Here is a 57671-nt window from a genome sequence, read left to right on the forward strand (position 1 = left end):
GGCGACGCGGGTGTCGCGGGCGGCGACTCGGCGCAGGGCGCGGACGGGCGGGTCGTCGCGCAACGTTTCATGGAGCAGCCGCTCGACGGGGCGGGCGCCGGTCGGGCGGGCGCCGGTGGGACGGGCGTCGGTGGGGCGGGCTCCGGCAAGGGCGCCATCCGCCTGGCGGATCAGGGCCGCGGTCGCATCGCGGGCCTGCTCGAGGAGGCAGATCCGGGCGGCGACTTCGTGGGAGCCGTGCGGCTGCCCGGCCGGCGACAACAGGTCGACGAGCCGGGCCACCGCCGCGTCGGCCTCCGGGCCCTCACCGCCGAAATAGGCGCCCGCCACGGCCGCGACCGCCTCCGCCACCATCTCGGGTTCCGGATAGCCCAGGGCCTGCGCAAGGGTGCGCACGACGTGCGGCGCCGCGTCCTTGGCGGCGGCGTCGGGCCAGTGGGCCGCCGCCTTCTCCAGTCGCGCCACGTCCAGGCGGGCGAGCTCGGTCTCCACCAGCGCCCGGCGCGCCGCATGCGTCCCGCCCGAGCTGAACCGGGGCACCGAGGCCCGCAGCCAGGCCATCGACGCGCCCACGGGCCCCTCGGCGGCGGCCGGCAGTTCCGGCACCAGGATCGGGTCCGCCAGCGCGGCCCGTACGTCCTCGTAGCGACGCACTTCATGCACGGTTCGGTTCATGCGCCCCACGCTAGGCATGGAACTCTTCGGGCCCGGCCGAACCGTCCCCGCCGCGCCCCGCCTCATCCCTTGCCGGACGCTACGCTCGGCCGATGTACTCGACGGAGCTCTCCCAGCACGTGAACGCGCCGCGTGCCGCCGTCTACCGGGCGCTCGTCGACGCGGACGCGATCGCGCACTGGCGGGTGCCCGCCGGCATGACCAGCCACGTGCACGAGTTCGACGCCCGCGAAGGCGGAAGGTTCCGGGTCTCGCTCACCTACGACGCGCCGACCGCGAGCGGCAAGTCGGGCTCGCACACCGACACGTACCACGGACACTTCGCCAGGCTCGTGCCGGACGAGCAGGTGGTCGAGGTGCTCGCCTTCGAGTCCGCCGATCCCGCGCTGCGCGACACGATGACGATGACCACCACCCTCACCGACGCGGACGGCGGCACCGAAGTGCGCATGCTGCACGAGGGGATCCCCGACGTCGTGCCCGCCGACCAGAACGAGACGGGCACGCGGATGGCGCTGGCGAACCTCGCCCGGCTCGTGGAGACGGACCCGCGGTTCGGCGACGGCTGAGTTAAACGCTACGGGCGGCGCGTGTCACGCAACGACGCGTCGAGCGCGCTCATCAAGTGCGCCACACGCCCCTTCCCCCGAGGCGCCGCCGGGTACCGGTTCAGCACGTCGACGAGGACGGGCGTGGCGCGCCGCCGGGCCTGCTCGATGTCCCGCTCCCCCGCCTCCGGATCGCCACCCGCGGCCAGCTCCGCCACACGGGCCGCGCACGCCGCGGCGCGCAGGATGTGGCCGACCTGGGTGGCCTTCGCGATCGGGTGCAGGTACGCGGCGGAGGCGGCGTCGCCCGATGCGCGCGCGGCGAGGCGTACCGCTTCGGTGTCCGCCGTCGCGGCGGCCCGGTGCGCGTCGAGCGCGGTGACCCGCTGCAGCCGGGACCGCTTCGCGCCGTTGACGAACTCCCACGCGGCGGCGACGGCCGCGCGGGGCCGCGGGTCGTCGGGCGCGGCGGCCTCGAACACGGGGAGCACCTGCTCGGCGCTGCGCACGGCGTACCGCGCGACCGCGCGCAGCTCGTCCATGGTCAGGTCGAAGTCTCCGGTCACGGTGGTCGTCGCCATGACACCGACCCTCTCAAGCGACGCCGAAGCCGTCGACTCCGGCCGACGGTTCACGCGTCCCCCTGCCGGGACGTCACCAGTCGCAGCATCCGCAGGAACTCCTCCCGCTCCTCCCCTGTGAGCACGTCCAGCAACTGGTCGCTCACGTCCGTGACGCCGGGCGCCAGGCGGGTCACCAGGTGACGGCCGCTCTCCGTGATGCGGACGAGTTTGCGGCGGCGGTCGCGTTCGTCCTTCTCCAGGTCCAGCAGGCCCCGCTTGCGCAGTCGCTCCAGGAGCGGTGCGGCCGTCGACTTGTCGAGGTGGGCCAGGGTGCCGAGCGTGCCCTGGTCCATGTCGCCGTGCAGGTCGAGCAGGCTCAGGACGGTGAACTGCGGGCCGGTCAGGTCCTGGTGGACCTCCTCGTACCAGAGCCGTGTGTGCAGCTGGTTCAGCTGGCGGGCGAGCGGCCCGAGCCCGTCGAGTGCCGCTTCCAGGGCTTCGGCGTGCGCGCTCTTCCGGGACGTCGGACGGGACATCTGTGGGACCCCTCGGTTGATTAGGACGTGTACGTACTTTACCGTGAGGCAGGTAGGACGTGTACGTAATAACTGTGTGTGATGTCTTCGGGGAGAGTCGACTCTGTCGGCCCTCGCCCGCAGGAAAGGGTCTGTCATGACGCAACGCGGCAGCGCGCTCAACTTCCGTGATTTCGTGCAGGAGTTGATCGAGGCGGGCGACGCGGTCGACATCCGTCAACCGGTCAGCCCCACCCTTGAGGTCGGCGCCATCACGCGGCGCGTGTACGAGACGCGCGGCCCCGCCCCCCTGTTCAGCAACCTCACCGAGGGCGAGCCGGGACATCGCGTCCTCGGCGCGCCCGCCGGGCTCACCGGACGTGCGGACGGCGCGTACGGGCGGCTCGCCGCGCACTTCGGACTCCCCCGCGAGACCACGCCGCGCGAACTCCTTGAACGGCTCATCTCGGCGATGCACGCCGATCCCCTCCCCCCGCGCGTCGTGGACGGCGGGCCCTGCAAGGAGAACGTTCTGACGGGCGAGGACGTCGACCTCACCCGTTTCCCCGTCCCGCTGCTGCACGCCGAGGACGGCGGGCGGTACTTCGGGACGTACGGCTTCCATGTGGTGCGCACGCCCGACGGCCGGTGGACGAGCTGGTCCGTCAGCCGCACGATGCTGCACGGGCCGCGCACGCTCGTCGGGCCCGCCATGCCGCAGCAGCACCTCGGCATGATCCACCAGATGTGGCGGGAGCGGGGCGAGCCCACGCCCTGGGCCATGGTCCTCGGGGCTCCGCCCGCCGCGCTGGCCGCCGCGGGCATGCCGCTGCCCGCCGAGGTGAACGAGGACGGGTACGTGGGCGCCCTCGCCGGCAGCCCCGTCGACGTCGTCCGCACCGAGCTGCACGACCTGCGTGTTCCCGCCAACTCGGAGATCGTGCTGGAGGGTTGGATCAGCCCGGACGAGACCGCCCCGGAGGGGCCGATGGGCGAGTACCACGGGTATTCGTTCGCGGAGAGCAAGCCGCAGCCGCTCTTCCACGTGGAGACCGTCACCCACCGCGACGATCCCATTCTGCCGGTGTGCGTGGCGGGCCTGCCGCCGGAGGAGAACCACACCATCTGGGGCACGATGATCTCGGCGACCAGCCTGGACCTGCTGCGCTCCAGCGGGCTTCCCGTCTCCATGGCCTGGTGCTCGTACGAGGCCGCGACCTGCTGGATCGCCGTCTCCGTCGACATCGGGCGGCTGGCCGGCATGGAGCTGAGCGAGCGCCAACTGGCCGACGCCGTCGCCGAGGTGCTGTTCGGCTCGCACACCGGATGGCTCGTCCCGAAGGTGATCCTGGTGGCCGACGACATCGACGTCACCGATATCGACCAGTTGGTGTGGGCGATGGCGACGCGCTACCACCCCGGCACCGGCGAATACGTGTACCCGCAGGCGCCCGGCATCCCCATGGTCCCCTACCTCACCCCGGAGGAGGCGCGCACGGGCCGCGGCGGCAAGGCCGTCATCAGCTGTCTGCTCCCCGCCCAACTGGCCGGTGGGGCACCGGGGATCACCGCTTCGTTCCGGAACTCGTTCCCCGAGAACGTGCGGCGGCGCGTGGTCGAGAGGTGGGCGGAGTACGGTTTCCGCCGCTGAGGGCCTCGGCGGCGCGCGCGTACGCGTGCACCAGCGGGCGGCGGTCGTCGGCGCGCCAGGCCAGGACGAAGCGGCTGGGCGAGACGCCGCGGACGGGGCGGGTGACGACGCCGCCGAGGGTCACCAGCGGTGCGTTGCCGAGCGCGATCAGGACGACGCCGAGCTCCGCGGCGAGCGCCTCGTACGTCTCCTCTGCGCTGGCCACCTCCGCGCCGATGACCGTGGGTTGCCCGCCGCGCGCTTCGGTGGCGAGCCAGTAGTCCCGCAGCGGCCCGGCGCTCTCGGGCAGCGCGAGGAATGGCTCGTTCAGCAGATCGACGAAGTCGACCGCCTCGCGATCGGCAAGTGGGTGCGTCTCGGCCATCGCGACCAGCCGGGGCTCCTCGGCGACCGGCACCCACCGGTAGCGCTCCTGTTCCGGCAGCGGCAGCCACACGAACGCCACGTCGCTCGCGCCGTCGGCGAGCCCCGCGGTCGAGTCGTCCCAGGACACCTGGCGGACCCGGAGCCGGGTGTCGGGATGCTCGGCGGTGAAGCGGGAGCGGATCGCCGGCAGCACGCCCCCGCGCCCCGGACTCGTGCTCATGCCCACCACGAGGGCCGCTGCCCGATCCGCCACCAGCTTGGCGAGCGTTTCCCGTGCCGCCTCCCACTCGGCGACCATCCGCCGGGCGTGCGGCAACAGCGCCTCCCCCACCTCCGTCAGCCGCACATCGCGCCGGTCACGCTCGAACAGCGCGGCCCCCACCTGCTTCTCCAGCATCCGGATCTGCTTGCTCAGCGCGGGCTGCGAGACGTACAGCCGCTCGGCCGCACGCGTGAAGTGCAGCTCCTCGGCCACCGCGGTGAAGTACCTCAGATCCCGCCCGTGAACGTCCATAACCATCGGCTATCACGACAGATCTTGTTCGGGCAACTGGCCCGTGCAGCAAGGTAGTTCGCACAGGGGCCGCCGACCGCGGCGACTCCCCCGGTCGAGGAGCACACCATGAACAGGGTTTGGCTGGTCACGGGAGCGAGCAGCGGGTTCGGCCGGGCGATCACCGAGGCCGCGGTGGCCGCGGGGGATGTCGTGGTGGCTGCCGCCCGCCGCACCGCGCCGCTCGACGATCTGGTCGCCGCGCATCCGGACCAGGTCGAGACGCTGGCGCTTGACGTCACCGCCATCGGCGACGTCCAGGCCGCGGTCGACGGCGTGGCCGCCCGGCACGGCCGGATCGACGTCCTGGTCAACAACGCGGGGCGTGGCATGGTCGGGGCGGTCGAGGAGGCCACGGACGCCGAGCTGCGGGACCTGATGGACCTGCACTTCTTCGGCCCGGCCGCGCTCACCCGGGCCGTGCTGCCGCACATGCGCCGCCGCGGCTCGGGCACCATCGTCCAACTGACCAGCATGGGCGGGCGATTCGCGTTCGCCGGCGTCGGCGCGTACTGCGCCACCAAGTTCGCCCTGGAAGGGCTCTCCGAGGCGCTGGCCGCCGAGGTCGCGCCGCTCGGCATCCGGGTGCTGATCGTCGAGCCCGGCGCGTTCCGAACCGGGTTCGCCGGCTCCGCCGATCTCACGCCCGTATCGACGCTGGACGCGTACCAGGACACCGTGGGCCCCGTCCTGTCCGCGCTGCCGGGCGGCAGCGGCCAGGAGCCCGGCGACCCGGCCAAGGCCGCGTCCGCCATCCTGACCGCCGTGGACGCCGACGAGCCGCCGCTGCGCCTGCCGCTCGGCAATGACGCGGTCGATGCGATCACCGCTCAACTCGACGGCTCGCGAGCGGAGTTGGGTGCCTGGGAGAAGCTCGCCCGCTCCACCGACTTCGACGCGTGACGAAACACCCAGAAGGCCTCAGCGCACGACGTCGAAGACGTTCTTCTGCAGCCCGTTCGCATACGCCTCGTGCTCGACGAGCTTCAGATGCTGGGTGTCCTTGTCGGTGCCGCTGAACAGTCGCTTGCCCGCGCCGAGCAGCAGCGGGAAGACCAGCAGGTGGTAGCGGTCGATGAGGCCCGCGTCCGACAGGTTCTGATTGAGGGTGGCGCTGCCGTGCATGATGATCGGGCCACCCTCGGTCTCCTTCAGCGCGGCGACCTCGTCGAGCGAGCGCAGGATCGACGTCTCGCCCCAACCGGACACCAGGTCACCCGACTTGAGGGTGGTGGACACGACGTACTTCGGCATCGGCTTGTACTCGGCGAACTCCTCCATGCCCGGCCACACCGGACTGAACGCCTCGTAGCTGACCCGGCCGAACAGCATCGCGGTGGCCTCGGTCTGCTCCCGGCCCTTGATCTCGAACGCCTCGGGCACGAAGTCGACGCCCTTGAAGGTCCACCCTGAGTTGCGGTACCCGGGCTCGCCGCCGGGCGCCTCCACGACTCCGTCGAGGGACACGAAGGCCGTGCTGATCAGCGTGCGCATGTCGGATCTCCCTGGTTGCTTCACTGGTTGTTTCACTGGTTGTCGGTCGGCTCTGCACCAACTAACACTCATCGACCGGCGGGCGGGGCAGAACTCATCGGTATACGACGCGTCGCGGACACGAATCGGTCACCCGGGCCGTCTCCGCGTCGACTCCCGCTCCCTCAAATGCGCCTGCGTGATGCGCGGAGCGGCCGGTTCCGTACCGGCGATCAGGGCCTGCAAGATGTCCAGGAGCGCGCCCGAGCTGCCGACCGGGTCCAGTTCGAGCGCGGAGATGGTGGGGCGGGCGCCCCGGGAGTGCTCGGAGTCGGAGCCGGCGACCACCATCACCTGATCGGGGACCGCGATTCCCTGGGCGATGAGTCCTTCCTGAACGCCCGCCGCGTGTCGGCCCGTCAGGCAGAACACGGCGTCCGGCAGGCCGTCGGCCGTGATCCGGCGGGCGAGGTCGACGCCGCCCCCGACGCCCGCGCGCTCGGCCAGTTCGTAGAGGCGGGCGGGCATGTTCCGGGCGGCGCACCAGGCTGCGTACGCCTCTTCGTGCTCGTCGTTCCAGGCGTTCGCGTCGGTGCCACGCACGAGGGCGATGCTGCGGGCGCCCCGGGCCGCCAGGTGGTCGAGGACCAGGCGCGCCGAGGCCGCGTCGTCCTCCGAGGCCCAGTACGGGAAGTCCGGGCGTCCGGGGGCGCGGCCGTAGGTGACGTAGGGGATGCCGCGCTTGTCGAGCAGGGCGACGACCGGGTCGTCGCGGTGCGGGTTGGTGATGATGTAGCCGTCCATGGAGAACGTCAGGGGCGGCACCGGCGCCCGGGTCAGGTCGGGCACCAGCATCAGGCTCAGGCCGCGGGCGAGGGCCTGGGAGGCGGCGGCCCCGACGAACTTCTCGAAGACGTCGACGCCTTCCGGCTTGTAGTCGCCGAGCGCGTCGAGGGAACGCAGCACGAGGCCGACCGCGCCCATCGTGGAGCTGCGCATGCCGCGGGCGAGGGCGTCCGCCGCGTAGCCCATCTCGTCGGCGACCTCGCGGATGTGCTCGCGGGTGGCGGCGCTCAGCGTGCCCTTGCCGTTGAGCGCGTGCGAGACGGCGGTGATCGACACGCCGGCCCTGCGGGCCACGTCCTTGATGGTGATGCCCTGGGTGCGCGCCACGCCGCCGCTCCTCTGCTTCTTCGGGTCAGTTGTTTCGGCCAGGCAATTGCTTCGGTCAGGCACTTGTTTCGGTCAGGCATTGTATAAAACGTTTTACCTTCCTAGCGTGATCGGCGCCGCACCGACACACGGCCCCGGCGGGGCCCGGAAGGAACACCCGTGGATCTGCACACCCTGACCACCGACACCGTCGACCCCCGCGAGCGCGGAGCGCTGCTCGGCGGCCGGTTCGGCGGCGAGATACGGCGCGTGAGCACGCTGTACGTGGAGCACTTCGCCGCGCTCGGCCTGCCCGCGCAGCGCGTACGGGAACTCGCCGAGCGCAGCCACGAGGCGCTGCGGGCATGGGCTCCGGGGCTCGCCGAGGAGTCGGACGCCTGCGCCGACGCGGCGGGCGTCGAGCGCTGGCAGGTCGCGGCGGTCGGCGCCCGCACGGAGATCCTCGCGCTGTGCCCGCCGGCCGGGGAGGGCGAGTGCTCGACGGCCGTGTACGCGCCCGTGGGCGCCGCCCCGCAGACCGTGCAGACGTGGGACTGGCACGAACTCCTGGTCCCCGCCGCCCTGTTGCACGAGCTGACGCCGACCGAGGGACGTACGGTGAAGCTGTTCACCGAGTTCGGCGCGCCGGCCAAGATCGGGGTGAACAGCGCGGGCCTCGGCGTGCACTTCAACATCCTGTTCCACCGCGCCGACGGCGAAGGCAGCGGCGTCCCCGTGCACGCGGTCGCGCGCCGCATCCTCGACGAGGCAGACACCCTCGACCAGGCCGTGGAGATCGCCGGTTCGGCCCGGGTCACCGCCTCCACCTCGCTGACGGTCGTCACCGCCGAGGCCGCCGCCAGCCTCGAACTCTCCCCGCGCGGCCTCGCCGTGGTCCGGCCCGGAGACGACGGCTGGCTGCTGCACACCAACCACTTCCTCGACCCGGAACTCGCGGCCGGCGATGTCTGCCCAGGTGACTCGTCGACGGCCGAGCGCCTCGCCCATCTGCGTTCGGTCCGCTCCGCGCTGCCGGGGCTCGGACCCGCCGAGCGGGCCGCGGCGCTGTGCGGGAGCGCGGGGGCGGGCGCCATCGTGTGCATGCGACCGGACGCCGCGAAGCCCCTGCACGAGCAGTGGGGCACCCTCTTCACCGTCGGCCTCGATGTCGCGGGCGGCGCGCTCGACTACGCGGTCGGCACCCCGGACACGGCCGCCGCTCGGGGCTTCCGCCGCTTCTGACGCTTCCCGCTCCTGCTCGCCTTCGACGGCACCCCCCATCGGCGTCGGCCCCTACTCCGCTGCGGCGGCGATCGTCCTGGCGCTCTGCGCGTAGGGGCTGCGGGAGACGTTCCGGGTGCCGACGGCCGAGCTCGGCGAGCGGCCGGAAAAGCGCGTCAACTGAAGTCTCTCCGGATCTTGCCAAACATTCCGCGCACCTGATCTCATGCTCAGCGATTGCCAACATTCCAGTTGTTGACAATAGACAGTCTGAGATCAGCGGAAGGCGCACCGCCATGGATCCTCTCTCGCACCAACCGGCCGACGGCAACGGCCACGGGCGTCCGCCGGTCCCGCCGAAGACCCTTCGCCGTGTCGTGGCCGCCGCCGCCATGGGCAACGCCATCGAGTGGTTCGACTACGGGATCTACGGCTATCTCGCCGTCCACGTCGGCCGCGCGTTCTTCCCCTCCGGCGACTCGCTGTCGCAGATGCTCTCCACGTTCGGCGTGCTGGCGGTGTCGTTCGCCGTGCGGCCCTTCGGCGGCATGGTGTTCGGGCCGCTCGGCGACCGCATCGGACGCCAGCGGGTGCTCGTCCTGACGCTGTCCCTGATGTCGCTCGCCACCTTCGCGATCGGCGTGCTGCCCACGTACGCGACGGCCGGGGCGGCCGCGCCGCTGCTGCTCGTGCTGTGCCGGATGGTGCAGGGCTTCTCCACCGGCGGGGAGTACGGCGGCGCCGCCACGTTCATGGCGGAGTACGCGCCCGACCGGCGGCGCGGATTCTTCGGCGCCTTCCTGGAGTTCGGCACGCTGATCGGCCTGACGTCGGGCGCCGCGCTCGCCACGTTCGTGTCCACCGCGGTCGACCCGGCGACGGTCGACGCGTGGGCCTGGCGGGTGCCGTTCCTGGTGGCGTTGCCGCTGGGCGCGATCGGCCTGTATCTGCGGATGCGGCTGGAGGACACCCCGGTGTTCCAGGAGATGTCCGAACGCGAGGCGACGTCGAAGGTGCCGCGGCGAGAGACGCTGAAGCACTGGCGCATGATCGGCATCCTGATGGCCTTCACTCTGCTCCTGAACGTGACCGACTACGCGCTTCTGACGTACATGCCCACGTACTTGAAGTCGGTCCTCGGCATCGGCGACCTGGCCAGCGATCTGGTACCGATGACCGTGATGGTGGCGATGATGGTGGTCATCCTGCCGATCGGCGCGCTCACCGACCGCATCGGCCGCAAACCGGTCGTGCTCACGTCGTGCGTGGGCTCGCTCGTCCTGTCCGTGCCCGCGGTGTGGCTGATCGGCCAGGGCTCAACTGCCGCCACCGTGGCGGGCGTCGCGGTCCTCGGGCTCCTCCTGGTCATGCTTCAGGCCTCGGTGGCCTCGACGCTGCCCGCCCTCTTCCCGGCCCATGTGCGCTACAGCGCCTTCGCGATCGGCTACAACTGTGCCACGTCCCTGTTCGGCGGGACGGCTCCACTGGCCATCACGGCACTGATCGCGTCGACCGGGGACCATCTGGTGCCGGGCTACTACATGGCGGCGGCCGCGCTGTTGGCCCTGGTGCCGCTGATCCGGATGCCGGAGACGGCGGGGCGGTCACTTCGGGCCGAGGTGCCGGCGGGGACCGAGGTGTCGGTTCGGGTGTGAGGCTGCTGCCGGTACGGGGTGAGGACTGCGGGGCCGTCGGGGGGCGGCCCCGCCGTCACGTTTCCGGCGGCCCCGGCGGCTCCATGCGGGCGACGATGGCGAGCGCCAGCTCCGTCGCCGCCTCGGTGTCGTGCCGCTCGATGGCCCGGTAGAGGGCCTCGTGCTCCCTGGTTCCCTGACCCACCGCGCCGCCCAGGGACTTGCGGAAGGGCACGTTGAGGCTCGCGTAGAAGTCGATCAGCAGCTCGTTGTGCGAGGCCTGCGCGACCGCCATGTGGAAGCGGAGGTCCGCCTCGACGAACCCGTCGGGGTCACCGGCCTCCGCGTGCCGGTTCCGGTCGTCGAGCGCCTCGCGCATCGCCGTCAGATCGGCTTCGGTGCGGCGCACGGCCGCGAGCGGCACCGCGGCGGCGTCGAGTCCGCGGCGCACCTCGACCACCTCGCTCGACTTGCTGTTCGTGATTTTGCGGCTGAGCGTCACGGCGGCCTCGTCGACAGCGACGACGTAGGTGCCGTCGCCCTGCCGCACCGCCAGCAGCCCCGCGTGCACCAGGGCCCGCGTCGCCTCCCTCAGTGAAGCGCGGCTGATTCCAAGGGTCTTGGTCAGCTCCGCCTCCGACGGGAGCCGGTCGCCCGGGACCCACTCCCCCTCGCTGATCTGCGTCCTGATCGCGTCGATCACGGCATCGACCGTCGACACCCGATTGACCTTCAGCATGTTCATCACACCTCGAGAGTAGACACCGCAAGACACCGCTCGACACCGGCCGCGCCGATTTAGCGTCCCGGCCCGGCTCCTCCTGCACGCCCCCTTCCACAAACATCAGACGACTGATAATCATAACTCATGACGACCACGACGTCACAGGCAACTACCCCTCCCATCCCCGCAGTTGACGCCCTTTCAGCGCCAGTGGTCACCGGCGAGCGCCGCATGAGGATCGGGGCCATGTGCGGCAGCCCGCAGGGCTTCGCCGACGGCTCTCCCGAGGACGCACTGCGGTTCGCCCACGCCCGAGGGCTCGAAGGCGTGCTGTTCGCCACGCCGCGGGCGATCAGCCCCGACCTCGACGAGGCCACGCTCCGGGCCACCGCCGAACAGGCCGCGGAACTGGGCCTCTACGTAGAGACGGGCATCGGCTCCTTGGGTCCCGCCCGTGATTTCGATGCCCAGTTGGCGGAACTGACGGCAATGATCAGGGCTGCTCAGGCGGTCGGCTGCCGGCAGTTCTTCGCGTACACGCGGACCGTTCGCATGCCCGGAGCGGCGACGCACGGGGAGGCAACGCACGGCAAGGCGACGCACAACGAACAACTCGACGGCATCCGGCAGACGATGGAAGCCCTGTTACCGCTCCTGCGCGGCGAAGGACTGCGCCTGAACCTCAAGACCCACGAGGACCTCTCCTCCTACGAAGTGCTGCGCCTGGTCGAGCGCTGCGGACCGGACGTCGTCGGCGTGAGCCTGGACGTGGCCAATCTGGTGGTGCGCGGCGAGGACCCGGCCGAGGCCGTCAAACGGCTCGCGCCCCACGTCCACCAGACACATCTCGAGGACGTGGCGCTCTACTTCGTCGAGGGAGGGCTGAGGCGAAAGCTGCGGCCGTGCGGGGCCGGAGTTCTGGACTGGCGCGCCATCCTCACCACGCTCCTGGAGGAGTCACCGGCCGAGCGGCTGACACTGGAACAGCATCGGGGCCGGTTCGACACGGACATCTTCGACCCGAGCTGGTTCGAGGCCGAACCTCACGTGCGCGCAGCCGAGTTGGCCACCCTGGTACGTGGCGCGTGGACGTGCGAGACACGTGCCCGTCGCGGGGACGGGCCCAGCCTGGAGGACCTCGCCGCCGACCCCGGCGCCGCCGCACGCCGCGCCGAACTCGACGAGAGCGCGGCATTCCTGCGCCGCACCCTGTCCGCGATCACCGGAGGTCCCCGTGACAGCGACGACAGTTGACACCGCGACTGACACCTCGACGGCGGCGCCGCCCGCCCCGCCCCGCTGCCGATTGCTGCACGGTGACCGGGTCCTGATCTCGGCCCTGTCGGGCCTCGCCCTCCTGGCGGTGGTCCTCCTGGTCGGGCCGTGGCTGTGGCCGCACGGCTCCAACACCGTCCACCTCACAGAGCAGTTGCTACCACCCTCCTCCGCCCACCCGCTCGGCACCGACAACCTCGGCCGGGACATGATGGCGCGGGTCCTCACCGGCGCCAGGACCTCGCTGGGCGCGGGTCTGATCGTGGTGGCCGCGGGGGCGGTCCTGGGGTGCACCACCGGACTGCTGGCGGGTGCGCTGGGCGGGTACGTCGACACCGCCTTGACCTGGCTCACGAACTCGATCCTGTGCTTCCCCGCCATCATGCTCGCCATGGCGGTCGTCATGGCGTACAAGCCGGGCGTCACGGCGATCGTCATCGGCCTGGCGATCCACTCCTTCCCCTGGTACATGCGCACGCTGCGGGGCGAGGTGCTGCGGATCTCCTCGCTGGACTTCGTCCGCTCCACGCACGCGATCGGCGCGACGCGGGGACGGGTCCTGTTCCGGCACATCCTGCCCCATCTGATCTCGACGATCGTGCTCCAGATGGCCGCCGTGTTCGGCGCCTCAGTGCTCTCGCTGGCCGCTCTGGGCTTCCTCGGCATGGGCGCGCAGGCGCCCACCGCCGAGCTCGGGGCCATGATCACGGATGGCCAGCAGTTCTTCCTCACCGGCCAGTGGTGGCTGGCCGCCTTCCCCGGACTCGTGCTGCTGATCGCGGTCACCCTGACGACCATCGTCGCCGACCGGGCCCGCGAACTGCTGGATCCTCGCGGCGAGTTCATCGCCGCGGAATGACCGGAGGCACACCATGCTCAACGTCATCGCGAAACGGGCCGGCGTCGCTGTCGCGACCGTGCTCGGAGCCTCGATCTTCTCCTTCTTCCTCCTGCGCAAGCTCCCCGGCGACCCGGCCCGCCTCATCGGCGGCGAACTCGCCGACCCCGCGACCATCGAGAAGCTGCGTGAGTCCATGGGGCTCGGCGACGCGCTGCCGCTGCAGTTCTGGAACTACCTCTCCGACGTCTCGCGCGGCGACTTCGGCTTCTCCTTCAGCACCGGACAGCCCGTCACGACACTCGTCCGCACCCGCCTGCCGGCCACCATGGAACTCGGCGTCGCGGGCGTCGTCACCGCCCTCACCCTCGCCATCGTCTTCGGCGCGCTCGCGGTGTACCGCAGGAAGCGCGGCGCCGACCTCGCGCTGCGCACCTCGTCCTCCCTGGCCATGGGGTCGCCGCCGTTCTGGCTCGCCCTGATCGCCATCCTGCTGCTCTCCGTGAAGCTCGGCATTTTCCCGGGGCCCGAGGGGCGGCTGTCCCCGCACATCGCGCCACCTCCCGGGTTCACCGGCTTCTACACCATCGACGCGCTCATGGCCGGGCAGTTCCGGACGTTCCTGGATGCCGCATGGCATCTGGTGCTGCCCGCCTTCATGATCGCGGTCGGTCCCTTCGCTTTCCTGAGCAGGCTGTTCCGCTCCCAACTGCGCAACACCCTGCGCGAGCCGTTCATCACCGTGGCCCGCAGCCGCGGTGTGAGCCGACGCTCGGTGTTCCTGCGCCACGCGGTGCCCAACTCCCTGCTGTCACTCGTCGCGGCCACCTCCATGCTCTTCGCCGAGCTCATGACCGGCAGCGTGCTGGTGGAGAGGGTCTTCGGGTGGCCCGGGGTCGGCTCCCTGACCGTCGACGCCATCCTCCAGAAGGACTTCTCCGTGGTGCAGGGCGTCATCCTGCTCAGCGCCGTGCTCTACGTGAGCGTGAGCTTCGTCGCCGATGTCATCTACGTGGCCGTCGACCCACGGCTGCGCGCGGGAGTGAGCTGACATGACCGAGACCGACCTCAACACACCTGCGGTGCCCGGCCCCGCGCGGCGGCACACCGACACGGACACACTGCTGGAAGTGCGCGGCCTGAAGACCGAGTTCGCTACCGCCGGCGGGCGGGTCGCGGCCGTCCGCGACGTCAGCTTCTCCGTGCGCAGGCGCCAACGCCTCGCCATCGTCGGCGAGTCCGGCTCCGGCAAGTCCGCGATGGCCATGTCCATCGTGGGACTCGTGCAGTCGCCGGGCCGGGTCACCGGCGGTGAGATCCTGCTGGAGGGCCGGAATCTGCGGGGTCTCCCGGACAAGGAGATGTCCCGGATCCGGGGCCGCCGCATCTCCCTGGTGTTCCAGGATCCGATGAGCGCGTTCGACCCCATCCGCACGATCGGCTCCCAGCTCGTCGAGAGCATCCGGGCGCACCAGCCGGTGAGCCGACGGGTCGCCCGCCGGCAGGCCGCGGATCTCCTGGGCGAGGTCGGGGTGGCCGACCCGGAGCACCGTCTTTCGGATCATCCGCACCAGTACTCGGGCGGCATGCGCCAGCGCGTGCTCATCGCCATGGCCCTGGCGAACTCGCCGGAGCTCGTCATCGCGGACGAACCCACCACCGCCCTCGACGTCACGACCCAGGCGCAGGTCCTGGGGCTGCTCGACCGCCTCGTCACGGATCGCGGGGCGGCACTGATGCTGATCACGCACAACCTCGGGATCGTCGCGGGCTTCTGCGACAGCGTGCAGGTGATGTACGCGGGGCAGTTGATCGAGGAGAGCCCCAGCAGGGAGCTGTTCCGGTCCGCCGCGCATCCCTACTCGCGGCAGCTGCTCGACTGTGTGCTGCGCACGGACCGCAGGCAGCAGGGACCGCTCGCCACGATTCCGGGGGCGCTGCCCGATCCCACCTCGCCTCCGCACGGCTGCGCCTTCGAACCGCGCTGCCCGCGGGGCAAGGGCAACTCCCTGTGCAAGAGCACCGAGCCCGAGCTCGTCCAGGTCGGCGCTCGCGGCGACGGGCACGGCGGCAGGCAGCTCGCCAAATGCCATTTCCCAGGTGTCCACGAGCGGGAGGAGACCACGTGACCGCGCAGCCTGCCGTTCCGGCGGAGCCCGAGCGGCCCCTGCTGGAAGTCAGCGGCCTGTCCAAGACGTACAAGGGCAAGCGTTCCGGTCTGCGGCCGCGTGGGAGGCCGGAGGTGAAGGCGCTGCACGACGTCTCGTTCGACATCGTGCGCGGTGAGACCGTCGGCCTGGTCGGGGAGTCCGGCTCGGGGAAGTCCACCGCGGCCTCCTGCGTGCTCCGCCTGGTCGAGCCCGACGCCGGTTCGATCCGGTTCGACGGCACCGACGTGCGCGCGCTGCCGCGCGAGGAACTCAGGCGGCTGCGGGCCCGTATGCAGATGGTCTTCCAGGACCCCTACGGCTCCCTGGATCCCCGGTTCTCGGTGCGCGAACTCGTCGAGGAACCCCTTGTGGTGCACGGCGAGCGCGACGAGGCGACCCGCAGGGAGCGGGCGCTGCGGATGCTGGAGCGGGTCGGCTTTTCCGCGGCCCTGGCGGAGCGCAACGCGCACGCCTTCTCCGGTGGCCAGCGCCAGCGGGTCGCGATCGCGCGCGCCCTCGTGATGAACCCCGAGCTGGTCGTCCTGGACGAGCCGGTCACCGCGCTCGATGTCTCGGTGCAGGCTCAGGTCCTCAATCTGCTCACTTCGTTGCAGCAAGAACTCGATCTGACGTATCTGTTCATCGTCCACGACCTCGCCGTCGCGCAGTACCTCTGCCATCGCATCGCGGTCATGTACCGCGGCGAGATCGTGGAGCTGGCGGAGTCGAAGGAACTCTTCGCGCGCCCGCTGCACCCGTACACCCTGACGCTGCTCATGGCGGCGCCCGTACCGGACCCGGACGTCATGGACGCGCGGCGCACCGTGTTCCAGGACCCGGCGGTCGTCGACCACGGAGGGTCCGGCCAGGGGTGTCCTCTGCGCGCCCGGTGTCCGGTCGGCTCCCAACGCTCCGAATGCGCCTCGTCCGCCCCGGTGTTGCGGGAGGTCACCCCGGGACACATGGCGGCCTGCCACTTCCCCGGCGAGATGCTCGCGCCCCTGGGCGGCACCCCCGGCAGCCTCTGAGAGAGGAGAGCTCATGCCACACCACAAGCCCGCGCCGCGGGCCACCGGCAGACGCACCTTCCTGGCGGCAGCACTCGCCGCCATGCTGACGACGACGGCCTGCAGCGTCTCGGGCCCCACCGTCCCGACGAGCGGCGGGAAGCGGCCGTTCACCGTGAACTGGGCGAGCAGCCTCAGCAGCCTCGACCCCGCGTTCGTCTGCCCCGGCGACGACAACAGCTTCGCCAGCAATTTCTACGGACGCCTCGTCAAGCTCTCCACAACGAAGTCCGGTGGTGTCACCTCGGCCGACCCGGATCCCGGCAAGGTGCGGCCAGACCTGGCGACCGGCTGGAAGGTGTCCGACGGCGGCAGGACGTACACCTTCAAGCTGCGGCCCGGCGAGAAGTTCGCCAACGGCCATCCCCTGGACGCGGCGGCCGTCAAGTACTCGATCGACCGGACCCTGACGATGGGTGCCTGCGGCTCGCTGTCGCTGCAATTGGGCATCACCAAGCCCGGGCTCGTCACGGGCGTCGAGGCGCCGGACAGCACCACGGTGGTTCTGCGGCTGCGCAGCGCCAATCCGGCGATCCTGTACAGCCTGGCCCAGAGCCGGGGTTCGATCTACGACCCGAAGGAGATCGAGGCCCACGGCGGCGTGCGGCGCAACGCCCCCAACCAGTGGCTCCAGAGCCACACGGCGAGCAGCAGCGGCCCGTACGTCCTCGCCGAGTACGTACCGAACAACCACGCCATCCTGAAGCGGAATCCCCATTACTACGGGAAGCCGGCCCTGGAGCCCACGATCCGGGTGAACTTCAATCCGTCGGTCTCCACGCTGCTGCTTCAGGCCGAGAACCGGCAGGCCGACGTGACCGTGGGGCTGCCTCCGCAGAGCGTCGACCGGCTGAACAAGGACGACTGCTGCACCGTCGTCAGCGCCCCCAGCGCCACACCGGTGACGGTGTCGCTGAACTACGAGGACCGGCTGACGGGCAACGCGGACTTCCGTCGGGCGCTGACCTACGCGATCCCGTACAAGGGCATCATCAAGGCCGTTGCCTATGGCTACGGCGACTCCTACTACGGGCCGCTGGTGCCGGGCATGGCTGGCTATCGGCGCGGGCTCGAACCGGCGCTGTCCTACGATCCGGCCCGGGCGAAGCGGCTGCTCGCCGCCTCCGGCGCGAAGTCCCCGACGCTCCGTCTGATGATCAATCCGTCGTCGCCCGGCTCCTCGGAGCTCGCTGCCGTGCTGCAGTCCTCGTGGCAGGCCATCGGGGTCCGGGTCGACATCGACGCCAAGCCCCCGACGGACTTCTCGACGCTCTTCAACGACGGCACGTACCAGGCGGGCCTGCTCTTCGAGAACAGCACGCCGATCGGCGGCTACGAGCTGCGCAAGAAGCTGACGTGCGGCAGCGAGTTCAACAACCAGCACATCTGCATCCCGGGAACCACCCGGCTGCTGAACAAGCTCAGCAGGACCGCGGACGCCACCGAACAGCAGCCGATCGTGGACGAGCTCGTCAGGAAGTGGCGCGCCAGGTCGCCGACCATCGTCCTCTACCGGGCCCGCTTCACCGCGGTCCTCGGTCCGCAGGTCAAACACTTCTCCTACGCCGCGAACCTGCGCTTCTCCGAATGGGGCCGGTAGGGGCTCCCTCCGCTTCCTCCGCTCCCTCCCCCGCACACGACCACTGAGCCAACAGCAAGGAGAGAACATGAAGATCGGTGTTGACGGCAGCAAGCTTCCCGGAGCCGCGCAGCTCACCCCCGTGGGGATCCTCGACCGCGCCCACGCCCTCGGCATGGAGGGCGTCTACTTCCGTACGGTTCTCGACATCACACCGACGCTCGACCGCGGCGTCCTCAGGGAGCTGCGCCATCACGCCGACCACCTCGGCCTGTACCTCCAGATGGGGCTCGCCAAGGTCAACCCGTACGCCGCCGCCGAGGCGCCCGAGGTCCGCGTGCTCGGCGACGGGGACTACACGCGCGGCATGACCAGGATGATCGAGGCGTGCCGCGAGGGCGCCGACTGCGGCGAACTCTGGGTGGCCTGCGGCAACTACAAGCGCGACCTTCCCGGCTACTACGCCGTCGACCGGTTCCGCAGCGACGCGCCCTGGCCGGACCAGCTGGCGGCGATCGACAAGTTCCTGCACCAACTGGCGCCCGTGGCCCGGCACTTCGACTGCCACCTGAACATCGAGACGCACGAGGAGATCACCAGCACCGAGGTGGTCCGTCTCGTCGAGTCCGTCGGCCCCGACGCGCTGGGCATCACCTTCGACACCGCCAACGTGCTCGTACGCGGCGAGGACCCGGTGGCGGCGGCCCACCGCGTGGCCCCCTATGTGCGGGCCACACACCTGCGCGACTCGCTCCTCGCCCCCATCGAGCAGGGACTTGCCCGCACCTTCTCCCCCGTCGGCCTCGGGGTCATCGACTGGCCCGCGCTGCTGGGCGCGCTCCATGCGCACACCCCGGACCTGTGGGCGTCGATCGAGCCCGCTGGACCCACGCTCGCCCTCCCCATCGGCCTGAACGACCCGGTGTGGCTCGCGCTCCATCCCGACCTGGTCGAGAGCGAGAAGAAGGAGCTGTTCCGGCTGGCCGAGCAGTACGCCGCCCGCGCAGCGAACGGCGAGGTGCCCAGCGTCGAACGGTTCCGGGCCGAGCCCTACGACGGGGACGCGTTCATCCGCCGCAGCGCCGAGCATCTCCGGGTCATCCTGGAGACGCTCGGCGCCGCGTAGGCGCATGGGCGTTGAGCCGCGGCGGGGGCGGCCTGCCGAGCCGTGGCAGGGCGCCCCTACGACGTGCCGGAGACCTTCAGACCACGTAGCCGGCCGGCGTTGTCGAACGAACCGAACCCGATCCGTCCGTCCCCGGGCCGCGCGCTCACCGCCGTCATCAGTGGGTACCGCGAACCATCCATGTACGCGGCCGTCTCCCCGGTCTCCCCGCAGCGCACCACCGTGACCTTGTGCCATGCCTCGTCGCTGATCGCGGGCGGCGCGCCGGTGACGCCGTCCCACTGGTCCTCCACCCGCAGCCGGTCGGCGTCGTCGACCGTGAAGATCCCGTTGTGCGGATAGATGGTGTTGTCCTGCGAGAGGTGCGCGTAGCCGAACTTCGTGTCCGACTCGTGGCCGAAGACGACGATCACGTCCCGGTTGTCGATGTCGACGGGGGTGTCGATGCGCACCTCGGCGTCGATCCGTACGTTGCGGAACGCGGGACCTGCGGTGAGGACGGCGTACTCGAAGGGGCGGCGCGGACCGGGGCGTGCGACGCCCGGCTCGGTCATGACCGCCTGGCCGTCGGTGAACCGCCACTTGGACGGGGTGACCGGCGCCCAGTTCTCCGAGCCCATCACGTTGGTGAGCGTGGTGCCGTCGGTGTCGCAGCTCGCGAACCTGCGGGTCCCGGTGACCTTCCAGATCTTGCCGTTGGCCTTGGAGAGCAGATACAGCTCGCCGTCGGCGTCCTGCCCGAACCGCAGGTCGACGCGCTCGTCGCCGGCCAGTTCGCGCATGGAGACGCGCTTGCCGGACTTCGCGTCGTACACCATCAGGCTGTACATGCGCGCCAGACGCTGTTCGGCTCCCGGCTTCGCGCGGCGCATGTCGGCGGCGTCGGTGTAGAGCAGCCGGCCGTCGACGATGTCGCCGAAGAGGTACTTGCCCTGCAGGCCGTGCAGATCGTGGCCGCGGTAGACGTAGCCGCCGGAGATGCCGCGGCCGACGTCGGACTTGCAGTCCCAGTCGGCCGGCGGGTCGTGGTCGTAGGCGGCGACCGGATAGGTGTAGCCGTTCTTCGCGTCGTCGGCGGGGAGCGGACGGATCTTGGCGCACGGGTCGGTGGTCGTCTTGTCGAAGGTGAAGGCGCCTTCGCGTTCGCTCCAGCCGTAGTTGTCGCCGGCCTTCACCTCGTAGACGGACTCGATGGCGTGCTCGCCGATGTGGGCGAGGTACATGCGGTGGGTGCGCGGGTCCCAGCTGAAGCGGTGGGGGTCGCGCATGCCGATCGCGTAGATCTCTCCGAGGGTGCCGGACTCGCCGACGAACGGGTTGCCCGGCGGGATGCCGTACGCGCCGTTCGCGCTGTTGTCGCCCCGCGGGTCGATGCGCAGGAGCTTGCCGTGCGGGATGGCGCGGTTCTGCGGGTCGCCGGTGGTGGAGCCCTTTCCGCCGTCGCCGACCGCGATGTAGAGCAGCCCGTGGTCCTTGTCGCCCGGCTTCGCGGTCGGGTCGAAGCCGATCTGCTGGATGCCGTGCACCTGGCCGTTGAAGCCGATGCGCAGGAGTTCGCGGTGGGTGCCGGAGAAGGTCGCGGCGCGTGGGTCGTCGGCGGTCCACTCGGTGACGATGCCGTGGAACCCGTTTCCGCTGGGCTGGTCGAAGTCCGGCTTGGCGGACGTGAGTTCGGGCTTCTCGGTGTGGACCGTGTAGAAGCGGCCGTTGTGCTTGAAGTCCGGGTCGAACGCGACGTAGCCGAAGCCGGTGCCCAGGCCCCGGCTGGCGTAGAAGGCGGAGGAGAACTCCTTGTACAGGTCCAGGTAGGGGTGTTGCCCGGAGCCGTCCTTGGCGAGGGAGTACAGGGTGCCGTTCTGGTCAGGGACGGCCAGGCGGCCGGAGCCGTCCGGGAACTGGGTGAGGTAGTTGATCCGGTTGTGACGGATGAGACGGTTGTCCTCGACCGGGCCCGGGAGCGGCTCGGACTTCGGGAGCTGCGCGAGCTCCTCGACCTCCAGGCCGAGGCCGGAGGTGATGGGTTTGCCGGGGATGGGGTCGGTGAGGGCGGCGTCCTTCGCCCCGTCGACCGGTGCTTCGGCCGCGCCCGCGGGGGCCGCGGTGAGGAACGCCGCGAGCAGGGCGCCGGCCAGCAGTTGGACCAGGAGAGATCTCTTACGGGGACGGACGTGCGAGGTCACGGGTACTCCCTTCGTACAAGGGCTTCAGGACGTGCGGGGTCAGGCGGCGGGCCGACCGCCGCTCAGGCGGTACTGGGCCATCACCTGGCCGGGGGTGGCGGCCCTGTCCAGGAACAGCAGGTCGTCCATGCGGCAGTTGCAGGGGTTGCCCTCGCGGGTGTTCTGCGGGAAGCTCCCGCCGATCTTGATGCCGCGCGGGTCGGTCGGCGAGGCGAGATCGGGCTCCGGTGCGCCTTCGAGGGCCCACGGGTCGTCGTCCCGTACGTAACTCCCGGTCAGGGGGCGGCCGTTGCGGTAGAGCGCCATCCTGCCCGTGTCGAAGTCGAAGGTGGCGGCCAGGTGGACCCACGTGCCGTCGGGCAGATGCGTACGCCAGTCACCGTCGGCGGCGAAGGTCTGCGAGGCGGAGCCGTCCACGCGGCGGCCGAGTGCGACGAGGCGCAACTCGCCGTCCACGTCGATCAGTTCGAGCAGGGCCCGGACGTCGTGCCCGTTGGAGTCCCCGGTCAGGACGCCTGCGAGACCGATGGCGTTGTAGAGGTCGGAAGGGTCCGCGGTTCCCGTGTTGGGGCTCGGGTTCTGCCCGGTGGTGCGGAACCAGCCCATGACGGTCGCCTGCCGCGCCCCGTTGAACGCGTGCAGCGAGGCCGCGCCCTTCGGGTCGTACAGGCCCGCCTTCCAGTCGTCGTTGCCCGCCGCGTCCGGAGCCACCTGCCGGGTCTGCAGGACGTGACCTCGGCGCGGATCGGCGTCGTCGTGCACGCGCATCGCCGCCCCTCCGTTGACCAGCGACAGGGCGGCGCCGGAGGACCCGAGGCTCAGTTCACGCCCGGCGTCCGCGGGGTCCGGGTGCTCGAAGTCGTAGCCCGCGACCAGGCTTCCGCGGATTCCGTTCGGGCCACCCGGTGCTGGCGATGGTCCGGTCGGCGCGGCGAACGCGGTGGTCAGCAGCGCGGCCCCGACCGCCGTCGCGACGGTCCACGGCCTCAGCCGTACGGATCTGCGACGGCGTGGCGGCGCGGTGGTGCCAGGCGTCATGTCCCCTCCCCGGGGCAAGCGGTGAAAGCGCTTCCTGCGATGACTGCTGCAACGTACAAAGATCGCACGAGTGCGGCAAGGGATCGGACAGCAAACGCTCCTGTACCGCGTGCATCACCGGGAGTTCCCTACGGGTGGCGCGCCGGGCACGTGGGCTGCGGGCGGGCCTTTCAGTTGCCCCGCCGCCCCCTCAACGCGTCCCTGAGCAGTTCCGCGAGATGGCGTGGCCTGCGGTCGGAGAGCTGGGTGATCTGGGTGCGGCAGCTGTAGCCGTCCGCGAGGACCACCGTGTCGTCGGCCGCCTCGCGCAGGGCCGGGAGCAGCGCCTGTTCGCCGACCGCGACCGACACGTCGTAATGGCCGTCCTCGAAGCCGAAGTTGCCTGCCAGGCCGCAGCAGCCGGAGTCGAGGCGGCCGCTGTCCACGCCGACGCGGGCGAGCACCCGGTCGTCCGCCTTGCTGCCGAGCGTGGCGTGCTGGTGGCAGTGCGTCTGGGTCAGGGCGGTGACGTCGTCGAGCCGGCCGAAGTCGACGTCGGGGGCGCGCTGGTCGAGGAGTTCGGCGAGGGTCACGGTCTGCTCGGCGAGGCGCTTGGCGCGCGGGTCGTCGGGGAACAGTTCCGTGGCGTCCGTGCGGAACAGGGAGGTGCAGCTGGGCTCCAGGCCGACCAGCGGCATGCCCTGCCGCAGATAGGGGTCGACGGCCTTGAGCGTGCGTTCCAACACCTTCTTGGCCATGTCGAGTTGGCCCGTCGTGTGCCAGGTCAGTCCGCAGCACAGGCGGTCGGGCGGCAGGACGACCTCGAAGCCGGCGTGTTCCAGGACGACGACGGCCGCACGGCCCACCTCCGGCGACATGAACTCGGTGAAGGTGTCGGGCCAGAGGAGGACCTTGCCACGGCTGCCGGGCGCCGGCACGTTGCGGCGCTTCTTGAAGCTCGTACGGAAGCGGCGTCCGGCGAAGGGCGGGACGGGGCGCTCCGGGGCGATGCCGCCCGCCTTCTTGAGGAGTGCGGCCGCCTTCTTGTTGCGCGTCACCGCGTTGACGAGGCTCGGCGCGAGGCCCGCGAGGTGCGACCACAGGGGCAGCCAGCCGAGTGCGTAGTGGGAGGCGGGGCGGCGCTTGCCCTTGTAGTGGTGGTGCAGGAACTCCGCCTTGTAGGAGGCCATGTCGACGCCCACGGGGCAGTCGCTCTTGCAGCCCTTGCAGGACAGGCAGAGGTCGAGCGCCTCGGCGGCCTCCTCCGACTGCCAGCCGTCGGTGATGACGTCACCCTGCACCATTTCGTAGAGCACGCGTGCGCGCCCGCGCGTGGAGTCCTTCTCGTCCCCGGTGGCGCGGTAACTGGGGCACATCACGCCGCCGGACGCGGTGCGGCACTTGGCGATGCCGACGCAGCGGCGCAGCGCCTTGGTGAGGTCCCCGTCGTCCTCGGCGAGGGCGAGCGTGGTGGTGAGTTGGAGGGTGGGTCGGTGGCCCGCGGTGATGCGCAGGCGTTCGTCGGCGGGGCGGGGGTGGACGAGGATGCCGGGGTTGAGCCGGTTCTCCGGGTCCCAGACGGCCTTGAACTCGCCGAAGGCCTCCATCGCCTGCTCGCTGTAGACCAGCGGCAGGAACTCGGCGCGGGCCTGTCCGTCGCCGTGCTCGCCGGAGAGCGTGCCACCGTGCCGGGCGACGAGTTCGGCCGCGTCCTTCATGAACGTACGGAAGATCCACACGCCTTCGGCCGTCTCGTGGTCGAAGTCGATGCGGATGTGCACGCAGCCCTCGCCGAAGTGGCCGTACGGGGTGCCCTGGAGGCCGTGGCTGTCCAGGAGTCGGGCCAGGTCACGCAGGTAGTCGCCGAGGTGTTCGACGGGGACGGCGGAGTCCTCCCAGCCGGGCCAGGCCTCGGACCCGTCGGGGGCGCGGGTGGCGAGGCCCGAGCTGTCCTCGCGGATGCGCCACAGGGCGGCCTGTTCGGCGGGGCTCTGTACGAGGCGCACGTCGACGGCGCCGGTGTCCTTCAACAGCGCCTCGGCGCGGGCCTGTTCGGCCTCCGGGTCGGGCGTCGCGTCCGCGTGGCCGAACTCGCACAGCAGCCAGCCCGCGCCCTCGGGGAGCATCTCCTCGGGGCGGGCGTCGGGGACGTTGCGGCGCAGCGCCGCGACCTGGTCGCCGCCCAGGCCCTCGCAGGCGATGGGGTCGTGGCGCAGGACGTGGCGGGCGGCGTCGCCCGCGGCGGGGAGGTCGGAGAAGCCGAGCGCCACGAGGGTGCGGCGGGCGGGGAGTTCGACGAGTTTCACGGTGGCCGACACGACGACCACGCAGGTGCCCTCGGTGCCGACCAGTGCCGCCGCGAGGTCGAAGCCGTTCTCCGGCAGGAGGTGTTCGAGGCTGTAGCCGGAGACCTGGCGGCGGAAGCGGCCGAACTCCGTGCGCAGCATGGCCAGATGCCGGTCGCGCAGCTCGCGCAGCCGGGCGTGGATCTCGCCGGTGCGGCCGCCCTCGTCTATGACGTGCTGCAGTTCCTCGGCGTCGAGGGAGCGCAGGGTGATCCGCTCGCCGTCGTACGTGAGGACCTCCAGCTCGACGATGTTGTCTGCGGTGCGGCCCCAGGCCACCGAGTGGGTGCCGCAGGCGTTGTTGCCGATCATGCCGCCGATGGTGCAGCGGGCGTGTGTGGAGGGGTCGGGGCCGAAGCGCAGGCCGTGCGGCTTGCAGGCGTCCTGGAGGCGGTCGAGGACGACGCCGGGTTCGACGCGGGCGGTGTGCGCCTCGGCGTCGATCTCGACGATGCGGTTGAGGCTGCGTGAAGTGTCGATGACGACGCCGTCGCCGACTGCCTGTCCGGCGATGGAGGTGCCCGCTCCGCGCAGGGTGACCGCGACGTCGAGGCCGTGGCAGGCGGCGAGCGCGGCAGCCAACTCGTCGGTGTCGGCGGGCAGCACGACCGCCGCGGGCACCTGCCGGTACACGGAGGCGTCCTGGGCGTACTCGGCGCGCCGCCGCTTGCCGAAGGCGACCTCGCCGTGCGGCACGGCCTCCCGCAGCGCGTGCTCCAGCTTCTGCAGCGTCGCCGGGTCGGGCGCGTCGGGGCGGGGCGCGGCGGATCCGGTCGTGGCGACGGGGGCGGACATGGTGGCTCCTTCGGGCGGGCGGACAGGTGCTGCTGGAGGTGAGGGTCTCAAGATCGCTGCGCGGTGGCACCCCCGGTAGCGGACACCGTTGGCGAGTCCGCGTCCGTGGCGAGTGGTGTGCGCGGAAAAATGTCGCAGTTATACGTACGACTGCGACACTTTTCCCAGCTGGCCGCCTGGCATGTGACGCACCGTCGCCCCGGCGCGGCGACGGCCGGCCGGGGCGACGAGGGCGCTCGGGGCGGCGTCGGAACGCCGCCCCGGTTCCCACCGGAGGTGTCAGCCGAGGACCGCCGCGACCGACTCGCGCCACAGTCGCAGGCCCTCGTCGATCTCCTCGCCGTTCACGACGAGCGGCGGGATCATCCGGACGACCTGGCCCTGCGTCCCGCAGGTGAGCAGCAGCAGCCGGCGCTCGGACGCGGCGGCGTGCACGCGGGCGGCGGTGGCGCCGTCCGGGGAGCCGTCGCCGGTGACGAACTCGATGCCCGCCATCAGGCCGAGGCCGCGGACGTCACCGATGCCGCCCTGACCACCGACCGGGTAGGACTCGGCGACCTCGCGCAGCCCGGCGAAGAGCTGCTCGCCGCGCTCGGCGGAGTTCTCGACGAGCTTCTCCTCCTGGATGACGTCGAGGGTGGCGATGGCGGCGGCGCACGCCACCGCGTTCCCGCCGTACGTGCCGCCCTGCGAGCCGGGCCATGCCCGCGCCATCAGTTCCTTGGACGCGGCGATCGCGGACAGCGGGAAGCCGCTGGCCAGACCCTTGGCGGTGACGATGATGTCGGGCTTGCCGTCGAAGTGGTCGTGGCCCCAGAACTTGCCGGTGCGCCCGAACCCGGTCTGCACCTCGTCGATGATGAGCAGGATGCCGTGCCGGTCGGCGCGCTCGCGCAGGCCGCGCAGGAAGGCCGTGTTGGCGGGAACGTAGCCGCCCTCGCCGAGGACCGGCTCCACGATGAACGCGGCGGTGTCGGCGGGCGTGGTGACGGTGGCGAGCAGCTGGTCCAGCTCGCGCAGCGCGAACTTGGTCGCGGTCTCCTCGTCCCAGCCGTAGTAGAAGCAGTTGGGGAACGGCGCGAGCGCGACGCCCGACATCAGCGGGCCGTACCCGGAGCGGAACTTGGTGGCCGACGTGGTCATCGACGCGGCGGCCAGCGTACGGCCGTGGAAGCCACCCTGGAAGGCGACGATGTTGGGCCGACCGGTGGCCTGCTTGGCGAGGCGCATCGCGGCCTCGACGGCCTCCGAACCAGAGTTGACGAAGAAGAGCGAGTCCAGTCCGTTCGGCAGCACCTCGCCCAGGCGCTCGCTGAGCGTGCGCAGCGGCTTGTGCATCACCGTCGTGTACTGGCCGTGGATGAGCTTGCCGACCTGCTCCTGGGCGGCGGCGACCACCTTCGGGTGGCAGTGCCCGGTGGACGTCACGCCGATGCCGGCGGTGAAGTCCAGGTGGGCTTGGCCGGACTCGTCGTAGAGATGGACGCCCTCGCCGCGTTCGGCCAGGACGGGGGTGGCCTGCTTGAGGACGGGGGACAAGGCACTCATGGACGGCTCCTTGTAGATCAACATCGGGCTGCGTCGTAGGATTGTCAACAACCTACACTCATGCAAGCATGCAATTCCGCGGCTGTCCACGAGTAGGTCGGGCCGGGAGTACTCAAACTGATCCGGGAGTCGAAGTGAGCGCACCTACCGAGCAGCAGACACAGCAGGAGCAGGCCGTCGTGGCGTCCGTGCCCGACGGCCTTTTCATCGGAGGCGGGTGGCGCCCGGCCGCCACCGGCGCGACCTTCGGCGTCGAGGACCCCTCTCTCGCTCGTGAGCTGCGCACCGTCGCCGACGCGGGCGCCGAGGACGCGCGCGCCGCCGCCGAAGCCGCGGCCGCCGCGCAGGAGTCCTGGGCGGCCACCGCGCCGCGCGAGCGCAGCGAGATCCTGCGCCGCGGCTACGAACTCCTCATGCAGCGCCAGGACGAGCTCGCTCTCTTGATGACACTCGAAATGGGCAAGCCGATCGCGGAGGCGCGCGGCGAGGTGGCGTACGCCGCCGAGTTCTTCCGCTGGTTCGCCGAGGAGGCCGTCCGCATCGAGGGCGGCTACCAGGCCTCCCCCGACGGCAAGGACCGCTTCGTCGTGATGAAGCGCCCCGTCGGCCCGGTCCTTCTGATCACGCCGTGGAACTTCCCGCTCGCCATGGGCACCCGCAAGATCGGCCCGGCGATCGCGGCGGGCTGCACGATGATCGTGAAGCCCGCCGAGCAGACGCCGCTGACGATGCTCAAGCTCGCCGAGATCATGACCGAGGCGGGCGTGCCCGCAGGCGTCCTGAACGTGCTCACCACGTCCCGCCCCGGCGAGGTCGTCGAGCCGCTGCTGCGCGGCGGCACGATCCGCAAGCTGTCCTTCACGGGTTCCACCGCGGTGGGCCGCCTGCTCATCGAGCAGAGCGCCGAGCACGTGCTGCGGGTGTCGTTGGAGCTGGGCGGCAACGCGCCGTTCATCGTGTGCGAGGACGCCGACATCGACAAGGCCGTCGAGGGCGCCATGGCCGCCAAGATGCGCAACATCGGCGAGGCGTGCACGGCCGCGAACCGCCTGTACGTGCACGAGTCCGTCGCCGCCGAGTTCTCCGAGAAGCTCTCCGCGCGGATGGCCTCGCTCGCCGTCGGACGCGGCACCGAGGGCGGCGTCACGGTCGGCCCGCTCATCGACGAGGACGGCCGCGGCAAGGTCGAGGAGCTGGTCGCCGACGCCGTCGTGCGCGGCGCGAAGGTCCTCACCGGTGGCGAACGCGCGGAGGGCGAGGGCTACTTCTACACCCCGACCGTCCTCACCGGCGTCTCCCCCGACTCAGCCCTGATGAGCCAGGAGATCTTCGGACCCGTGGCCCCGATCCTCACGTTCACCGACGAGGACGAGGTCGTCGCTGCGGCCAACGACACCGAGTACGGCCTGGTCTCGTACCTGTTCACGGAGAACCTGGAGCGCGCCTTCCGGCTCTCCGAGCGCCTGGAGACCGGCATGGTCGGCCTCAACAAGGGTGTCGTCTCCAACCCGGCCGCCCCGTTCGGCGGCGTCAAGGCCTCGGGCCTCGGCCGCGAGGGCGGCCGGGTGGGCATCGACGAGTTCCTGGAGACGCGCTACCTGGCGATGCCGCTCGGCTGACAGGCGGACCCCAACCGGCTTACCTTCCACGTACGTTGATCATCGACCAGACCGGAGCGACTGCACCCATGGACCGTTTCATCGAGGTCTCCCTGCCCAAGCGCGGCGTCACCGCCACCGCCAAGCTGCTCGACGACCGTGCCCCGATCACCTGCGAGGCGATCTGGAACGCCCTGCCGCTGGGCAGCGACGTCTACCACGCGAAGTACGCGCGCAACGAGATCTACACCCTCGTGCAGGCCTTCGCCCCGCAGGAGCCCCCGCTGGAGAACCCGACGATCACGCCGATCCCGGGCGACCTGTGCTACTTCACGTTCTCCAACACCCAGATGAGCACGGCCTCCTACGGCTACGAGGCCGCCGCCGAGCAGCAGGGCAACCAGGCCGCGCACGCGGAGCGCGACATCGTCGTCGACCTCGCCCTGTTCTACGAGCGCAACAACCTCCTGATCAACGGTGACCAGGGCTGGGTCCCCGGCATCGTCTGGGGCACGGTCGTCGAGGGCCTGGACCGGCTCGCCGAGGCCTGTCAGGACCTGTGGCGGACCGGCGCCGTCGGGGAGTCGCTGCAGTTCAAGCGCGCGGAGTGAGTGCCTGGACAGTGGCGAAAGGGGCGGGCCGGTGCTCCGGCCCGCCCCTTCACCGTTCCGCCGCGCTCAGGCCGGGGACGAACCCGCCCGCGACGAAGGGGTGACCGGGGCGACGGGCACCGCGTCCACCGCACCGCTCAGCGCGCCCTCCGCGTCGGCCGGCATCCTGCGCTGCACCCGGCCGAGTACGAACAGCACCAGGACCATCACCGCCGGGCAGATCGCGAAGATGCTGAACGCGCCCTGCGCCCCGAGGCCGGCGTCGAGGATGACGCCGCCGAGCCAGGGGCCCAGCATGGCACCGGCCTTGGCGACCGAGGACGCCCAACCGGCGCCGTTGGCGCGGATCTCGGTCGGGTAGAAGGTGCCCGCGATGCTGGTGATGCCGCCGTGCCCGCCGTTGACGAACATCTTCGCGCCGATGACGAAGCCGACGTAAATGGCAGGTGCGAGTACGCCGCTGCCGAGGACCAGCATGCAGACGACGGCGGCGAGCGGCATCCACAGGATCGTGCCCGCGCCCTTCTTGTCGACGAACCGGCTGATGAACAGCTGTCCGACGGCGCCGGCGACGCTGGCCAGGGCGGCGATGGTGGCGGCCGCGCTGACGCTGAAGCCCATCTGCTCGTTGATCATCGGCGTCCAGAAGACCAGGAAGTAGATCAGCGCGGACGACAGCAGATAGACCAGCCACAACAGGGGCGTGATGGCGGCGAGGTGGCCGCGGAAGAGCTGCGCGGGGGTGAACCGCTTGCCCGCGAACGCCTGTCCCGGGGCCTCGGCGGTGAAGCGGGTCCCGGGCTCGAAGGACAGGCCCGGCTGGAAGCGGACGAGGATGCGCGCGATGCGCTCGTCGCTGCCGGGGCGGGACTTCAGCGCCAGGAACCGCACCGACTCGGGCACCAGCGTCAGCACACCGGCCAGGGTGAGCAGGGAGCAGACGCCGCCGACGACGAACACCGTGCGCCAACCGTGGTCCGGGATCAGCCAGTTGGAGACCGGTCCACCGGCGGCCCCGCCGAGGGTGTAGCCGACCATGATGATCGCGACGGACGTCACCCGGAACCGCTTCGGCGCGAACTCGGCCGCCAGGGCCCAGGTCAGCGGGAGGACGCCGCCGAGGAAGAGACCGGAGACGAAACGCAGCAGGAACAGGTGCCCGTACGTGTCCGCGAACGCGAAGGCGATCATGAAGATGCCGAAGCCCGCGACGGAGATCGTGATGGTGGGGCGCCGACCCATCCGGTCCGCCAGGTATCCCATGATCAGCGCGCCGATCATGGTGCCGAAGAGGCCGACCGTGCCCAGGGTGCCCAGTTGGGTCCCGGTGAGGTCGAAGTCCTTGCGGATGTAGGTGGCGGCGAACGACAGGATCTGGAAGTCGAACCCGTCGAGGAACGTGATCACGAAGCAGACGGCGTACATCAGCAGCCAGCGGCGGCTCGCGTGCTGGCGCTCGATGACCGGGGCCAGTTCCACGACCGGTGGTGAGGCTCTCACGGGGTCTCCTCGGGGGACGGTGGTGCGGCGGGGTGGACCGTGACGGTGCCGTGCTCGGCGTCGATGCGGACACGGTCGCCGGTGCGGATGACGGCGAGGGGATCCCGGTCCAGATCGGTCACGGTGGGGACGCGCGTGACAACGGCGCCGAGCGCGGCCTTGCTGGTCGTCGTCGTGTAGATCATGCCGAGGGGCGCGGTTCCCGCGAGCCGTGTGGCCTGGAAGAAGCCCGACCAGCCGGAGGAGCCCTTGGCGCCGGGAAAGACGAGGATCTTCCCGGCGAACGACACCTCGTGCAGCGCGTGCCTGCGTTCGATCACGACGCCGCGGGCCGGGTCGATGCCGCCCCAGCCGGAGATCGTCTCGGGCGACACCAGCGCCTCGCCCTCCACGACGCCGGGGACGACGGTCCTGCCGTGCAGGACGATGCTCGACCCGCTCATCGCAGCTCTCCCTTCCAGGTGCCGGTGACGGCGGCGTCGACGCAGTCGGCGAGCGTGCCGAACCAGGCCTCGATGCCGAGGATCGCGGGCAGGTAGTGGGCCTGTTTCGCCGAGTCGGTGGCGAAGACGCGGGTGCCGAGCGGCGCGGAGCGCGACATCGCCGGGCAGGAGTCGGTGAGGACGCGGGCGCCCGCGCGTTCGATGGTCTGCGTCCAGCCGTTGCGGTCGGCGACGGTCCGCAGGGCGCGCGGCACCATCAGCCACAGTTGCGTGGAGGAGTGCAGCCGTCGCCCCTCCAGGAGCCGGGCGGTGTCGCGGACCTGGTCGAGCGAGGCGTGCGGGCAGCCGAGGAGGACGAAGTCGACGTCGGTGCGATCGCCCTGGGAGTTGAGGTCCTCGTACACGGCACGGCGCTCGCGCTCCCCGTACGGCACGGCCTCGGGCACGGCGCGCCCGCCGAAGGCCGTCCGCAGGTCGGGGGCTTCGGGGGTGATGCCCGGGAGGTGGTAGATCTCGACGCCGCCGGAGGAGGCGGCGGCCGCTCCGAAGTGCTTGAGGTCCAGCGGGTCCGGGAGGGCCAACTCGCCTGTGACGACCGGGCGTTCCTCCTGGACGAGGCCGCCCGCGAAGTAGCCGAGCATGCCCCAGTCGAGCGCCCCGGCGATCGGGGTGCGGGCGTCGATGTGGTGGGTGCCGTGGCGGTTCTCGGCGCGGTGGTTGCCCCAGCAGGGGATGCGTCCTGTGAGCGAGGCGGCGCCGGTGGAGGCGGCGCCCTCGCAGTTGGTGCGGGCGCCGAGCACGGAGTTGGCGTAGACGACCGCGGAGGACTCCATCCAGGCCACGTGCTCGCCGCGTACGGGGATGTTGCCGACCTGGTACGGCGTGCAGGTGGCGAGGATGCTGACGCCCTTGCTGCTGTAGAAGGCCTCGGCGTCCGTCTGCAGTTCGACGAGTTCCTTCGGGTAGGGCGCGGTGCCCTGCGCGTCGGGGCCGAAGCCGTGCTGGAGCTGGCAGGTGGGCACCTTCATGTCGGGGACGGCGAAGTCCCCGTCGCTGTCGAGGTTGAGCACGGCGTACGCCCTGTTCCAGCCGCCCTCCTCGACGAGGCGGGCCTTGGCGGGCGAGGGCTGGGTCATGGTGCCGGCGACGTTGCGCACGTCGCACAGCTCCTCGGCGTCCAGGGCGCGGCCGTAGCGGACCAGGAGGTCCATGGCGGCCGCGGCGGCGGGGCCCTCGGCGCCGTCGAGCAGGGCCTTGTCGGTGTCGTTGAGCTTCACGCGCGCGTGGTTCCTTCCTCGAGCGTGACCGCGCCCTGTTGCAGGGGGCGGACCGTGCGGCGGTAGACGGACAGCCAACCGCGCCCGCCGTCCGCGTACGCGGTGACGGGGGTGCGGGCGGCCAGTTCCTCGTCCGGTACGAGGAGGTCGGCGCGGCGGGTGGTGAGGTCGACGGAGATGGTGTCGCCGTCACGGACCAGGGCCAACGGGCCGCCGGCCGCGGCCTCCGGGGACACCTCGCCGACGACGATGCCCTTGTTGACGAGGCCGGAGAGCTGCCCGTCGGTGACGACGGCGACCTGGCCGGTGAGCCCGGCGCCGTCGAGCGCGAAGACGGGCCGGGAGGCCATGCCCATACCGGGGGTGCCGGTGGGCCCGAGGCCGCGCAGCACCAGCACCTGACCGGGCCGCACGTCGCCGGCCTTGAGCCCGTCGAGGGCGCCCTGCGGGGTGTCGTAGACCTTGGCGGGGCCGGTGAACGACGGCGGGCGTTCCTCGTCGACGGCGAGTTTGACGATGCCGGTGGCGGGGGCGAGGGAGCCGCGGACCAGGACGATCGTGGGGCGGCGGCCGTGCGGCCGGGTGAGCGGGCGGATCACCTCGGGGTCGGCGGGCTGCCGCCCGTCCAGGTCCTCGCCGAGGGTGCGTCCGGTGACGGTGCGGGCCTCGGTGTGCAGGAGGTCGCGCAGCTGCCACAGCAGTCCGGCCGCGCCGCCCGCCGCCTCGAACTCCTCGATGGGGACGGGGCCGTTGGGCCGTACGGCGGCGAGGAGCGGCACCCGGTCGGCGAGGCGTTCGTACAGTCCGTAGACGTCGACGCCGCATTGCGCCTCTTCGGCGACCGCCTGGAGGTGTTTGACGGAGTTGATGGAGGCGCTGACGGAGAGCATGGCGGTGACCGCGTTCTCGAAGGCCTCGGGGGTGAGCAGGGCGCGCGGTCGCAGGTCCTGCCGTACGAGGTCGACGATCCGGCTGCCCGCGGCCCGCACGTCGTCCCACATCTTCGGGCTGTTAGCGAGTACGGGCGTGGAGCCCGGGAGTGCCATGCCGAGGGCCTCGCAGGCGATGTGCATGGAGTTGGCGGTGCCCATGCCGGCGCAGACGCCGGGCCCGGCCACGGCGTTCTCGCTCATGCCGGTCAGCTCGTCGAGGGTGATGCGCCCCTGGGCGTGGTGTCCTGCGCCGAGGAAGACGTCCTCGATGTCGCAGTGGCGCCCGGCGAAGGTGCCGCAGGGCTGGTAGCCGCAGCCGACGACGACGGTCGGCAGGTCGAGCCTGGCCGCCGCCATCAGCTGTCCGGGGGCGGTCTTGTCGCAGGAGGCGAGGGTGAGCATGCCGTCGAGCTGGGCGCCCTCGACGGCCGCTTCGATGTCGTGGCTGATCAGGTCGCGGGCGGAGAGGATGTAGCCGCCGCGGCCGCCCGCGCTGTGGATGAAGTCGCTGGGGGCGACGGTCCGGATCTCGAAGCCGATGCCGCCGGCCTCGGCGATGGCCTTCTTCGCGACAGCGGCGATGTCGTCGAGGTGGCTGTAGCACGTGGCGAGCTGGGACGAGGAGTTGACGATGGCGATCTTCGGCTTGGCCATGTCCTCGTCGGTGAGGCCCAGGGCCCGCCACTGGGCCCTGCGGACGGCCCACGGGGACGTTCCTACGGTGTAGTTGCTGCGGAGGTCGGTCATGAGCGGGCTCCCTCAGTCGTCGACGTTGGCGGCAAGGCGGGCGCGCAGCTCCGCGAGGTCGATGGCGTGCACGCTGCCGTCGGGCCCTGCGAGGTCCAGGGCGTGCGCGGCGCCCGCGCCCATCGCCGCGCAGGGGCCCATGACGCGGACGCTGGACAGCGCGGCGGCGTCGCCGTCGGCGCAGCGCCCGGCGGCGGCGAGGTTGTCGCAGTCGGGGGAGAGCAGGGCGCGCAGCGGCACGTAGTGGACGTGGTCGGGGCCGAAGGTCTCCCACACGTATCCGTCGGCGCGGTCGTGCAGTTCGACGGGCCAGGCGGTGCGGGCGACGGCGTCGTCGAAGCGGGTCCCGGCGCGGACCTCCTCCAGGGACAGCTGGTGGACGCCCTTGATCCAGCGGGTCTGCCGCCGCCCGGGGAAGCCGTACGAGCGGACCTTGGCCTCGCCGAACGCCTTGGGGAACTCGGCGCGCAGGAACTCGACCACGCGGTCGGCCTGTTCGCGGCCGTCGAGCTGGGCGGACGATGCCTCGACCGGGTCGAGCGGGGCGGGGACGTGGGTCATGTTGAGTACGGCGGTGCCCCGGCCGGGGAAGAAGAACGCGAGGCCGTCGCGGCGGATCAGGCCCCACTCGGTGGCCTGGCCGTGGACCCGTTCGGCGAGTTCCTCGCGGCCCGGCTTGTGCTCCTCGTCCAGGTGCTCCAAGACGATCTGCTGCGAGCCGTAGATCGTACGCTCCGGCACCCGGCAGGGCAGCCCGGCCTCCCAGGCGAGGGCCGCGTCGCCGGAGGCGTCGACGAAGCCGGGGGCGGTGACGCGTACGGAGCCGTAACGGGTCGCGAAGGAGGCGGCGTTGATGCGCCGGTCGTCGCGCTCGACGCCGGTGAGGGAGGCGCCGAGGACGACGCGGACGCCGAGTTCACGGATGCGCCGTTCCACCCACCGGCCGAGGGCCACCTCGTCGTAGCTGACGGTCATGGTGTGGCTGCGGTTGCGGTGCAGATCGCCGGAGGCGCCCAGGTCGGCGAAGATGCCGTCGAAGATTCCGTGGGTGAGCTGCCGGTAGTCCGGGCCGTTGCCGTACACCCCGCAGAACAGGCCGATCAGGGAGTTGACCATCTGTCCGCCGAGGACGGGCAGGCTGTCGACGAGGACGACGTCGCGGCCGAGGCGGGCGCTCTCGATGGCGGCCGAGATGCCTGCGACGCCTGCCCCGACCACGCAGACGTCGGCGTCGAGTTCGTGTCGTGCGGCGCCCGCGGGCTTGGTCACGGTGTGGACCTTCAGCTCGGTCAGGGCATGGGGCATGGAGGTCTCCCGGTGCGAGGGGGTGCGGGTGTGCGGGTGTGTGGTTCCCACCGCTCCTGCGCACCGTAGGGAGCACCCGTCGCCGGGGGGAATGCCCAGGTCAATAGAGCGTTCGACTGGCCGCCATCAACGGCGTTTATGGTGCGATGCCGACGGCCGCCCTGACCACGAGGTCGCGCAGCCAGCTGTGTGCCGGGTCCTCGTCGTGGCTCGCGTCCCACCACAGGTGTTCGTCCAACGCGTCGAGCGGGACCGGGCAGTCGAGGGTGCGCAGCCCGTGCGCGGAGGTCAGGGGCGCGGCTAGGCGTTCGGGCACGAGGGCCACCCGCCGGGTGCCCGCGACGAAGTCGGGTACGGCGCGGTAGCTCTCCACGCGGACGGCGATGCGCGGCCGGATGCCCAGGGCGGCCAGCTGCCGGGTCGCCGGGGCGGCCGATGGGTAGCCGTCGTCGCGGTGGTACGGCACGACCCACGGCTGCCGCGCCAGGTCCTCGATGCCGAACGACGCGGCCTCGCACAGCGGGTTGCACGCCGAGACGAGGCAGACCCAGCGGTCGGTGAAGAGCGGGACGGAGGCCACGCCCGGCGTGCGGAAGTGGCCGAGCGGCGGCGAGACCATGCCGTCGACGAGCCGGATGGTCTCTCCGGCGCCGCTGCCGATGGTCTCCCTGACGAGCTGCAGATGCAGCGCCGCGTGCGGTGCCTCGCGGTCGAAGAGACGGGACAGCGCGGGACCCAGGACGCTCGCCGGGTAGTCGGCCATGAGCAGCGTGAACTCCCGTTCCGTACTGGCCGGATCGAAGGCGCGGCCGGTGGCGAACAGCCGCTCGGCGGCCGCGCACACCGCCTCGGCCTGCCCCGCCAACTGCGCGGCGAGCGGCGACAGTACGTAGGCGCCCTGGACCCGCACGAGCAGCTCGTCCCCGAAGTGCCGGCGCAGCCGGGACAGCGTGGCGCTGACGGCGGGCTGGGTGACGCCCAGGTGCCGGGCGGCGCGGGTGACGTTCCGCTCGCGCAGCAGCGCACGGAGCGTCACGAGCAGGTTGAGGTCGAGGTTGGCGAGGTGCGGAGGGCCCGACTGACGGTGGCTCATGGGCGCCGTATTGTGCCGCAGTCATCCTGCCGGGTCACCAGGCCTTCCGCTGGACGGAAGGGTTTTCGGAGCCAGGCGCTCAGGCGCACGGAGCGCGGGCGGCACCGCATTACTTTCACGTCACATCTACCGCCTGTGCGGACGCTGTGACGCGCGGTGTGCATAGCCTCCGGTCAACTGTTGCTGATCTTCGGGAGGTTGGTCGACCGTGGCCCTCACACGCCGCACTTTCGTCAAGCGGAGCGGCCTCGTCGCCGCCGGGACCGCGCTGGTCGGTACGGGCGGCGCGGTCGCGTCCGCAGCGGATGCGCCGGGTGCGGCGGCCGCGGGGAGACGCGCGGCGGTCACGGTGACCGAGATGACGAACGGCTCCGCCGCGCTGTCGCCGGATGGCACCACCGTCGTGTTCGACCTGCTCAATACGTTGTGGACGGTGCCGGCCGAGGGCGGCGCTGCCGCGCGGCTCACGGGTGGCGCGCTGGAGGCCGTCGAGCCGGACTACTCCCCCGACGGCCGGCACGTCGTGTTCTCGGCCTACACCGACGGCGCCTTCCAGCTGTGGGTCGTCGGCTCCGACGGGCGCGGCCTGCGTCAACTCACGGACGGCAGCGACGATCACCGCGAGCCCTGTTGGTCCCCCGACGGCACGCGCATCGCCTGCGCCGTCGAGACCGGCGGCCGCTACGCCGTGCACGTGCTGTCCGCCGATGGCGGCGAGCGCCGGGTCTGGACCGAGGGCAGCGCGCAGGAGGCGCAGCCCGCCTGGGCCCCCGACGGCAAGGCCATCGTGTTCACGTCCGGCAAGGACAGCGCTCCGCAGGCGATCGAGCGGGTCGGGGCCGACGGCAGCCGCAAGGTCCTGGCGAAGGTGGACTCCGGCTTCGTCGCGGGCCCTTCCCTCTCCCCCGACGGCGGACGTCTCGCCTATGTGCACCTGACCAGCGCCGGAACCTCCGTGGTCGTGGACGGCTACGTGGTCTCCGGCGCGGACGAGGACGTCTTCCCGCTGCCGGTGCGCTGGATCGGCGGGGACGAGCTGCTGTACACGGCGGACGGAAGGATCCGCCGCCGCGCGCTCGGCTCCGATGCGGTGAAGGACATCCCGTTCAGGGCCGACGTGCAGGTTCCCACCGTCGAGGAGCGCCCCGCTCCCAGGGACTTCGACTCCACGGCCGCCCGGCCCGTCCGCGGCGTCGTCGGCCCCGAACTCGCCCCGGACGGCGAGCGCGTGGCGTTCGCCGCGCTCGGCGACATCTGGGTGATGCGCCGCGGCGGCCGGCCAGAAGCGGTGGTCTCCGACGGACACCACAACACCTCGCCCGCCTGGTCGCCCGACGGGGACTCCCTCGTGTACGTCAGCGACCGCTCCGGCACGCAGGAACTGTGGCGGTGCACCCTTGCCGACGGCGCCACCCGCCGACTGACCGACGTGGGCGGGGCGACGCTGCCCGCGTACTGCCACGACGGATCGGCCGTGGCCTTCGTCGCCGACTCCAGCGTGCACACCGTCAACGTGGCAAGTGGCGCCGTCCGCAAGGTCGTCGGGCCGCTCAATTCGCCCGGCCGCCCCTCCTTCACCCCCGACGGCAGCCGTGTCTCGCTGGCGGCCCTCGCACCCGTCACCCCGCGTTTCAGGGAGGGCCACAACCGCGTCCTCACCGTCGAACTCGCCACCGGAGAGGCGCGATACAGCGACCCGGTCCCCGGTTCCTCGCTGGCCAACCGGGAGTACGCGGGCCCGGTGTACTCCCCCGACGGCAAGCACCTGGCCTGCGTCGTGGACGGCACCCTGCGCGTGGTGCCGGTGGACGCGGCCGGGTTGCCCGCGGGCAAGGCCCGCACTGTCAATGGCGAGAGCGCCGACTTCCCCTCGTTCAGCGGCGATTCACGCTCGTTGCTCTACCTGTCCGCGGGGCGGCTGCGGATCGCGGACGCGCGCGGCGGACGCGGCGCCGCGGTCCCGCTGGACCTGACGTGGCGTCCGGCGAAGCCGACCGGGCGCACGGTGGTGCGCGTGGGCGCGCTGTGGGACGGCACCGGGTCCCGGCTCCGTCGCGACGTCGAGATCGTCCTCGACGGCGACCGCATCGCCGAGGTCCAAGCGGCCGGGACGACGGCCGTCCGTGCCGGGGACAAGGTCGTGAAGGCGGGTGAACTGACCGCGATACCCGGCATGATCGCCGCGCACGAGCACGGGCCGTGGGAACTGGACGCGACGTCGCGGCTGTGGCTGGCGTTCGGGATCACCTCGGTGCGTTCGCCCGGCAGCGGCCACTACCACCTGGTGGAGGCGAAGGAGGCCGTGGAGTCCGGTCGGCGGGTGGGGCCGCGGGTCTTCACGGCCGGGGAGCTGATCGACGGCTCCCGGGTGTACTACTCGTCCGCCCGGCCGGTGACGGACCGCGAGCAGCTGCGGCGCGAGCTGGACAAGCACGAGGCGCTCGGGCACGACCTGGTCAAGACGTACGTCAGGCTGCCGTACGACATGCAGGCGGAGGCCATCGCCGGCGCCCACAGGCTCGGCCTGCCCGCCACCTCGCACTACCTGTTCGGGCCGCTGGCGCTCGGGGCCGACGGCGCCGAGCACGTGGGCGGCACCAGCCGCTACGGCCGCCGCCAGAAGGAGACCCACCTCGGTCACTCCTACGACGACGTCACGGCCCCGCTGATCGCGTCCGGCATGGCGTTCACCCCGACGCTGGGCCTTTCCGGGCTCGGCCTGTCGTCGGTGCGCGCGGCGCTGTACCGGCACGCCGGGTGGGCCCTGGACGACGCGCGCCTGAAGGCGCTGCTGCCCACGGCGTCGTACGACGAGTTCCGCGACGGTGTTCGGGCCGCGCAGGCCGAGGAGCCCACGGCCGAACTGGGATTCGTCGCCCGGCACGGGGAGACCGTGCGGCGCCTGATCGAGGGCGGGGCGCACGTCCATGTCGGCACGGACAGCCCCCTGGTGCCTCCGGCGGTCTACTACCACCTCAATGTGCAGGCCATGGTCCGCTACGGGATCTCCCCCGCCGACGCCCTGCGCGCGGCGACCGCGGAGGGCGCCCGCACGCTGGGGATGACGGACCGTCTGGGCACGATCGAGCCGGGCAAGTTGGCCGATCTGGTGCTGGTCGAGGGCGATCCGCTGAAGGACGTCACCGCCGCGGCGGCGGTCCGTACGGTGGTCGCCGGGGGCGTGGTGCACGAGGTGTCCGACCTGGTCGCGGCGGAGGGTTCGGACGGTGCGGCGACCGCGTCGTCGGTGCGGCGCACCGCCTCCGCCGAGGACGAGAACGAGGACGTGCCGCAAGGGCCCGTCCTCGAACGGTACTGGTGGCACCGTCCGGAGCACGCGGTGCACAGCTGCTGCTGATGCGACGTCAGCAGTCGAAGACCGACCAGCAGATGTCGTTGCGCAGCCGCTGATCGTCCAGAACGAGTGCGCGGATGGCGTCGGGGAGCCGGTCCCGCTGCCACTGGCACTCGTCCCGACCCGCGTCCTCGGCTTCGGACTTGGGTGCCGCCGCGCGCACCGCCTTGATCGCGTAGGCGGCGGCGCCCAGTTCGTGCGCGGCGACGTGCGCGACCACGGCGGCCTGTCCTGCGGCGAACGCCGCGTGCCGGGCCGGCCCGGTGAGCACGCGCGCCGCGGCCATCGCGTGGCCGCCCGCCGAGCGGGAGTCGGACATCCTGATCTCGCCGCGCGTCCACGTCCTGACCTGTTCGATCGCCTCACGCGGACGCCGGTCGAGGGGCTCCACCGCCTCGAACAGCGGCAGTACGTGCTCGGCGCAGTCGGCCGCCCACAGGGCCAGGAGGTGATGGTCGTCGTCCGTGAGCGTCCCTCCGCGGCGCAGCGTGATGAAGCGGGGGTCGCGGATCGCAGGCAGGATCACGGGGCCACACTACGGCGCCGACACGCGGCAGGACCGGCCGGTGCGCAGGTTCTCCGTGGCTCCGCCGATGACGGAGTCGAGGCGTTCCCGGGCGTCGGCGAGTTCGGCGATCTTGTTGTCGATGTGGTCCCGCTCCACCGACAGCCGGTCGAGCAGTTCGGGGGTGGCGTTACCGTCGACGACGCTCGGCAGGAGCTCGACGATGGTGCGGCTCGACAGGCCGGCGGCGTAGAGCTGCTGGATCAGCCGGACCCGGTCGACCGCCTCCTGCGCGTACAGCCGTTGCCCGCTGGGGCTGCGGTCCGCGGCGAGCAGCTCGTGCTCTTCGTAGTAGCGCAGCGCCCGGACGCTGACACCGGCCTTGGTGGCGAGCTCTCCGATACGCACCGTGCGCCTCCCTGTCCGATCCTGTCCGGTCCGACGCCAGGGCTTGCCTCTGACGTCAACGTCAGGTTTTAGCGTACGCGCATGGACACCTTGGACATCTCGCGCTCCTCCGACACCCCGCCCTCCCCGATCGTCTCCGTCAAGCCGATCGTGCTGCCGGCGCCGCACCACGACGGTGGCCTGCGCGTACGCGTCACCGCGCCGGTGAACGGGCGGGGCCTGCCGGTCGTGCTCCTCGCGCACGGGTTCGGCTCGTCGCTGGAGGGCTACGGTCCGCTGGCCGACCACTGGGCCGCGCACGGCTTCGTCACCGTCCAGCCCACCCATCTCGACTCCCGGACGCTCGGCCTCGCGGCGAACGATCCGCGCAGGCCCCGGATCTGGCGGCACCGCGTCGAGGACATGAGGGTCGTGCTCGACCACCTGGACGTGCTCGAAGCGGCCGTTCCCGGTCTGCGGGGCCGCGTGGACCGGGAACGTATCGCCGTGGCAGGGCACTCCTTCGGCGGGCAGACCGCGGGCATGCTGCTCGGGCTGCGGGTCGGCGATCCGGAGACCGGGGTGGCCGAGGACCTGTCCGATCCACGCGTCCGGGCGGGCGTGCTGCTGGCCACGGCCGGGAGCGGCGGCGACTCCCTGACGCCCTACGCCGCCGAGCGCCTCCCCTGGCTGCGGCACCCCGACTTCACGCGGATGACCACTCCCGCGCTGGTCGTCGCGGGAGACAAGGACGAACTGCCGCTGACCGTGCGGGGCCCGGAGTGGACAACGGACCCCTACACGCTCGGCCCCGGCGACAAGAGCCTGCTCACGCTGTTCGGGGCCGAGCACTTCCTCGGCGGCATCTCCGGGTACGAGGTCGCGGAGACGACCGACGAGAACCCGGCGCGCGTCGCCCTGGTCCAGCACGTCACGACGGCCTACCTCCGCCACGCGCTCGGCCTCGGCGACTCCGACTGGGCGGCGGCCCGGGCCGAACTCGCCGAGGCCACCCACCCGTTGGGCCGCCTGGAGTCCAAGGGCCAGTCCAAGGACCAGGCCAAGGGCCAGTCCAAGGGCCCGGCGGAGACACCGTCCTGACGGTGTGTGCCAGGGCTCGTCTCAGCCGACCGGCGCCGTGCCCACCACCCCGGACCCGCGCAGCGCCGCGTGCAGCACCGCCGACGCGCGCAGCACCAGTTCGTCGCCGTGGCGCGCGGCGACCAGCTGCGCGCCCACCGGCAGGCCCGCGCTCGTGACGCCGCAGGGCACCGTGGAGGCGGGCTGCTGCGTGAGGTTGAAGGGGTACGTGAAGGGGGTCCAGCCGGTCCACCGCTTGTGCCCGCTGCCTGCCGGCACCTCGACGCCCGCCTCGAACGCGGCGATCGGCACGGCGGGCGTGAGCAGCAGGTCGTACGTCTCGTGGAAGCGGCCCATGCGCACGCCGAGCGCCATGCGCGTGTCGACGGCGCCCAGGTAGTCGAGCGCGCTCTTCGTGGCGCCCTCGCGGACCGCTTCCTGGAGCCCGGCGTCGAGGCTCGCGAACTGCTCGGTGCCCAGGTGCTCGACGACCTTCGCCGCACCCGAGAACCACAGCGTGTGGTACGCCTCGACGGGGTCGGCGAAGCCGGGGTCGGCCTCTTCGACGTCGGCCCCGAGGTCGGCCAGGAGACGAGCCACCGCCGCCACGCGCTCGGCGACCTGGGGCTCTACGTAGGCGCCCGCGAGGGTCGGGGCGTAGGCGATGCGCAGCCCGCGCAGGGAGCCGTCGGCGAGGGCCTCGGCGACGGCGGCCCGGTAACTGCCGCGCGGCGCTTCGAGGGCCGACCAGTCGCGGCTGTCGAAGCCCGTGACGACGTCCATCAGGAGGGCCGCGTCCTCCACGGTGCGAGTCATGGGCCCCGCGTGCGCCAGCGTGCCGAACGGGCTGGCCGGGTAGAGCGGGATCCGCCCGTACGTGGGCTTCATGCCGAAGATGCCGCAGAACGCCGCCGGGATCCGCACGGAGCCGCCGCCGTCGGTGCCGATGGACAGCGGGGCCATGCCCGCGGCGACGGCCGACGCACTGCCGCCCGATGAGCCGCCTGCCGTGGTCGACGGGTCCCACGGGTTGCGGGTGACGCCGGTCAGCGGGTTGTCGGTGACGCCCTTCCAGCCGAACTCCGGCGTCGTCGTCTTGCCGACGAACACGGCGCCCTGTTCCCGCATCCGGGCGACGCACGGCGCGTCCTCGTTCCACTCCCGGTCGGCCGCGATGGTCAGCGAGCCGCGCAGCGTGGGGTGACCCTTGGTGAGCATCAGGTCCTTGATGGACGTCGGCACGCCGTCGAGGAGGCCGAGGGCCTCGCCGCGCCGCCTGCGCTCCTGGCTCGCCCTCGCCTGCGCCAGAGCCTCGTCGCGGTCGACCAGACAGAACGCGTTGAGCTTGCTGTCGACGGCCTCGATGCGGTCGAGGACGGAGACGGTGGCCTCGACCGGGGACAGGTCGCCGCTCTCGTAGGCGGCGAGCAGTTCGGTGGCGGTCAGCGCGTACGGCTCCTGGGGAGCCGGGGTGCTCGTACCGGCCGCGGCGGTCGCACTGGTCGTGCTGGTCGTGCTGGTCATCGGGGGCCCTCCTCTGCTGCGGCCTGCGGGGCGTCCGCGACCGGTACGTAACCGAGTTCCTTGTCCACGACGTTGCGCAGTGGGCGGCCCGCGCGCCAGCGCGTGAAGTTGTCGGCGAAGACCTCGGCGAGGTCGTCGAGCCAGGTGTCGGTGTCGGCCGACATGTGCGGGGAGACCAGGAGGTTCGGGGCGTCCCACAGCGGGTTGTCGGCGGGCAGCGGTTCCTCGCGGAACACGTCGAGCGCCGCGCCACCCAGCTGGCCCTCTTCGAGGGCCGCGAGGAGGTCCTTCTCGACGACCATGGGGCCGCGCCCCACGTTGACGAAGCGGGCGCCGCGCTTCATACGGGCGAAGGTGGCCGCGTCGAACAGGTCCTGCGTCTGCTCGGTCAGCGGCGCCGCGCAGACCACCCAGTCGGCGCGCGCGAGCAGCCCGTCGAGCTCGTCGAAGGCGTGCACCGTGCCGACCTCGGGGTCGCCCTCCCTGCGGGTGCGTCCGACCAGGTCGGTCTCGATGCCGAGCGCGCGCAGGGTGCGGACGACCGCCCGGCCGATGGGTCCGCCGCCGAGCACGACGGCGCGGGTCCCCCAGACCCGCTGGGTGACCCGGTGCCGCCAGACGTGTTCGCGCTGGCGGTCGTAGGTGCCGGCGAAGTCCTTCGCGAGGGCGATGATCTGTCCCGCGACGTACTCGGCGATGGGCTGTTCGAAGACGCCGCGCGAATTGGTCAGGATCGCTTCGGAGTCGCGCAGGGCGGGGAACATCAGCCGGTCGACTCCGGCGCTCGCGGTGTGCACCCAGCGCGGTCCGCCCCGTTCGGGCCAGGCGCCGGGCAGCGCGTCGGTGCCGAACTCCCACACCAACAGCGCGTCGGCGTGCGGGAGTTCCGCGGCGAGCCGGTCCTCCGGGATGCAGACGAGCTCGGCGTGGGCGGCCACTTCCTCCAGGCCGTTCGGCCGGTGGTCGGCGAGCACCAGGACGCGGGATTTCTCGGTCTTCGGCACGGCGGTCCTTCGGGTCGCCCGACGGATGCGGCGACGGTTGGAGCGGACGGTATGCGAGGTGCGGGACGAGGGTTGACCATGGAGGGACGAAGCCCCGTAGGGGCTGGGGAAGGGCCATCCCCTGGGCTGAATTCCCCGGCTCTTTACCGAGGCTTTCACCGCGACGAACGAGCCACCCCCCGTAGGGGATTGACACGCTAAGCAGCCGATCTTTACGTTGTCAACAATCTACATGCGAACCGCGGGCTCACTCTGCTACCCGTGGCCCGCTCGGCAAAACACCGCTCCCCTCCGCACCACCTGCCATCACACGTCCACCTCAGGCGTACGTTGCGCATCGCGTACGCGTGCAGCCACGAAGGGGCACTGCATTGGACATCACGACCTTCGGCGGACCCGTCCCGCAGCGCGGCATCGGCGTTGTCGCCCCGTTCGACTTCGCGCTCGACCGCGAACTGTGGCGTTGGACCCCCGAGGAGATCTCCCTCCACCTGACCCGCACCCCGTACGTTCCCGTGGAGGTCAGCGTGGACATGGCTCGCTTGATCAGCGAGCACGAGACCCTGCACAACGCCGTCATGGCGCTCGACGCGGTACAGCCCGCGTCCTTCGCGTACGCCTGCACATCCGGCAGCTTCGTCGGCGGCATCGCGCACGAACGCGCGATGTGCGTGTCCATGAGCGGCGCGGGCGGCGGCTCGCCGTCCGTGACCACGTCCGGGGCGCTCCTGGAGGCCCTCGGCGAGTTGGGAGCGCGCCGGGTCAGCGTCATCACGCCGTACACGGCGTCCCTGACGGACGCGCTCGCCGACTTCCTGGGCGAGGCGGACGTGGACGTGGTCGGGCGCCAGTACATGGGCCTGACCGGGGAGATCTGGAAGGTCGGCTACCGCAACGTGGTGGAACTGGCCCGCTCGGCGGACCTGACGCACGCGGACTGCCTCTTCATCAGCTGCACCAACCTGGCCACGTACGACGTGATCCCGCAGTTGGAGGCGGAGCTCAGGATCCCGGTGATCTCCGCGAACCAGGTCACGATGTGGGCCGCGCTGCGGCACGCGGGCGCCCGCGCGGCGGGTGACTACCAGTCGCTGATCGACCCGGCGGCCCGCGCGGCGCTCGCGCCCTACCTGGGGCGGGGCAGCACTCCTTCGCCGCCCGCCGCCGCGGCGGCCGTCGTACGGGAGGCCGCCGACTGGGAGCAGATCTCCGCACCCGAGCCGACGGCGGCCGCTCCCCCGGACGAGCCGACCGCGGAGCTCGACCTCGGCTGAACCCCTGGGCCCCTAAGCCCCTGAGCCCCTGAGCAGCGCCACACCCGTGGCGCTGCCGCTCTTCGTACTGTCAACAATCTACATTTGACCGGATTCCCGGTACACTGCCTGCACGAAAGGACGTCAGACGTATGAGCGAGAAGACCACCCGAGTCGGGTTCCTGTACCCCGGTTACTCCGCAGAGGACGACTACCCGCGCCTCGAGCGGATGATCGGCGGCGGCGCCCGGCTCACGCTCGTCCACACGGACATCGGCGTGGACGCGCACCGGGTGGACGACCTCCTGGAGATGGGTTCCACGCACCGTCTCAAGGCGTCGCTCGGTGAGCTGCTCGCCCAGCCGCAGGACGTGGTGGTCTGGGCGTGCACCAGCGCCAGCTTCATCTTCGGCCCCGACGGCGCCCGCAAGCAGGTCGCGGAACTCGCCGAGGCGGCCGGCCTTCCGGTCGAGCGGGCCTCCTCCACGTCCTTCGCCTTCGCCCACGCCGTGCAGGCGCTCGGCGTGCGCCGCCTGGCCATCGCCGCGACGTACCCGGACGACGTGGCGGGCTACTTCGTCCGGTTCCTGGAGCACCACGGCGCAGAGGTCGTCTCGGTGTCGGGGCAGGGCATCATCACCGCCGCCGAGGTCGGCACGCTGGGCCGCGAGCAGGTCATCGAACTGGCGCGGGACAACGACCACCCCGACGCCGAGGCGATCCTGCTGCCGGACACGGCGCTGCACAGCGCCGCCTGGCTGGACGATCTCGAGGAGGCCGTCGGCAAGCCCGTCCTGACGGCCAACCAGGTCACCGCCTGGGAAGGCCTGCGGCTCGCGGGAGACGAGACGCCGCGCGAGGGCCTCGGCTCGCTGTTCCGGCTCTCCCGCACCTCCCATGCCCCGACCCCCGCGACCGCCTGAAGCAGCGGCCGCGCCGATTAGAGGACCGAACTGAATATGGCCACTGCGAAGACACTGCGACCGGTCAAGCGTGAACCCGCGGCGACGATCATCGCCGCCCAGCTCACCGAAGCGATCATGGACGGCACCCTGGCGCCCGGCACCCAGCTGGGCGAGGCCGAGCTGGCGGGTCAGCTCGGCGTGAGCCGGGGCCCGCTGCGCGAGGCGCTGCAACGCCTCGTGCAGCAGGGCATCGCCGTCAGCGCACCGCATCGCGGCGTCTTCGTGACCCGCCTCGACGAGGACGACGTGCGCGACATCTACCTGGCGCGCACCGCCATGGAGTCCGCGGCCTGCCGCCTCGTCCTGCAGCACGACCCGCAGACCACCGCGAACCACCTGGAGAAGGCGCACCGCCGGATGCAGTCGGCGGCGCGGCGTGGCAACGACGCGGCGCTGAGCGCCGCCGACATGGACTTCCACCAGGTGCTCGTCGAGGAGTCCGGCAGCCCGCGGCTGCAGCGCATCGCGCAGACCCTGTTCGTGGAGACGCGGATGTGCCTGTCGGTCCTCACCGACGACCACCCCGATCCGGACGCGCTGGTCGAGGAGCACGCGGAGCTGATCGAGGCGATGCGCGACGAGGACGAGGAGCGCCTCCTCACGCTCCTCGACGCGCACATGCAGGACGCGGTCACCCGGCTCACCGGCGAGTCCGCGCAGGCGGCGCCCGAACCGGACGCGGTGGCGGGCTGACCCGCACCACACGGCCTACGAGAACGGCCCCCGGCGATACGTCGCCGGGGGCCGTTCTCGTACGCGCGCATGCCCCGGCCCTTGTCGGAAATCCGTGAATCCGGGCACCCCGGCATCGGTTTTCCGGGGTTCGCGGACCCTGGCTGGCCTCGATGCCGCCCGAGGACGGAAGGTGCACCAGGTCGGTAAGTCGAACGCGGCGCCCTGCGCCGCAGGAGAGGGTCTTCGTGAACGTGGCGACAACGGCGAACGGAACACAGGAGCGGCGGGCCGTCACCCTCGTCATGGCCTGTGTCGGGGTGTTCGTCGCCTATCTGCCGGTGACCTCCGTATCGGTGAGTCTTCCGGCGATCCAGCGCGCGCTGGGCGCGTCCACATCCGAGCTGTCCTGGGTGTCCGACGCGTTCGTCCTGCCGATGGCGGCGCTCATCCTCACGGCGGGCGTGTTCGGCGATGTGCACGGGCGCAAGAAGGTGTTCCAGGCGGGACTGGCGTTCACCGCCGTCGGCGCCGCGACGGCGCTGTGCGCGCAGTCGGTCGAGGTGGTGTGGACCGGTCAGGCACTGGCCGGGATCGGCGCGGCAGCGCTGCTGCCGACGACGCTTGCGATGATCAGCCAGGCGGTGCCCGACCCGCGTGAACGCGGCAAGTTCGTCGGCCTGTGGGCGTCGTCCCTGATGGCGGCGCTGGCGGTCGGTCCGCTGATCTCGGGCGTGATCCTGGCCCACACGGACTGGCGCTGGATCTATCTGCCGTCCATACCCGTGGCGCTGCTAGCCATGGCGGTCGCCGCCCGGCTGGTGACGGACTCCCGCTCCCCGCACGCCCGGGCGCTCGACTGGCCGGGGCAGATCACCGCCACGGTCGCCATCACGGCGCTCGTGTACGGGGTGATCGAGGGCGGCGCGGGATCCTTCACGGACACCCGCGTGCTGGTGGCGCTGGCGCTCGCCGTGGTCGGCCTGATCGCCTTCGTCGTCTTCGAGCGGCGCAGCGCCAGTCCGATGCTCGACCTGAAGCTCTTCCGCAGCGCGGGATTCAGCGCGACGAGCCTGATCGCGATGATCACCTTCATGGGGCTCATCGGGTTCTTCTTCGTGCTGAGCCTCTACTTCGGGATGGTGCAGCAGCTCGACACCCTCGACGCCGGGTACCGGCTGCTGATGGTGACCGGGGTGTGCTTCTTCGTCGGCCCGGTGGCCGGGCGCGTGATGCACCGGATCTCGCCGCGCGTGCTGATCAGCGTCGGCCTGCTGTGCGCGGCGGGCGCGCTGTTCTCGCTGACGTCGCTGACCGCCGACACCTCGTTCGGCCCGATGGCCTGGCGTCTTGCCCTGCTCGGGCTCGGCATGGGTCTCGTCGTCACCCCGATGACGGCGACCGCCGTCTCCTCCGTGCCGCACCACCTGGCGGGCATGGCCGCGGCGGGCAACAACGCGCTGCGGCAGGTGGGCGGCGCGCTCGGTCCGGCGATCCTCGGCGCACTGCTGACGTCGAAGTCCACGGGGGCGCTGTCCGGGCACCTGGCCGATGCCGGGGTCACCGGGAACGCGGCGGAGCGGATCGTCGGTGCGGCCGAGGCGCAGGGGCTCGGGGCGGTGGCGCAGCTGGACCTCGGGGCGGACCGGGGGCGGGCGCTCGGCGCGCTGTCCGAGTCGTTCCTCGACGGGATGCAGCTGTGCCTGATCGTGGCCGGTTCGCTGGCCGTGCTCGCGGCGCTGGTCGGTGTGGTGCTGCTGCGGCGGCCGAAGCCGACGCCCCGGACGGCACCCGCACCCGAGCCGGTCGAAGCGGTGGACGCGCACGAGCCCGCCCTCTCCGGCACCGTGCGCGACGCGTCGGGCGTGGGCCTGGCAGGTGCCGTGCTCACCCTCATCTCGCCCACGGGCCGGCAGCTCGCGCGCGCCGTCGCCGGGGCGGACGGGCAGTACCGTGTGCCCGTTCCCGGCCCCGGCGCCCATGTGCTGATCACGACGGCGGACGGCCACCACCCGCACGCGACGAACCTCGTCCTCGACGGCCGCCCGACCGAGCACGACATCCTGCTGTCGGGCGCGGGCAGCATGACCGGCAAGGTCGTCGGCGCCGACGACGGACTCCCCCTCGCCCACGCCGTCGTCACGGTGACGGACGCCCGCGGCGACGTCCTGGCGACCGGCCTCACCGATGCCTCGGGGAGCTATGTCTTCGGGGACATCGCCGAGGGCGAGATCACGATCTCCGTGACCGCGGAGGGGTTCCGGCCCACCGCCGTCGCGGCGCGGGCCGCCAAGTCCGCCACCGTCCAGCCGGACATCGCGCTCCGGCCGGGCGTCCGCCTTCGGGGACAGATCCGTACGAGGCCGGAGCTTCGGCCGCTGTCCGACGCGCGCGTGACGCTGCTGGACGCTGCCGGGAACGTGGTGGGCACCTCGACCACCGGCTCGGACGGCGCGTACGCCTTCGGTGATCTGGACGCGGGCGAGTACTCGCTGGTCGCGAGCGGATACCCGGCCTCGACCCGGACGGTGTCCGTGAACGGCCGCGCGGTGGAGGCCCTCGACCTGGACCTGACGCACCCGCACGGCTGAGGGGACGGCGACGAGCCCGGGACCGCGTCAGGCGGTCCCGGGCTCACGCGTTTCCGAAAGGTGCCGCCGCTCCGAAAGGTGCCGCCGCCCGCCGCCCCTCCCGGCTCCTTTACGATCACGCGTAAGCCCACACGTCATGACAACGCCCCCACCGGAGCCGCACGTGCTCGACGCACTCGACCTGCAGTTGCTGCAGGCCCTGCAGCTCGACGGGCGGGCCCCGTTCAGCCGGATCGCGACCGTCCTCGGTGTCTCCGACCAGACCGTCGCCCGCCGGTTCCGCCGGCTGCGCGGGAGCGTGGGCCTGCGGGTTCTCGGCGTCACCGACGAGGCGCTGCTCGGGCGCAGCAGCTGGCTGGTCCGGCTGCGCTGCGCCCCGGACGGCGCGGAGCAGTTGGCGGGCGCCCTCGCGCGGCGCACCGACACGTCGTACGTGGGTCTGCTCTCCGGCGGCACGGAAGTTCTGTGCTCGATCAAGCCGCGCGGCGGCCAGGAGGACGAACTGCTCCTGGCCCGGCTCCAGCGCACGCCCCTCGTCACGTCGGCGACCGCGCAGTGCGTGCTGCACCCCTTCTATGGCGGCCCGGTCGGCTGGCTCAACAAGATCAACGCGCTCGACGCGGACCAGGAGGCGGCGCTGCGGACGCCGTCCGTGGAGCCGTCCGCTCCGCTCCCGGTCCTCGACGAGGTCGACGAGACCCTGCTGGCCCTGCTCCGCAGGGACGGGCGGGTGGCGCTGACCGAGCTCCAAGCGGCCACCGGCCAGTCGGAGTCGGTCGTCAAGCGCCGCCTGGACCGGCTGCGTTCGAGCGGCGTCCTCTACTTCGACGTGCAGCACACCCACGAACTGCTCGGCCGCTCGGTCATGGCGGCGCTGTGGCTGACCGTCGCCCCGTCCGCGCTCGCCTCTGTGGGCGAGTCCCTCGCGGCGCATCCCGAGGTGCGGTTCGCCGCGGCGGTGACCGGGGTGGCCGGGGTGTTCGCCGCGACCGTGCACCGCGACACCCGCGAGCTGTACACGTACGTGAGCGAGGGGATCGGGGCGCTCTCCGGCGTGCGGTCCGTGGAGAGCGCCCTCTTCGTACGACAGGTCAAGCAGCTCATGTACGAGCCGGGCCGCTGACTTCCTGCGTGCTGCGCCCGCCGACGGTGACCAGCACGAGACAGGCGAGGGCGACGACGGCGATCGCGCCGAGCATGACCGAGTAGGGCAGCCACGCCGACAGCGTCGCGAGGACGGTGGGCAGCAGGAAACCGGCGTAGGCGAGCGTGTAGTAGATGCCGGTCAGCCCCGCCAGGTCGTCGGGCCCGGCCATCCGCTGGATCTCCAGGAGTCCGGAGACGACGGCGATGCCGTATCCGGCGCCGAGCGCGACGGCGGCGGCCGCCGCCAGCCACGGTGACAGCACGGCGGAGTTGACGGCGCACAGCACGGTGCCGAGCAGCATGACCGACATGGCCGCGACCGGCGCCCGCCCGCCGCGGGAGCCCTTGCGGCTGTCGAGCTTCTTGGCCAGGGGCTGCACGGCGGCGCCGGTGCCCAGGGTCAGCACCGTGAGCGCGGTCGCGTAGGCGAGGCCCCAGTGCCCGACCCGGTTGTCGACGAGCTGGGGCATGACCGCGTAGGCGAGCCCGGCGGCGCCGAACACCCAGGGCGCCATCGGGAGGACCACCCAGCGGAAGCGGCGGCGGGCGGGGGCGGGGATGCGGAGGTCGGCGGCGAGTTCACCGAGCAGGGCGCGGAGCGAGCCCGCGGCGCCGCGCACCGCGGTCCGCGTCTCGGGGATGCGCAGCAGGAGTACCGGGACCGCGGCGGTGAGCACGATGTGGACGACGTACGGCGTCACCATCGGCCAGGGGCCCCACTGGGCCAGGGCTCCGGCGACGCCCGCGCCGAGGCCGAAGCCGGCCGTCTGGCACAGCGAGGCGCGGCGCGCTGCGGCCCCGGTGTCCGCTCCGGTCGACAGTTCCTTGACCCAGCTGCTGCCCACGGCCATGGCGATGCCGACGGCGACGCCGGTCATGAGGCGGCCGACGTAGATGGGCCAGGCGCTGTGTTCGCCGAAGCACAGGACGAGGCTCGCGAGGATGGAGGCGACGGTCCCGGCGATCATGACCGGCCGTCGTCCGCGCCGGTCGGATATCGGCCCGGCGAGCAGCAGGCCGGGGACCAGGCCGACGACGTAGGCGCCGAGGAAGGCGTCGACGCTGAGCGTCGAATAGCCGCCCAGCTCGCGGTACATGAGCAGGAGCGGCGTGAACTGGTTGCCGCCCCAGCCGCAGACGAACATCGCCGCGGCGACGGTCCGCCACTGGCCGGGCCGGACGGGAGCGGCCGCTGGTTCGGCGGGCTGCTGGGTGGTGTGCGTGTCGAGCATCGTGAGGGCAGGGCTCTTTCAGGGATGGGGGGGTCAGAGTGGGGGTGCGGGGGTTGTTCAGTGCTGGGGGCCGTGCGTGGCGGCCAGGTGGGCGCGCAGGGCCTCGGCGAACGCGGCGCCGTCCCGTGCGCCGAGGTGGCCGAGCAGCGCCTCGTGCTCGTCGGCGAGGCCGGGCAGCCGCTCGGGCCGGTGGCCGAGCGCGGAGACGCTCATGCGGCGTTGCCGGTCGCCGAGGGTCTCGTAGAAGCGGGCGGCGATGGCGTTCCCGGAGGCCTCGACGACACCGCGGTGAAAGGCCTCGTCCGCGACGGCGAAGGCACGTACGTCCTCCTCTGCCGCCAACTCCCGCTGGCGGTCGATGAGTTCGCGCAGTCGCCCCTCGTGCTCGGGGGCGAGGCCGAGGCGCGCGATGCGTTCGGCGGCGGACTGCTCGACAGCCTGCCGCATCTCCAGCACGTCCGCCGCCTCTCCCGGCGGGACGGGCACGACGACGGCGCCGCGCTTGGGATGCAGCGTCAGCAGTTCCTCGGTCTCGAGCCGCAGGAACGCCTCCCGCACGGGAGTCCGGCTCACCTGCACGCGCTCGGCGATCTCCCCTTCGCTGATGAGGCTGCCGCCGGGGAGTTCACCGGTGAGGATCAGTTCCTTGGTGACGGCGTAGACCGTGGTGGCCGCCGACGCGGGTTTCGTCCGGTGAGGCTGAGGCTGAGGCTGGGTCCGAGGCACGTCCGGACCCTAGCAGGCATAGATACAAGCTTGTATCTATGCCCCCCTTGCCCCGCGTCCCGTCACGTGTGCTCCCTGACGACGTCGGTCGGGTCCTTGTCGGCCCGCAGCCCCTGGAAACGGGGGTGGCGCAGCATGCCGTCGCGGGTCCATTCGGAGAACGCGATCTGTGCGACGAGCTGTGGCCGCGCCCAGTGCGCGGTGCGCTCCACGACGCGGTCGGTGAACGGCGAGCGCGGCTGCTGGAGGTCGTCCAGCTGTTCGCGCAGGGCGCGGAGGGTGCGGCGGTCGAAGCCGGTGCCGACCTTGCCCGCGTAGCGGAGCCGGCCGTCCTCGTAGTAGCCGAGCAGCAGCGCGCCGATGCCCTCCCTGCTGCCGGTGGGTTCGGTGAAGCCGCCGACCACGAACTCCTGCCCGTGGGCGCACTTCAGCTTCAGCCAATCGCCGGAGCGGCGCGGCTGGTACGTGCTGTCGGCCCGCTTGGCGATGAGCCCCTCCCAGCCGCGCGCGCAGGCGTCGGCGAGGAGTTCGGCGCCGCCTTCGTTGCGGTGGGCGCTGAAGCGGAGGGGGTCGGTGAAGGTGAGGGACCGCCGGAGCAGGGACTTGCGGGTGCGCAGCGGAAGGCGGCGGACGTCCTTGCCGTCGACGCGGAGCACGTCGAAGACGTAGTACCGCACCGCCACGTCGCTGGCCGCGACGTCTCGGGGCCTGGTCAGTCCCATGCGTTGCTGGAGGCGGGAGAAGTCGGTGCGGCCGTGTGCGTACGCGACGATCTCGCCGTCGACGGTGAAGTCCGCGGTGTCCTGCGCGTCGAGCGCCTCGACGATCTCGGGGTACGTGGCGTCGATACGGCGGCCCGAGCGGGAGCGGATGGTGGTGCGGCCGTTCTCGCGGACGGCGAGGACGCGGATGCCGTCCAGCTTCCGCTCGAAGATCCAGCCCTTCGCGAACTCGCGGCGGTCGCTGAGCGTCGCCAGCATCGGCGAGGCCGCGAGTTCGATGCCGGGAGCCGCGTCACGGACGCGGCTCTCCAGTTCGGGCGGGAGCGTGTCGAGGAGGCCGGTCATGTGTGGTCACCACCGGGCACTCAGGCTGCGGACGCCTCGTCGGCGATGGTGCGCTCCTCGCCCTTGGGGTGGGTGAGCTGGTGGACCAGGGCCGCGATCACGCCGCCGACCAGGGGCGCCACGATGAACAGCCAGAGCTGGGACAGCGCGTCACCGCCGGCGAAGATCGCCGGGCCGAGGCTGCGCGCCGGGTTGACGGACGTGCCCGTGAGCGGGATGCCGACCAGGTGGATCACGGCGAGGGCGATGCCGATGGGCAGGCCGTCGAAGCCGACCACGGCCACGCGGTGGGTCACGGCGAGCACCACGAACACGAGGAGGAACGTCAGCACGACCTCGGCGAGGAACGCGCCGCCCATGTTGATGTGCACGTCGGAGCGGTCACCGTAGCCATTGGAGCCGAACGCCCCCTTCGTCTGGAGGCCCGGCACCTGCTTGGCGAGCAGGAACAGCAGGGCCGCGCCGACGATGCCGCCGACGAACTGGGCGATCCAGTAACGGACCGCGGTCGCCACGTCGATACGGCGGGCGCACAGCATGCCCAGCGTCACGGCCGGGTTGATGTGGCAGCCGGAGATCGGGCCGAGGGCGTACGCCAGGGCGAGCAGCGTGAAGCCGAAAGCGAGGGCGATGCCCAGGGTGCCGATGAACTGGGCTCCCAGGACCGCTGATCCGACGGCGAAGAACACCAGCAGCAACGTGCCGAGAAATTCCGAAATGACAGCTCTCGTCTGCATTTCCTGCATCTCCACCACCTCGAAAGTACGGTCAGTTACTTGCGAGGCTCACGCGCCTGGGCGCTCGGCGCAGAGTGAGACGGTTTGAATACCGCCGTTCGGGTGGCAATGGGTCCTTCTGTCAGGTGCGGAGCCGCTCAGCTGTCGCCCCACGCCTCCAGGAGTACGTCGACGATCGCGTCGAGGTCGGCGTCCGCCAGGTCGTCGAAGGCGCCGGAGTGGCGGGCGAGGAGCACTCCCGCGACCGAGGCGACCAGGACGTCGGCGCGCAGTCCCGGCCGGTCGCGGCCCTCGCGGGTGAAGCGGGCGCGCAGCGGCTCGACGAGGCGGGCCTGGAGGGCGGCGCGGGCGGCGTCCTGCGCGGCCTGGTCACTGGAGGACTGCACGGCGACGCGCAGCAGCGGCACCGGGCCGCGCCGCTCCGCGCGTTCGGCGACCTCGCGCAGGCGGGGACCGGTGAGGAGGTCCTCCGGGGCGGTGTCGCCGTGTTCGGCGCGCAGCACCGCCACGTACAGCAGCGCCTTGCTGCCGAAGTAGCGGGAGATGAGGGCGGCGTCGACGCCGGCCCGTTCGCCGATCTCGCGGATAGTGGTGCGGTCGTAGCCGCGCTCGGAGAACAGTTCCGTCGCCGCCTCCAGCAGCGCCTCACGGCTGCGGGCGCTGCTGCGGCGCCGGTCGGGGACCTCGCCGGTCATGTACGGCTCGGTTCCGTGCGAGCCTCGGCGACCGCGCCCGCAGCGACGAGGGAGGGGCGCGGGCGGGCGCCCGCGCGGGTGAGCGCCACGGCGATGACACCCGTGGCGAGGAAGGCGGCGCAGCCCACGAGGCCGGCGTTGCGGTAGCCGTCGTCGGTGGGGAGCGTGGTGCCCGGCGCGGTGGAGGCCTGGAGGACGACGGCGCTGAGCGCGCTGCCCGTCGAGTAACCGATGTACTTCACGACCTGATTGAAACTCATGGCGCTGCCGGTCTCCGCCGCGGGCACGCCGCCGACGATGAGGCCGGGCGTGACGGCGAACGTGACGCCCACGCCTAGTCCCGCGAGCGCCATCATCGCTCCGATGCCCCACAGGCTGGAGCGGGCGAGCAGGAAGCAGACCAACGAGCCGAGCGAGAGCAGGCAGCCGAGCGGCAGCATCCGGGCGGGCGTCGCGGCCCGGCCCATCGCCCGCACCAGTCGGCCGGTGACGAGGCTGGCCGCGGAGAACGGCACGAGCAGCAGACCGGTGACGACGATCGACGCGCCGAAGCCGTAGCCGCCGGACTCGGGGGTCTGCACGTACCGGGTCACCAGGGAGATCAGCAGGTACGTGCCGACGCCGCCGACCATGGTGGTCAGGTTGGCGACGAGGACGCCGCGGTCCTTGACCAGGCGGACGCGTACGAGGGGGTGCGTGGAGTGCAGCGAGTGCACGATCCACCCGCCGAGGAGGACCACCGCCGCGACCGCGAGGGCCAGCAGGCGCGCGGAGAGCCAGCCCCACCGCTCGCCCTCGGCGAGTGCGAGGAGCAGCGCCGCCATGCCTCCGGCGAGCAGCAGCCCTCCGGGCACGTCCATCGGGGTGCTGGGCCGGTGCGGCGGCTTGGGCACGACGAGGAGGGCGGCGAGGAACGCGGCGGCCGCCGTACCGAGCGCGAACCAGAATCCGGCGTACATGCCGAGGTACTCCGCGAAGAGCCCGGTGATCGGGTAGCCGAGGCCGATGCCCGCCGCGGTGGTCAGCGACAGCGTCGTCACCGCGGCGCGCGCCTTCTCCGGCGGCAGCGCGTCGCGCGCGGTGGCGATGGCCAGCGGCACGAGGCCCATGCCGACGCCCTGCAGCGCACGGCCCACCAGGAGGCAGGCGAACCCGACCGGCAGCGCCGCGAGCAGGCTGCCGACGAAGACGGCGGCGAGCCCGCCGAGGATCACGCGCTTGCGGTGCGGACCGTCGCCGAGCCGTCCCATGACGGGGGTCGCGATGGCGCCGACCAGCATGGTGACCGTGAGCGCCCATTGCGCGGTGGAGACGGCGACGTGGTCCTCGGCGGCGATGGTCGGGATCAGCGGCGCGCCGAGGCTGCTGACGACGGCGACCAGCATCCCGAGGCTGACCAGCACCGGTACGAGCGCGCGGGGATGGCGGAGCGGGACAGGGGTCGGGGCGGGCGTCGGTATGGAGGGCTGCACGTTCATCCCGTTCATGTCATCAAGCGATGTCATCGCATGATGACACGGTGACCTGGGGATCTTGGCCCTCTGGACGCCTTCGGTGGCCGAGCTCACATGCCGGCTGCCGGGAGTTCGACGGTGACGCGGAGGCCCCCGGAGGGGCGTGGGGTGAGGGTGAGCGTGCCGTCGTGGGCACGGGTGATGGACTGGACGATGGCGAGGCCGAGGCCGACACCGGCGTGGTCGCCGCGGATGCGCTCGGTGCCGCGCTGGAAGGGTTCGGTGAGGATGGCCAGCAGCTCGGGGGCCGGCGTCTCGCCGGTGTTCTCGACAGTGAGCACCACCGAGCCGGGGCGGACGCCGGTGGTGACCCACACGGTGCCCCGCTCGGGCAGGTTGTGGACGATCGCGTTGTGCACGAGGTTCGTGGCCAGTTGCAGCAGCAGCGGCTGCGATCCGGACGCGTGGGCGATGTCGCCGCGGGTTTCGAGGGTGACGCCGCCCTTCTCCGCGAGCGGGAGGAGCGTTTCGGCGGCTTCCTCCGCCACGAGGGAGAGGTCGACGTCGTCGCGGGTGAAGGCGCGCTGTTCGGCGCGGCTGAGCAGGAGCAGCGCCTCGGTGAGGTCGATCGCGCGCGTGTTGACGACGCTGAGCCGGTCGATGAGTTCGCCGGTGTCGCGGTGCGGATCGGCGCGGGCCACGTCGAGGAGCGACTTCGAGACGGCGAGCGGGGTACGCAGCTCGTGGGAGGCGTTGGCGGCGAAGCGCCGCTGTTCG

At 71.8% G+C, this 57671-nt stretch carries 48 protein-coding genes and 1 pseudogene (1 of these 49 running past the window's edge); 21 read left to right on the forward strand and 28 right to left on the reverse strand.

Features of this window, described 5'->3' with window-relative positions; translation table 11 throughout:
* A pseudogene (locus tag OKJ99_RS09490) lies at positions 1-675 on the reverse strand (isocitrate lyase/phosphoenolpyruvate mutase family protein); the annotation flags it as partial.
* Positions 676-767: 92 nt separating this feature from the next.
* Here OKJ99_RS09490 and OKJ99_RS09495 point away from each other — a divergent pair.
* Entirely contained in the window at positions 768-1244 is a 477-nt protein-coding gene (locus OKJ99_RS09495; RefSeq protein ID WP_326015414.1) for an SRPBCC domain-containing protein, read from the forward strand.
* An 8-nt stretch (positions 1245-1252) separates the two neighbouring features.
* On the opposite strand, the gene OKJ99_RS09500 is transcribed toward OKJ99_RS09495, so the two are convergent.
* Positions 1253-1804 carry a putative immunity protein gene (locus OKJ99_RS09500; protein ID WP_326015415.1) on the reverse strand — a complete coding sequence of 184 codons (552 nt, stop codon included), beginning with the start codon at positions 1802-1804 and terminating at the stop codon, positions 1253-1255.
* A 50-nt stretch (positions 1805-1854) separates the two neighbouring features.
* Complete coding sequence (locus OKJ99_RS09505) at positions 1855-2322, reverse strand: MarR family winged helix-turn-helix transcriptional regulator (RefSeq protein WP_326015416.1); 468 nt, start codon at positions 2320-2322, stop codon at positions 1855-1857.
* Between the two features lie 136 nt (positions 2323-2458).
* Here OKJ99_RS09505 and OKJ99_RS09510 point away from each other — a divergent pair, with 136 nt between their 5' ends.
* Positions 2459-3952, forward strand: coding sequence for a UbiD family decarboxylase (locus OKJ99_RS09510; RefSeq protein WP_326015417.1), 1494 nt, complete (start codon positions 2459-2461; stop codon positions 3950-3952).
* On the opposite strand, the gene OKJ99_RS09515 is transcribed toward OKJ99_RS09510, so the two are convergent.
* Positions 3867-4838, reverse strand: a complete 972-nt coding sequence (locus tag OKJ99_RS09515) for a LysR family transcriptional regulator (protein WP_326015418.1) — start codon at positions 4836-4838, stop codon at positions 3867-3869. The genes OKJ99_RS09510 and OKJ99_RS09515 overlap by 86 nt on opposite strands.
* Before the next feature lie 102 nt (positions 4839-4940).
* Between OKJ99_RS09515 and OKJ99_RS09520 the strand changes: the two genes are divergently transcribed.
* Complete coding sequence (locus OKJ99_RS09520) at positions 4941-5774, forward strand: oxidoreductase (RefSeq protein ID WP_326015419.1); 834 nt, start codon at positions 4941-4943, stop codon at positions 5772-5774.
* A gap of 18 nt (positions 5775-5792) precedes the next feature.
* On the opposite strand, the gene OKJ99_RS09525 is transcribed toward OKJ99_RS09520, so the two are convergent.
* The gene (locus OKJ99_RS09525; protein WP_326015420.1) at positions 5793-6365 is read right to left on the reverse strand and encodes a dihydrofolate reductase family protein; all 573 of its coding nucleotides are present in this window, start codon (positions 6363-6365) and stop codon (positions 5793-5795) included.
* Positions 6366-6494: 129 nt separating this feature from the next.
* On the reverse strand, positions 6495-7517 hold the full coding sequence (locus OKJ99_RS09530; RefSeq protein ID WP_326015421.1) for a LacI family DNA-binding transcriptional regulator: 1023 nt from the start codon (positions 7515-7517) through the stop codon (positions 6495-6497).
* A 159-nt stretch (positions 7518-7676) separates the two neighbouring features.
* Here OKJ99_RS09530 and OKJ99_RS09535 point away from each other — a divergent pair, with 159 nt between their 5' ends.
* Together OKJ99_RS09535 and OKJ99_RS09540 are read left to right on the forward strand one after the other, a co-directional pair.
* Positions 7677-8738 (forward strand): C45 family peptidase, encoded by a 1062-nt coding sequence (locus tag OKJ99_RS09535; protein WP_326015422.1) that lies wholly within the window; start codon positions 7677-7679, stop codon positions 8736-8738.
* Positions 8739-9013: 275 nt separating this feature from the next.
* Positions 9014-10372: an MFS transporter gene (locus tag OKJ99_RS09540; protein WP_326015423.1), complete on the forward strand. Its 1359-nt coding sequence runs from the start codon at positions 9014-9016 to the stop codon at positions 10370-10372.
* 55 nt (positions 10373-10427) lie between these two features.
* Here OKJ99_RS09540 and OKJ99_RS09545 read toward each other — a convergent pair whose 3' ends face one another.
* Complete coding sequence (locus OKJ99_RS09545; protein WP_326015424.1) at positions 10428-11090, reverse strand: FadR/GntR family transcriptional regulator; 663 nt, start codon at positions 11088-11090, stop codon at positions 10428-10430.
* Positions 11091-11321: 231 nt separating this feature from the next.
* Between OKJ99_RS09545 and OKJ99_RS09550 the strand changes: the two genes are divergently transcribed.
* The 7 genes from OKJ99_RS09550 to OKJ99_RS09580 all read left to right on the forward strand — a co-directional run bounded on the left by OKJ99_RS09550 (position 11322) and on the right by OKJ99_RS09580 (position 19110).
* Positions 11322-12329: a sugar phosphate isomerase/epimerase family protein gene (locus tag OKJ99_RS09550; protein ID WP_326015425.1), complete on the forward strand. Its 1008-nt coding sequence runs from the start codon at positions 11322-11324 to the stop codon at positions 12327-12329.
* The gene (locus OKJ99_RS09555; protein WP_326015426.1) at positions 12310-13209 is read left to right on the forward strand and encodes an ABC transporter permease; all 900 of its coding nucleotides are present in this window, start codon (positions 12310-12312) and stop codon (positions 13207-13209) included. The genes OKJ99_RS09550 and OKJ99_RS09555 overlap by 20 nt, the downstream gene beginning before the upstream one ends.
* A gap of 13 nt (positions 13210-13222) precedes the next feature.
* The gene (locus OKJ99_RS09560; RefSeq protein ID WP_326015427.1) at positions 13223-14239 is read left to right on the forward strand and encodes an ABC transporter permease; all 1017 of its coding nucleotides are present in this window, start codon (positions 13223-13225) and stop codon (positions 14237-14239) included.
* Position 14240: 1 nt separating this feature from the next.
* Positions 14241-15317, forward strand: coding sequence for an ABC transporter ATP-binding protein (locus tag OKJ99_RS09565; protein ID WP_326015428.1), 1077 nt, complete (start codon positions 14241-14243; stop codon positions 15315-15317).
* Positions 15314-16366, forward strand: a complete 1053-nt coding sequence (locus OKJ99_RS09570; protein ID WP_326015429.1) for an ABC transporter ATP-binding protein — start codon at positions 15314-15316, stop codon at positions 16364-16366. Before OKJ99_RS09565 ends, OKJ99_RS09570 begins: the two co-directional genes overlap by 4 nt.
* A gap of 13 nt (positions 16367-16379) precedes the next feature.
* Complete coding sequence (locus OKJ99_RS09575; protein ID WP_326015430.1) at positions 16380-18005, forward strand: ABC transporter substrate-binding protein; 1626 nt, start codon at positions 16380-16382, stop codon at positions 18003-18005.
* Positions 18006-18072: 67 nt separating this feature from the next.
* Positions 18073-19110, forward strand: coding sequence for a sugar phosphate isomerase/epimerase family protein (locus tag OKJ99_RS09580; RefSeq protein WP_326015431.1), 1038 nt, complete (start codon positions 18073-18075; stop codon positions 19108-19110).
* Positions 19111-19166: 56 nt separating this feature from the next.
* Here OKJ99_RS09580 and OKJ99_RS09585 read toward each other — a convergent pair whose 3' ends face one another.
* The 4 genes from OKJ99_RS09585 to OKJ99_RS09600 all read right to left on the reverse strand — a co-directional run bounded on the left by OKJ99_RS09585 (position 19167) and on the right by OKJ99_RS09600 (position 26995).
* Complete coding sequence (locus OKJ99_RS09585; RefSeq protein ID WP_326015432.1) at positions 19167-21290, reverse strand: PQQ-dependent sugar dehydrogenase; 2124 nt, start codon at positions 21288-21290, stop codon at positions 19167-19169.
* A gap of 39 nt (positions 21291-21329) precedes the next feature.
* A complete protein-coding gene (locus OKJ99_RS09590; RefSeq protein WP_326015433.1) occupies positions 21330-22328 on the reverse strand; it encodes a hypothetical protein in 999 nt (332 codons plus the stop codon).
* Between the two features lie 170 nt (positions 22329-22498).
* Complete coding sequence (locus OKJ99_RS09595) at positions 22499-25447, reverse strand: FAD-binding and (Fe-S)-binding domain-containing protein (protein ID WP_326015434.1); 2949 nt, start codon at positions 25445-25447, stop codon at positions 22499-22501.
* Positions 25448-25726: 279 nt separating this feature from the next.
* Positions 25727-26995, reverse strand: a complete 1269-nt coding sequence (locus tag OKJ99_RS09600; protein ID WP_326015435.1) for an aspartate aminotransferase family protein — start codon at positions 26993-26995, stop codon at positions 25727-25729.
* Between the two features lie 134 nt (positions 26996-27129).
* On the opposite strand from OKJ99_RS09600, the gene OKJ99_RS09605 reads away from it, so the two are divergent.
* Both OKJ99_RS09605 and OKJ99_RS09610 read left to right on the forward strand, forming a co-directional pair.
* The gene (locus tag OKJ99_RS09605) at positions 27130-28614 is read left to right on the forward strand and encodes an NAD-dependent succinate-semialdehyde dehydrogenase (RefSeq protein ID WP_407700666.1); all 1485 of its coding nucleotides are present in this window, start codon (positions 27130-27132) and stop codon (positions 28612-28614) included.
* 68 nt (positions 28615-28682) lie between these two features.
* Positions 28683-29204 (forward strand): DUF3830 family protein, encoded by a 522-nt coding sequence (locus tag OKJ99_RS09610; protein ID WP_326015436.1) that lies wholly within the window; start codon positions 28683-28685, stop codon positions 29202-29204.
* Positions 29205-29270: 66 nt separating this feature from the next.
* Here OKJ99_RS09610 and OKJ99_RS09615 read toward each other — a convergent pair whose 3' ends face one another.
* The 6 genes from OKJ99_RS09615 to OKJ99_RS09640 form a co-directional block, all read right to left on the reverse strand.
* Entirely contained in the window at positions 29271-30704 is a 1434-nt protein-coding gene (locus OKJ99_RS09615; protein WP_326015437.1) for an MFS transporter, read from the reverse strand.
* Entirely contained in the window at positions 30701-31147 is a 447-nt protein-coding gene (locus OKJ99_RS09620) for an aconitase X swivel domain-containing protein (RefSeq protein WP_326015438.1), read from the reverse strand. Before OKJ99_RS09620 ends, OKJ99_RS09615 begins: the two co-directional genes overlap by 4 nt.
* Positions 31144-32424 carry an aconitase X catalytic domain-containing protein gene (locus tag OKJ99_RS09625; protein ID WP_326015439.1) on the reverse strand — a complete coding sequence of 427 codons (1281 nt, stop codon included), beginning with the start codon at positions 32422-32424 and terminating at the stop codon, positions 31144-31146. The genes OKJ99_RS09620 and OKJ99_RS09625 overlap by 4 nt, the downstream gene beginning before the upstream one ends.
* Complete coding sequence (ilvD, locus tag OKJ99_RS09630; RefSeq protein ID WP_326015440.1) at positions 32421-34103, reverse strand: dihydroxy-acid dehydratase; 1683 nt, start codon at positions 34101-34103, stop codon at positions 32421-32423. Before ilvD ends, OKJ99_RS09625 begins: the two co-directional genes overlap by 4 nt.
* A 12-nt stretch (positions 34104-34115) precedes the next feature.
* Positions 34116-35408 carry an FAD-dependent oxidoreductase gene (locus OKJ99_RS09635; RefSeq protein ID WP_326015441.1) on the reverse strand — a complete coding sequence of 431 codons (1293 nt, stop codon included), beginning with the start codon at positions 35406-35408 and terminating at the stop codon, positions 34116-34118.
* Between the two features lie 136 nt (positions 35409-35544).
* A complete protein-coding gene (locus OKJ99_RS09640) occupies positions 35545-36501 on the reverse strand; it encodes a LysR family transcriptional regulator (protein WP_326015442.1) in 957 nt (318 codons plus the stop codon).
* A 208-nt stretch (positions 36502-36709) separates the two neighbouring features.
* Between OKJ99_RS09640 and OKJ99_RS09645 the strand changes: the two genes are divergently transcribed.
* On the forward strand, positions 36710-39859 hold the full coding sequence (locus tag OKJ99_RS09645; protein ID WP_326015443.1) for an amidohydrolase family protein: 3150 nt from the start codon (positions 36710-36712) through the stop codon (positions 39857-39859).
* Between the two features lie 7 nt (positions 39860-39866).
* Here the strand turns inward: OKJ99_RS09645 and OKJ99_RS09650 are convergent, their stop codons facing one another.
* On the reverse strand, positions 39867-40382 hold the full coding sequence (locus OKJ99_RS09650; RefSeq protein WP_326015444.1) for a putative immunity protein: 516 nt from the start codon (positions 40380-40382) through the stop codon (positions 39867-39869).
* A gap of 9 nt (positions 40383-40391) precedes the next feature.
* On the reverse strand, positions 40392-40769 hold the full coding sequence (locus tag OKJ99_RS09655) for a MerR family transcriptional regulator (protein WP_326015445.1): 378 nt from the start codon (positions 40767-40769) through the stop codon (positions 40392-40394).
* An 81-nt stretch (positions 40770-40850) separates the two neighbouring features.
* Between OKJ99_RS09655 and OKJ99_RS09660 the strand changes: the two genes are divergently transcribed.
* Entirely contained in the window at positions 40851-41849 is a 999-nt protein-coding gene (locus OKJ99_RS09660) for an alpha/beta hydrolase family protein (protein ID WP_326015446.1), read from the forward strand.
* A gap of 21 nt (positions 41850-41870) precedes the next feature.
* Here the strand turns inward: OKJ99_RS09660 and OKJ99_RS09665 are convergent, their stop codons facing one another.
* Positions 41871-43352, reverse strand: a complete 1482-nt coding sequence (locus OKJ99_RS09665) for an amidase (protein ID WP_326015447.1) — start codon at positions 43350-43352, stop codon at positions 41871-41873.
* A complete protein-coding gene (locus OKJ99_RS09670; RefSeq protein WP_326015448.1) occupies positions 43349-44356 on the reverse strand; it encodes a D-2-hydroxyacid dehydrogenase in 1008 nt (335 codons plus the stop codon). The genes OKJ99_RS09665 and OKJ99_RS09670 overlap by 4 nt, the downstream gene beginning before the upstream one ends.
* 371 nt (positions 44357-44727) lie before the next feature.
* On the opposite strand from OKJ99_RS09670, the gene OKJ99_RS09675 reads away from it, so the two are divergent.
* The 5 genes from OKJ99_RS09675 (at position 44728) to OKJ99_RS09695 (ending at position 50960) form a co-directional block, all read left to right on the forward strand.
* Positions 44728-45630 carry a maleate cis-trans isomerase family protein gene (locus OKJ99_RS09675; RefSeq protein WP_326015449.1) on the forward strand — a complete coding sequence of 301 codons (903 nt, stop codon included), beginning with the start codon at positions 44728-44730 and terminating at the stop codon, positions 45628-45630.
* Positions 45631-45761: 131 nt separating this feature from the next.
* Positions 45762-46532 (forward strand): maleate cis-trans isomerase family protein, encoded by a 771-nt coding sequence (locus tag OKJ99_RS09680; RefSeq protein ID WP_326015450.1) that lies wholly within the window; start codon positions 45762-45764, stop codon positions 46530-46532.
* 36 nt (positions 46533-46568) lie between these two features.
* The gene (locus OKJ99_RS09685) at positions 46569-47267 is read left to right on the forward strand and encodes a GntR family transcriptional regulator (protein WP_326015451.1); all 699 of its coding nucleotides are present in this window, start codon (positions 46569-46571) and stop codon (positions 47265-47267) included.
* 227 nt (positions 47268-47494) lie between these two features.
* The gene (locus OKJ99_RS09690) at positions 47495-49837 is read left to right on the forward strand and encodes an MFS transporter (RefSeq protein ID WP_326015452.1); all 2343 of its coding nucleotides are present in this window, start codon (positions 47495-47497) and stop codon (positions 49835-49837) included.
* A 136-nt stretch (positions 49838-49973) separates the two neighbouring features.
* Entirely contained in the window at positions 49974-50960 is a 987-nt protein-coding gene (locus OKJ99_RS09695) for an Lrp/AsnC family transcriptional regulator (RefSeq protein WP_326015453.1), read from the forward strand.
* On the opposite strand, the gene OKJ99_RS09700 is transcribed toward OKJ99_RS09695, so the two are convergent.
* The 7 genes from OKJ99_RS09700 to OKJ99_RS09730 all read right to left on the reverse strand — a co-directional run.
* Positions 50938-52215 carry an MFS transporter gene (locus OKJ99_RS09700; RefSeq protein WP_326015454.1) on the reverse strand — a complete coding sequence of 426 codons (1278 nt, stop codon included), beginning with the start codon at positions 52213-52215 and terminating at the stop codon, positions 50938-50940. The genes OKJ99_RS09695 and OKJ99_RS09700 overlap by 23 nt on opposite strands.
* 57 nt (positions 52216-52272) lie before the next feature.
* Positions 52273-52941 carry a GntR family transcriptional regulator gene (locus tag OKJ99_RS09705; protein WP_326015455.1) on the reverse strand — a complete coding sequence of 223 codons (669 nt, stop codon included), beginning with the start codon at positions 52939-52941 and terminating at the stop codon, positions 52273-52275.
* A 62-nt stretch (positions 52942-53003) separates the two neighbouring features.
* Positions 53004-54008 (reverse strand): non-homologous end-joining DNA ligase, encoded by a 1005-nt coding sequence (gene ligD, locus OKJ99_RS09710; protein ID WP_326015456.1) that lies wholly within the window; start codon positions 54006-54008, stop codon positions 53004-53006.
* A gap of 20 nt (positions 54009-54028) precedes the next feature.
* Complete coding sequence (locus tag OKJ99_RS09715) at positions 54029-54745, reverse strand: MIP family channel protein (RefSeq protein ID WP_326015457.1); 717 nt, start codon at positions 54743-54745, stop codon at positions 54029-54031.
* A 137-nt stretch (positions 54746-54882) separates the two neighbouring features.
* Complete coding sequence (locus OKJ99_RS09720) at positions 54883-55440, reverse strand: TetR/AcrR family transcriptional regulator (protein ID WP_326015458.1); 558 nt, start codon at positions 55438-55440, stop codon at positions 54883-54885.
* Positions 55437-56945, reverse strand: coding sequence for an MFS transporter (locus OKJ99_RS09725; RefSeq protein ID WP_326015459.1), 1509 nt, complete (start codon positions 56943-56945; stop codon positions 55437-55439). Before OKJ99_RS09725 ends, OKJ99_RS09720 begins: the two co-directional genes overlap by 4 nt.
* A 59-nt stretch (positions 56946-57004) precedes the next feature.
* Positions 57005-57671, reverse strand: partial view of a sensor histidine kinase gene (locus tag OKJ99_RS09730; protein WP_326015460.1) — the 3' portion only. Its footprint extends 392 nt past the window's final position; 667 of the gene's 1059 nt are visible here — the last part of the coding sequence; its start codon lies off the right edge, out of view; its stop codon occupies positions 57005-57007.

The sequence above is a fragment of the Streptomyces endophyticus genome, assembly GCF_035798155.1.
Lineage (GTDB): Bacteria > Actinomycetota > Actinomycetes > Streptomycetales > Streptomycetaceae > Streptomyces > Streptomyces endophyticus.

What these genes read in the sequence shown, in the direction of transcription:
- OKJ99_RS09640 (WP_326015442.1), bottom strand. Translation starts at nt 36,501, where the DNA reads ATGAGCCACCGTCAGTCGGGCCCTCCGCACCTCGCCAACCTCGACCTC.
- ligD (WP_326015456.1), bottom strand. Translation starts at nt 54,008, where the DNA reads ATGACCGGCCTCCTCGACACGCTCCCGCCCGAACTGGAGAGCCGCGTC.
- OKJ99_RS09515 (WP_326015418.1), bottom strand. Translation starts at nt 4,838, where the DNA reads ATGGTTATGGACGTTCACGGGCGGGATCTGAGGTACTTCACCGCGGTG.
- OKJ99_RS09620 (WP_326015438.1), bottom strand. Translation starts at nt 31,147, where the DNA reads ATGAGCGGGTCGAGCATCGTCCTGCACGGCAGGACCGTCGTCCCCGGC.
- OKJ99_RS09550 (WP_326015425.1), top strand. Translation starts at nt 11,322, where the DNA reads ATGTGCGGCAGCCCGCAGGGCTTCGCCGACGGCTCTCCCGAGGACGCA.
- OKJ99_RS09540 (WP_326015423.1), top strand. Translation starts at nt 9,014, where the DNA reads ATGGATCCTCTCTCGCACCAACCGGCCGACGGCAACGGCCACGGGCGT.
- OKJ99_RS09545 (WP_326015424.1), bottom strand. Translation starts at nt 11,090, where the DNA reads ATGCTGAAGGTCAATCGGGTGTCGACGGTCGATGCCGTGATCGACGCG.
- OKJ99_RS09590 (WP_326015433.1), bottom strand. Translation starts at nt 22,328, where the DNA reads ATGACGCCTGGCACCACCGCGCCGCCACGCCGTCGCAGATCCGTACGG.
- OKJ99_RS09575 (WP_326015430.1), top strand. Translation starts at nt 16,380, where the DNA reads ATGCCACACCACAAGCCCGCGCCGCGGGCCACCGGCAGACGCACCTTC.
- OKJ99_RS09725 (WP_326015459.1), bottom strand. Translation starts at nt 56,945, where the DNA reads ATGACATCGCTTGATGACATGAACGGGATGAACGTGCAGCCCTCCATA.
- OKJ99_RS09510 (WP_326015417.1), top strand. Translation starts at nt 2,459, where the DNA reads ATGACGCAACGCGGCAGCGCGCTCAACTTCCGTGATTTCGTGCAGGAG.
- OKJ99_RS09525 (WP_326015420.1), bottom strand. Translation starts at nt 6,365, where the DNA reads ATGCGCACGCTGATCAGCACGGCCTTCGTGTCCCTCGACGGAGTCGTG.
- OKJ99_RS09665 (WP_326015447.1), bottom strand. Translation starts at nt 43,352, where the DNA reads ATGACCAGCACGACCAGCACGACCAGTGCGACCGCCGCGGCCGGTACG.
- OKJ99_RS09660 (WP_326015446.1), top strand. Translation starts at nt 40,851, where the DNA reads ATGGACACCTTGGACATCTCGCGCTCCTCCGACACCCCGCCCTCCCCG.
- OKJ99_RS09720 (WP_326015458.1), bottom strand. Translation starts at nt 55,440, where the DNA reads ATGACCGGCGAGGTCCCCGACCGGCGCCGCAGCAGCGCCCGCAGCCGT.
- OKJ99_RS09560 (WP_326015427.1), top strand. Translation starts at nt 13,223, where the DNA reads ATGCTCAACGTCATCGCGAAACGGGCCGGCGTCGCTGTCGCGACCGTG.
- OKJ99_RS09505 (WP_326015416.1), bottom strand. Translation starts at nt 2,322, where the DNA reads ATGTCCCGTCCGACGTCCCGGAAGAGCGCGCACGCCGAAGCCCTGGAA.
- OKJ99_RS09610 (WP_326015436.1), top strand. Translation starts at nt 28,683, where the DNA reads ATGGACCGTTTCATCGAGGTCTCCCTGCCCAAGCGCGGCGTCACCGCC.
- OKJ99_RS09565 (WP_326015428.1), top strand. Translation starts at nt 14,241, where the DNA reads ATGACCGAGACCGACCTCAACACACCTGCGGTGCCCGGCCCCGCGCGG.
- OKJ99_RS09635 (WP_326015441.1), bottom strand. Translation starts at nt 35,408, where the DNA reads ATGCCCCATGCCCTGACCGAGCTGAAGGTCCACACCGTGACCAAGCCC.
- OKJ99_RS09600 (WP_326015435.1), bottom strand. Translation starts at nt 26,995, where the DNA reads ATGAGTGCCTTGTCCCCCGTCCTCAAGCAGGCCACCCCCGTCCTGGCC.
- OKJ99_RS09695 (WP_326015453.1), top strand. Translation starts at nt 49,974, where the DNA reads ATGACAACGCCCCCACCGGAGCCGCACGTGCTCGACGCACTCGACCTG.
- OKJ99_RS09500 (WP_326015415.1), bottom strand. Translation starts at nt 1,804, where the DNA reads ATGGCGACGACCACCGTGACCGGAGACTTCGACCTGACCATGGACGAG.
- OKJ99_RS09595 (WP_326015434.1), bottom strand. Translation starts at nt 25,447, where the DNA reads ATGTCCGCCCCCGTCGCCACGACCGGATCCGCCGCGCCCCGCCCCGAC.
- OKJ99_RS09715 (WP_326015457.1), bottom strand. Translation starts at nt 54,745, where the DNA reads ATGCAGACGAGAGCTGTCATTTCGGAATTTCTCGGCACGTTGCTGCTG.
- ilvD (WP_326015440.1), bottom strand. Translation starts at nt 34,103, where the DNA reads ATGACCGACCTCCGCAGCAACTACACCGTAGGAACGTCCCCGTGGGCC.
- OKJ99_RS09520 (WP_326015419.1), top strand. Translation starts at nt 4,941, where the DNA reads ATGAACAGGGTTTGGCTGGTCACGGGAGCGAGCAGCGGGTTCGGCCGG.
- OKJ99_RS09580 (WP_326015431.1), top strand. Translation starts at nt 18,073, where the DNA reads ATGAAGATCGGTGTTGACGGCAGCAAGCTTCCCGGAGCCGCGCAGCTC.
- OKJ99_RS09700 (WP_326015454.1), bottom strand. Translation starts at nt 52,215, where the DNA reads ATGCTCGACACGCACACCACCCAGCAGCCCGCCGAACCAGCGGCCGCT.
- OKJ99_RS09680 (WP_326015450.1), top strand. Translation starts at nt 45,762, where the DNA reads ATGAGCGAGAAGACCACCCGAGTCGGGTTCCTGTACCCCGGTTACTCC.
- OKJ99_RS09685 (WP_326015451.1), top strand. Translation starts at nt 46,569, where the DNA reads ATGGCCACTGCGAAGACACTGCGACCGGTCAAGCGTGAACCCGCGGCG.
- OKJ99_RS09495 (WP_326015414.1), top strand. Translation starts at nt 768, where the DNA reads ATGTACTCGACGGAGCTCTCCCAGCACGTGAACGCGCCGCGTGCCGCC.